Here is a 57,671-nt window from a genome sequence, read left to right on the forward strand (position 1 = left end):
CACCTTCACTATTGAAGATACTACAAACCCTACCTGGACTAATACTCCTGCGGATATGACTGTAGAATGTGACGGTACTGCCGATCCTAGTGGTGCGTTTGCTGCTTGGTTAGCGTCCTTCTCTGGAACGGATACCTGTGGTTCTGCTGCGGTAACTACTAACAGTACTGGACTTAGCGACCTGTGTGGTGCTACTGGTACTGAAACTGTAACGTTTACACTTACCGATGAATGTGGTAACGCAATTACTGCCGATGCCACCTTCACTATTGAAGATACTACAAACCCTACTTGGATTAATGCACCCGCTGATTTAACAGTTGAGTGCGATGGAACAACTGATGCTAATGGAGCATTAACCCTATGGTTAAATTCATTTACTGGAACCGATACGTGTAGTACTGCAACTGTAACCAACAATAGTAATACTTTAAGCAATCTTTGTGGTGCAAACGGTTCAGAAATGGTAACGTTCACATTAACTGATGAATGTGGTAATGCTATTACTGCAGACGCTACGTTCACTATTCAAGATACAACCGACCCAACATGGGTTAACGCACCTACTGATATGACTGTAGAATGTGATGGAACTGCTGACCCTAATGGCGCATTCGCTACTTGGTTAACGTCGTTCTCTGGAACTGATGCTTGTGGCAATACTACCGTAACTACTAATACCGCTGGACTTAGCGACCTGTGTGGGGCTACTGGTTCGGAAACCGTAACGTTTACACTTACGGATGAATGTGGTAACGATATAACAATGGATGCAACCTTCACTATTCAAGATACAACTGATCCAACTTGGATTAATGAGCCTATGGATATGACTGTAGAATGTGATGGTACTGCCGATCCTAATGGTGCATTTGCTGCTTGGTTAGTTTCATTTTCTGGAACTGATGCTTGTGGAACTGCTACAGTTACTTCAAATAGTACCGGACTTAGCGACCTTTGTGGCGCTACTGGCACAGAGACTGTAACGTTTACACTTACGGACGAATGTGGTAACGATATATCAAAAGATGTGACTTTCACTATTCAAGATACTACGAATCCAACTTGGACTAACACTCCTACCGATATGACCGTAGAATGTGATGGCACAACTGATCCTAGTGGTGCATTTGCCAATTGGTTAACTTCATTCTCAGGAACAGATACTTGTAGTACTGCTACAGTAACAAATAACAGTTCTGGATTAAGTAACATTTGCGGCGCAACTGCATCTGAAACTGTAACATTTACACTTACCGACGAATGTGGTAATCTAATAACAAAGGATGCAACTTTCGGTATTATAGATACTACTGCTCCAACTTGGACTAACGTTCCTGTTGATATGACGGTAGAATGTGACGGAACAATAGACCCTAGCGGCGCGTTTGCTGCATGGTTAACTTCATTCTCAGGAACTGATACTTGTGGAACTGCTGCTGTTACTACAAATAGTGCTGGACTTAGTGACCTTTGTGGAGCTACTGGTACGGAGACTGTAACATTTACGCTTAAAGATGAATGTGGTAACGCTATTGAAGTTGATGCTACTTTCACTATTGAAGACACAACGCTACCTACTTTCGACGGACGCCTACCAGGCGATATAACAGTTGAATGTGATGCAATTCCTGTAGCAGAAAACATAACCGCCTCTGATAATTGTAGCGACGCCAATGTTACTGTAACAGATGTAACTACTCCTGGTGCTTGTGAAGGTTCTTATAAAATAGAGCGTACATATACAGCAACTGATGAATGTGGATTATTTGTAGCATACGCACAAAATATTACTGTGGTTGACACTACTGCTCCAACGCCATCAACAGATTTCGAAAGAGAGCTAACGGTAAGTTGTACGGATATTCCAGATGCCCCTTCAGTAACATTTACTGATAACTGTTCAAGTGATGCAAATATAACTGTTGTATTTAACGAGGTTAATGGATTTGATGATACTATGTTTAACGATTATCAAATTATAAGAACCTGGACTGTTAGAGATGCATGTACCAATGAAGCAGTATATACGCAAACATTAAATGTAAAGCTTGATGAAATAATCACTCAAGTTACTGGACCAGATAAATGTCATAATGATGGTATTATAGATTTAAATGACTTCTTAACTTCTGATAATAAAGAAGGTACTTGGGAATTAATTGAAGGAGATGATATGGCAGAACTTAACGGAAATTTATTTAACCCAACAACACTAGAACCATCAGAAAACTTCAAACCAGGTACAGATGATATAGACTATCTGTTTAGATATACCGGTTTAGACAATGGTTGTATCAATATTACTGAAGTAAGTATGGCTATTATTCCAGATTGTATAGTACTGCCATGTGGTGATACTGATGTTGTAATATCTAAAGCTGTAACACCTAATGGAGATGGTATAAATGATAGTTTCGACATCATGGGTATTGAACTGTGTGGTTTCACGGCTAACGTTAAAATATTCAACCGTTGGGGTGCCTTAATATATGAATCTAGTGCCTATACTCTTGGAGAAGGTCAAGGTCCATGGCAAGGAACTTCCCATAAATCATCAGTAGGCTCTGCGGGTAAAGTACCAAACGGAACTTACTATTACATAATAACCTTAGAAAATAGTGGATTGGCTCCTTATACTGGTCCAATTTATATAGGAACCAAATAATAAACTTTTAACCTATGAAACTTATTAAACGTTATATAATCGCTTTTGCGTTATTCAGTTGTACTGTCGGTGTTGCACAGCAATTACCACAATTTACACAGTACATGTATAACACTATTTCTATAAACCCTGCCTATGCAGGAAGTAGAGAAGCTTTAAGCATTGTTGGATTACATAGAAGCCAATGGGTTGGTTTTGATGGTGGCCCTATCACGCAAACCCTATCTATTCACACACCTCTAAGGAATGATAGAATTGGTTTAGGTTTGTCCTTTATTGAAGATGATTTAGGTCCTGAGAATTTCTCGTATTTATATGCAGATTTCTCATATACCATTCCAACTGGTGATACTGGAAAATTAGCTTTTGGTGTAAAAGGAGGATTCACAAGTTATAGTTTAGACCCAGATTTCAGACGGTCTCAAAATTTCGACCCTTCTATTAGAGGTGTTCAAGATAGATGGACGCCAAACATTGGTTTAGGTGTATTCTATCACACAAATAGATTCTATGTTGGTGCTTCTGCTCCTAGAGTTTTAAATACCGATAGAAATACAGAGGATGGTTTTGAAGCCCTAGAACGTTTAAGTTATTATGTAACAACTGGTGTGGTTATAGATTTAGGTGAGACTGTTAAATTCAAACCTTCGGCTTTAATGAAAGCTACTAATGGTGCGCCACTTTCATTTGACCTAACAGCAAACTTTCTATTTAATGAAAAATTCTGGTTAGGTGGATCTTATAGAATAAATGAATCTACTTCCGCCTTAGGTGGTTTTGCAGATATTCAAGTATCTCGCCAATTACGAATTGGGTATTCTTATGAAAAACCTATTTCAGAAATTAGAAGATACACCAGCGGCACCCATGAAGTACTATTAATTTATGAATTTAGATTCTTAAGTTCTAAACTAAAATCACCAAGATATTTCTAAACCCAAGAGGATTAATTCACTATGAAATTAAAAAACTACATAATAATTGGTCTCATATTAATAATGGGGTCTGAAGCTTATGCCCAACAAGGCAGACAAAGAAGAGCAGACACATTATTTAATAAATTCTCATTCGTAAAAGCTGCTGAAGTTTATAAAGATCTTATTAGAAATAATTACAACAAAGATTATGCTACAAGACAGCTTGCCGATTGTTATGCCTATCTAAGGAATCCAGCAATGGCATCTCGCTATTATAAGAGAGTTGTGGAGCAAGATGAAGTACCAATTGATTACTATTACAGTTATGCACAATCTTTAAGAGGCATAAAAAAATATAAAGAATCTAGAGAATGGTTCCAACGCTTTAAAGACTCAGGTGGCGTTACGAATACTGAGAGTTTTGAAAAAGACCTAGATTTTATGGCGCATGTGTTTAGTGCCAAAAAACAATACTTTTTAAAGCGAACACGTATCAATTCAAGATTTAGCGATTTTGGTGCTATTGAGCATAATGGAAAAATTTACTTTACCTCTGCTAGAGACGAAGGTGTTTCTGTTAAACGCTTATACGGTTGGAACGAACAGCCTTTTCTCGATATTTACGTAACTGAAAAAGGCAGTAGAAGAAAAGTAGATCACTCCTTCAAATTAAAGGGAGATATCAATTCAATTTATCATGATGGCCCTGTGACTATTACCAATGATGGTAAAACCATGTATTTCTCAAGAAATGCAGCCAATAGATTTGGTAAGGAAACCGATAAAAAAGGTGTGAGCCAAATGAGTATCTACAAGGCTACTTTAAAAGATAGTATTTGGACTAATGTTGAAAAATTGCCATTTAGCAATAACAATTACTCTGTACAGCACCCAGCATTGAATAAAGAAAACAACAGATTGTATTTTTCTTCAGACATGCCAGGCGGCGAAGGTGGATCGGATATTTATTATGTGGATATAAACCCTGACGAAACTTTAGGCGAACCACAAAATTTAGGTAAAGTAGTCAACACAAAAGATACCGAAGGCACACCATTTATGAATAACGAAGGGATTTTATTCTTTTCTTCTGATGGTCATTTTGGTTTAGGTTTACTAGATGTTTTTGGTACAATTTCAAATGAGAATGGAGAGATAACAGATGTAGTTAATTTAGGTATTCCTGTAAATTCTGAAAAAGATGATTTTAGTTTCACCATGAATGAAGATGGTTTAACAGGATATTTTTCTTCAAACAGAAGAGGTGGTCGTGGTAGTGATGATATTTATGAATACTATCGTAAACCATTACTTAATGTTCGCGGACAAGTTGTAGATGCTATAAATACGAAACCTGTACCAAACTCTAAGATTAAATTAGTAGATGCCGATGGTAACGAAATTGCCTATGTAGCTACAGATAAAGATGGATTTTACGAAATTAACATTGACAGAAATAAAGATTATAAAATTGTAGCGAGCCAAAACAAATATATTGATGATTATAGAGAATTCTCTTCTAAAAACATTTCAAGTATCGAATCCGTTATTGTTGCAAATTTAATTTTAAACCCTGTACAAAAAGTTGAAGTATTAGCAAGTTTAGCATTAAACACTATTTATTTTGATTTTAACAAACATAATATTCGGGAAGACGCCAAAAAGGAATTGGATAAAATTGTGAAGTTAATGAACGAAGATTATCCTGAAATGGTAATTAGAATTGAATCTCACACAGATTCAAGAGGAACATTATCATACAATGACAGATTATCTATAGATCGTGCAAATTCAACATACGCCTATTTAATTTCAAAAGGTATAGACCCAAGTCGTATTACAGAACATAAAGGTTTTGGAGAAAGACGACTTACAAATGGTTGTGAAGACGGTGCTAAATGTGAGGATAAAGACCATCAATTAAACCGTAGAACTCAATTTATAGTTGTAAAAATGGAATAAAAACACAAATTAACCCTTTGTGCTATCACTATTAAAATGTACTAGACATCTAGGTTATTTTAATTAAAACAAGTCCCCATGAAACTAAAAAATTACTTATTAATCTCTCTCGTGCTAATAGCAAGCTTAAGTGCTTTTGCGCAACAGGGGATGCAAAAAAAGGCAGATAGCCTATTTTACAAGTTTGCCTTTGTTGATGCTGTTAAAACCTACAAAAAGCTCATCTCTAAAGATTATAACGCAGATTACGCTACAAGACAAGTAGCAGATTGTTATGCCTACATGAGAAACCCGGATAGTGCTTCTGTATATTATAAAAAGACAGTACAACAAGAAAACGTACCTGTTGAATATTATTATAAATACGCACAAGCTTTAAGAGGTCAAAATGATTATAAAACCTCTCGTGTGTGGTTAAAGAAGTTTAAAGATGCCGGCGGGATTATTGAAAAGAATAAACTTTCAAGAGATCCAGACTTTATTACTGCTGTATTCAATGCAGAAAACACCTATTTTTTAAAGGAAGTAAAAATCAATTCTGAATTGAGTGATTTTGGAGCCTTTGAGCATAATGGCAACGTATATTTTGCATCATCTGCAGATAAAGGCGTGTCTCAAAAACATATTTATGGATGGAATGAACAGCCTTTTCTTGATGTTTATGTTACTGAAAAAGATGCTGATAGTATCGTTCACCATAAATCAAAATTACAAGGTGATGTTAATTCAAGATACCACGATGGGCCTGTAATTATTACCAAAGATGGTAAAACCATGTATTTTTCGAGAAACAACTTTAGTAAATATGAATTGGAAAAAGATAAAGATGGTATTAGTAACCTTATGATTTATCGTGCATCTTTAGTGGATGGCGAATGGACAAATTTAGAAGCGCTACCATTTAATAATAAAGAGTATTCCGTGGGTCACCCAACTTTAAATAGTGATGAAACAAAATTATATTTTGCTTCGGATATGCCTGGAGGTTTTGGAGGATCAGATATTTATTATGTTGATATCAACAAAGACGGTTCATTCGGAACCCCACAAAATGCCGGGGATATTATCAATACCAAAGACAATGAGTTGTTTCCCTTTATAAACACAGAAGATATTTTATTCTTTTCTTCTGATGGTCATTTAGGACTTGGGCTTCTGGATATTTTCGCTACGGTTTATAATCAAAATAAAGCCATTGAAAGTGTTGTGAATTTAGGACTTCCCGTAAATTCCAATAAAGATGACTTTTCATTCTTTATGAATAATGATGGTATCACGGGCTATATGGCTTCAAACAGAGAAGGTGGTAAAGGTGATGACGATATTTATGCCTACCACAGAATACCTCGTTTAAAACTTGAAGGGACAGTTAAGGACTCTGTAAACGGCGCTCCTATTCCAAATGCTTTGGTGAAACTATCCGATCCAGAAGGTATTCAAATTGTTTATATTGAAACTGACAAGGACGGTAAATATGAAATTAATATTGATAGAGAAGCCGATTATATTGTTAAGGTAAATAAAGAGGGCTATCCAGAAAATGCTGTTGCCATTACAACCAAAGGCGTGTCGAAAGATGCTAAAAGTCTAACAGTTGACTTTAGTATTAGTCCGATTAAAACATCAACTGATGATACTACTGAAACTGCAACAGACACATCTGACAATCCTGATGATGACAATAATACTGATGCTTTAATATCAAATCTAAAATTAGGCCCAATTTACTTTGGTTTTGATAGTACTCGAATTAGAAACGAAGATTCTGATGAATTGGCAAGAATTATTGATTTAATGAACAAGTATCCCGAAATGACCATTAAAATTGAATCTCATACCGATTCTAGAGGACCTAGTGCTTACAACGAATGGTTATCCCAAAAAAGAGCGAACGCTACATTTAGGTATTTAAACTCTAAAGGTATAGATGCAGCTAGAATAACTGAATTTATAGGCTATGGCGAACGCAAACTAACAAATGGTTGCGATGGTTCAATACGTTGTACGGAAGCGCAGCACAAGCTTAACAGACGTACCAACTTTATAGTACTTAAAGTGAAATAATTTAATCTTAGTTTATAATAACCAAAAACCATCAAGAGTTATGCTTTTGATGGTTTTTTTGTTTGTTATTTTAGCGTGAAATTATCCTTATATCGAAGTTAAAAACGCATATGACTACAAAACGAACTTTTCTATTAATATCAATAATTCTAGTTTTTTTCAGTTGTAAAAAACAATCTGAATTAGAATTTGAACAGTCTGTAGTTTATGAAATATTTCCTGCTTTAATGGACTCTTTGCAATTCGACTATCGACTTATATCTCCACCTCCACCAATGCCTATTTTTAACGAAAAAGGTGAAATCATTGGAACTGATACAACTGGAATGGGGCAAAAATTAAAAGAATTCGAACAAAGAAAAGCAGAATTAAAAGAAAACTCTATAAAGCTGGTTGTTGCAATTAGAGATTCTGTTTATCCATTAGAAACTAAAGAAATCTGCCTACTTGTAAAACATTTCGCAAAACAAAGTTTAAAACTTGACTCCACGGATTTGAATGTCAAATACAAAATTGACTTGAAAAAATTAAAAACGGATGAAAAGTTGAAATTCAAATATCTTTCTGGGTTTCCCAAAGGAAGTGATATTTGGAAAAAAGAATATGATTTTCATTTAAGCGGCACAACCCATTTATCAAGAATACAATTTGATTCAACAAAATCTTTCGGAATTTTAAAAAGCGGAATAGGTTGTGGGAAATTATGCGGAGCTGAATTCAGAGTATTTATTAGAAAAGATAATGGAAAGTGGGTAATCGATGAGATTAAAATGACGCATGTATCATGAATTAATTACAATAACAAAAAAATCCTCCCATTTCTGGAAGGATTTATACCTAAAGCTAAATTCAATAACAATTAAGTTATCAATACAACCTTATTATTAACTAACTCAAAAAATTAAATCAAACATTCAATTGTGGCTATTAATCAGTAAATTATAAGGCTATGTTTTTACTACTTTTTTAAAGCAGTTATTTTTTTATAAAAATGTTAGTATAGTACCATCTACCATCTACATCTTGTTCTGCAGAGATTTCAAAATCCGTATAATCTCCTTCAATATTTTTTCTATGCCCTTCGCTTTTCATCCATGCTTTTACAACAGAATCTGCCGAAGTAAATCCGTAAGCTACATTTTCAGAAACTCTTTTAGCCCCTGCATTTGCTTTTAAATAATTACTCCTTGCGAAAAAGTTCTCGTGAGATACTGCTTGGTTATCCACCATATAATCGGTATGGCTGTATGCCGTAGATTTAATAACCGTCATATTGTTTAAAGGATTTAAACCCTCTGATAATCTATGGTTATTAATCAATTCAAGGATTTCTATTTCTATGGTTTTTGTTGCTGGAAGCACAAGGTTTTCTGCTGTTATGGCATCAACTTTATCATCCATAGAATCTGTAGAGCAGGAAAATGAAAAAAGGGCTAAACATGCCAATAACGACAACTTGGTTAATAACTTCATGGTTAGTTAAATTTAGATTTGGTGCTGTAAATCTAGTTGTCTAACCCTGCGCAAAGCGTTAACGAAATGTTAAAATCGATTAAAAACATGTATTTCATCGAATAATTATGTTTTTAATCGATGAAATACACTTTTATTGTATGAATTTATGCGTTTCAACGATATTTTAAGGAGATAATCGATCAATTGCCCAATTGTAGTCTGTTTGCAATTGATATCGGATGCGGTCATGAAGTCTATTAGGTCTCCCCTGCCAAAACTCAATTTCAACAGGTTTCACAATATAGCCGCCCCAATATTCTGGTCTTTCTATTTCCTTTCCCTCATATGCAACCTCCAAGTCTTTCAGCTTTTCTTCTAGTACTTCTCTATTTAAAACAACTTCACTTTGATTAGAAACCAAAGCACCTAACTGGCTTCCCTTTGGGCGCGATTCAAAATAACCATCACTAAGATTTGGTGCAATTTTTTCGGCTTTTCCCTTAATAATGATTTGTCGTTCAGCTGCATGCCAAAAAAATGACAGACATACATTAGGATTTTTTTCTATAGCCCTACCTTTTTCACTTTTATAATTTGTATAGAAAATAAAGCCTTCATAAGTAAACTTTTTTAGAAGCACTACCCTATTTTTAGGAAAACCATCTAGCCCAATAGTAGAAATAGTCATAGCATTGTTTTCATCCTCTGGAAAAAATTGATCGACGTCATAAAACCATTTTTGGAATAATTCCATGGGATTTTCCGGGGCATCCCTTAAAAGTAATTCGCCTTTTTCATAAGACTTTCGGTAATTGCTTAAATCCTTTTCCATATTACGAAATTAACGAAAAATTAATGTTTAATAATACCAAATGAATTTTAAAATTATGAAGGTAAGGTTGAAGTTTATTCAGTATATAGTGAAATATTGTCTTAAACTTCTTATCTTGACACATCTCTCAACTTTATTAATTTAAATTCATTCACTAACCAATGAAATTTGAAAAGTCTCCCTATTTTGAGAAGTTAAAACCTTATAAATTAGAACTTCCTTTTGGCAACTATTATTTATGTCCTAATTTTTTTATTGGCGAATTATTTGAAGGCGTCCATTTTGATTGGGAAAAAACAGAAATACTTGTAAAAGAGATTATCAAGTTTTATGGGGAGTTTAAACCAATAGCCTTTATTTCAAATAGAATTAATTCATACTCAGTTGACCCTCAAAACTGGATAAAAATAGTACAAAAATACAATATACTTGTTGCAAGTGCCATTGTTGCTTACAACAATTCTAATTACATAAATGCGTCTTTAGAAAAACACTTTGCAAAGAAAAGTATTAAACGTTGCTTATCTTTAAGTGAAGCTATTGGTTGGGTTGAAAGCTTAGAAGAGTTTAATTAAAGTCGAAAGTTTTACCATCTTCTGCTAATTCAACATTATCGAAAACTGTTTTTGCTTCCGTTCTAAAATCTTCTAAATTTGGATAACGCGAAGAATAATGTCCCAAAATTAAAGTACCAGCATTGGCTTGCTTTGCAATATTTGCAGCTTGTTTTGCTGTAGAATGTTTTGTTTTGGGGGCTAACTCCGCGTTCTTTTCTAAAAAAGTAGATTCATGGTATAACACATCTACATTTTTAATAATTGGAATTATATCTTCTTTATAAACCGTATCACTACAAAACGCATAGCTTTTAGGCTTGTCTCCTCGTGATGTTACCGTATCGTTTTTTATAAGAATACCGTCTTTATTTTCAACATCAAAACCCTGTTTTAACTTTCGGTAATACGCCACATCTATTTTGGCATTTTCAGCTGCTTCAATATTTAATTTTCTATCGCCTACCTTTTCCTTAAACAAGTACCCATTGGTATAAACACGGTGTTCTAAAGGAATAGTGTGAACTTCAACAACATCATCTTCAAAAATTAATTCTGATGCTTTTGAAGTCAGTTCATGAAAATATAAATTAAAGTTTGTCCAAGAATCTGCAAGCTTCATGTGAAGCGTTACTAATTCTTTAATACCCTTAGGGCCATAAATATGCAAATCTGCTTTTCTGGTCAATAATCTAAATGTTGAAATTAAACCCACCAACCCAAAAAAATGATCGCCATGAAGATGCGAAATAAAAATGCGCTTAATACGATTGAATTTCACTTTATGTTTACGCAATTGCACCTGTGTACCTTCTCCACAATCTATTAAAAACATATGATTGTTGATTTCTAATACTTGAGAGGTTGTGTTTCCTAAAGTTCTTGGAGTCGCGCTATAACAGCCTAAAATGGTTAGTTTCATTATATTAAAACCCTAAATCGCGTTCCATTTCTTCCATTTCAATGATATCAAGAGCTTCTTGTTGCGTTGGCACAACTACCAATTCATCTGGAATAGCATCTAGATCTACTTTAGCTGAAACAATTACGAAAGAATGTTTTGCTTTTCTATGAATATTTGAAATTTGAAGAAACTCATTTATAGTTTCTGGACTTATTTTTTCCAATGAAGTTAAAACGATAATAATATTATCATTTTTATATTTAGGATATAAAGCTTCCAGTTTTTTAACCAATTCTATAACTGTGAACTTTTCCTGGGTTATTGTTGTAATATTTTCGTTCTTATCAATAATCATGATTTACTGTTTTATTTTCGAAGCTAATAAATAAATCACAGCCATTCTAATTGCAACACCATTTTGTACTTGATTTAGAATGATAGCCTGTTTAGAATCTGCGACATCACTAGTAATCTCTACCCCTCTGTTTATGGGGCCAGGGTGCATGATGGTAATTTCTTTATCTAAACTATCTAACAGCGCTTTATTTACTCCAAACTGTTGGGTATATTCTCTGGTTGAAGGAAAATAGCTAATATCCATACGCTCGTTTTGTACACGAAGCATGTTTGCTACATCACACCAATTAAGTGCTTTCCGTAAATTAGTTTCAACCTTAACACCTAATTTATCAATATATTTAGGAATCAATGTTTTGGGGCCGCAAACCATAACTTCTGCCCTTTGTAGTTGCAAGGCAAAAATATTAGAGAGCGCTACCCTACTGTGTAAAATATCGCCAACTATGACCACTTTTTTGCCTTTTACCTCACCCAATCGTTCTCTTATGGAATACGAATCCAACAAGGCTTGTGTTGGGTGTTCATGCGCACCATCGCCTGCATTTATAATACTTGCATTAACGTGTTTAGATAAAAATACGCCAGCTCCAGGGTTTGGATGACGCATCACTACCATATCTACTTTCATAGATAAAATATTATTTACCGTATCTATTAAAGTCTCGCCTTTCTTAACTGAAGATTGTGCAGATGAAAAATTAATAACATCGGCAGACAATCGTTTTTCAGCCAATTCAAAAGATAATTTTGTTCTTGTGGAGTTTTCAAAAAATAAATTGGCAATGGTAATATCCCTTAATGAAGGTACTTTTTTTATGGGCCTGTTAATCACTTCCTTAAAATGATCGGCAGTTTCAAAAATAAGTTGAATATCCTGTTTGTTAAGATATTTTATTCCCAGTAAGTGATTTACACTTAATTCGCTCATTATTTTTTAGTATTCAGTTTTCAATTCAGTCTTCAATTGGCAGTCTTCAGTTGCCAGTACTTCAGCATGTAATTTTCCGTCATCGGTCATCGGTCATCGGTCATCAGTCCTATGTCTTCCGTCTTCCGTCATCAGTCATCCGTCTTCCCTCATCCGTCTCCCGTCCTATTTATCAATCAAGTAAACCGAATCTTCCGCATCATGTTCCTTCCAGTTTACTTTTACTTTTTCACTATTTATAACATCTACTTGTCTTCCTCTATAATCTGGCTGAATCGGTAAATGCCTGCTAAATCGTCTGTCAATTAAGGTCAGTAATTCTATTTCATTAGGTCTTCCAAAGGACTGTATTGCCGTTAATGCAGCTCTTATACTTCTTCCACTATACAACACATCATCAATAAACACAATGTTTTTATCTTCAACTATAAAATCGATTTTGGTAGAATTTGCTTCCAAAGGTTTTTCACTTCTTCTAAAATCATCGCGATAAAAAGTAATGTCTAAATAGCCTAATTTAATGTCTTTGACTTTATAATCCTCTTTAAGAATTTTTGCGATTCTATCAGCTAAAAACACACCACGCGGTTGCAGTCCAATTAAAACCGTATTTGAGAAATCGTTATGTTTTTCAATAAGTTGACAAGCCAATCGATGAAGAATGATGTTTACCTCTTTTGCGTTAAGTAAAACTTTTTGACTCATATTACTATCCAAACGTATTTGGAGTACAAAGGTAATGCAAAAAATTAAAACGGGTTTGTTTTAGTGTGCTTTAATAATAATCATCAAAAAATGAATTGATCAGTTTTAAAATTTCAATAGAATTCTACTAAATTTGTTGCTATTAGACTCAGATTTTAATTATGGACGAATACATTGATATAGTTACCAAAGCCAATATTCCAACGGGGAAAACGGAACTGAAGTCTGTAGTCCATCAAAAAGGATATTACCATAACACGGCTCATTTATGGTTGTTTACCAAGGAAAAAGAGATTTTATTGTCACAACGCTCTGCAAAAAAAGCTATTTGCCCACTACTCTGGGACGTCTCCGTTGCTGGACATATCGATGCTGGAGAAACCCCTAAACAAGCAGCTATAAGAGAAGGTTTTGAAGAAATAGGCATCACTTTAAAAGAAGATGATTTGGAACTTATTGGGGTTTTTAATTGTTTTCAAAGTTATGAGAATGGTATTATTGATAACGAATTTCACAATACATTTATCGCAGAACTTAAAGTGCCGCTTTCTGAATTAACGCTCCAAGAAGAAGAAGTTGAAGCACTTAAACTAGTTTCGTTTAAAGAATTTGAAGCTTTATTAGAAAACATTGGAGAGAATGATCATTTTGTGGCTTCTAATAAAAACTATTACGAATTGATTCTTCAAAAAATTATTGGAAGAATTAATTAACAGAAGCCGTCACTTAGAATTTAAATTTCATTAAATTAGAGGTGTTATTTTTACAAAATTCATCTTAATGAAATTCTTTTTAACCCTCATAATTTTTTCTTTACATCCATTTTTAAGTTTTGCTCAATCTCCTTTTTTTCAATCTGAAGAAGACCCAAAACCCAAAGAAAAAACTTGGAAAAAAATCAAGAAATTATCAGATGAATTTGATGGCAACAATTTAAATCTGAAAAAATGGCAAAAAGAACCGATTGGTAATCATTGGTCTTGGGATGGTCGCCCTCCTGCCCTTTTCAAAGCTAGCAATGTTGTAATAAAAGATGGAAAACTAAATGTTACCGTTGGAAAATTGAACACACCTGTTACAAAAAAAGGTAGCACATTCACACACCAAGGCGGCATTGTTAGAGCTTTAAATCCTGGGAAAGTGGGTTGGTATTTTGAATGCAAAATGAAAGCCAATAAAACAGTAATGTCCTCCACGTTTTGGCTGATGAGCAAATACGATTGTGAGAAAAAGGAAGAACTGGACATTCAGGAATGTGTCGGCAGGGTTACCGAAAAAACCGAAGATTGGGCAACAAAATGGGATCAAATTTTCCACTCTAATGCCATTCACAGAAAAACAGAATGCCACCCTGAATCTGAGCGCGATCAAGATTTTGTAATTACCGAAACCAAAAATCACGAACGTTTTTACGTCTATGGCGCATGGTGGAAATCCCCAACAGAAATTCTGTGTTTTCTCGATGGAAAATATGTCTATACATTGAACCCAACTGTAACATGGGATATGCCAGCATATGTACACATGGCGATAGAAACTTACGATTGGAACCCTATTCCAGAGGATGGTGGTTTGGTTGAAAGTGGCACTTGGGAAGAACGCACCACACAATACGAATGGGTAAGAACTTGGAAACTTAAATAGATATATCCATAAGATAACTTTATATTTAGAAAGAAAATCAATTAAACATATGAGCAAAACATATAAAACGATTGTCAATAAAAATTACGAATTTGATTTAAAGGATGCCGATGTTGCTGTTGTCGATGTCATTGCAACCTCAGAAAACACCTATCATGCGCTACACAACCAAAGATCTTTTAAAGTTGAAGTATTGGAAAGCGATTTCAATTCTAAATCCTACACCATATCCGTAAATAATACCTCTTATACAGTTTCAATTAAAAATGAACTCGATGTACTTATTGATAAAATGGGATTTTCCGTAGGTCTAAAAAAAGAAATCAAATCGATTATCGCACCAATGCCCGGTCTTATTTTGGAACTAAATATTGAAGTTGGACAAGACATTAAAGAAAATGATACCCTGTTAATTCTGGAAGCCATGAAAATGGAAAATAGCATCACATCGCCTATTGATGGTGTTATAAAATCCATTAATGCGAAAAAGGGCGATGCCGTTGAAAAGAATCAGTTAATCATAGAATTCGAATAATGAAAAAAATACTTGTAGCAAATAGAGGAGAAATTGCAATAAGAGTGATGACAACAGCTCGAAAAATGGGTATTAAAACTGTTGCCGTTTACTCCACAATTGATAGAAATGCGCCCCATGTTAGGTTTGCAGATGAAGCCATTTTAATTGGAGAAGCACCATCTAATCAATCCTATTTAAAAGGCGATAAAATTATTGAAGTCGCCAAAAGTTTGAATGTAGATGGCATTCATCCTGGATATGGCTTTTTAAGTGAAAATGCCGATTTTGCTGAATTATGCGAACAGAATGACATCATTTTTATTGGTCCAAAATCGAAAGCCATAAAAGTAATGGGCAGTAAACTGGCTGCTAAAGAAGCGGTTAAAGCTTACGACATCCCAATGGTGCCGGGTATTGATGAAGCTATAACCGATGTAAAAAAAGCAAAAGATATCGCCAATAAAATTGGATTTCCTATTTTAATAAAAGCTTCGGCTGGCGGCGGTGGAAAAGGCATGCGCGTTGTTGAAAAAGAAAAAGATTTAGAATCTCAAATGAATCGTGCCATAAGCGAAGCAACTTCGGCATTTGGTGATGGTTCGGTTTTTATAGAAAAATATGTGAGTTCTCCGCGCCATATTGAAATTCAAGTGATGGCGGATAGTCATGGCAATGTGCTGCATTTTTTTGAACGCGAATGCAGTATTCAACGTCGTCATCAAAAAGTGGTTGAAGAAGCACCTTCATCTGTTTTAACTCCAGAATTAAGAAATCAAATGGGAGAAGCAGCCATAAAAGTTGCAAAATCTTGTGATTATTTAGGTGCAGGAACTGTTGAGTTTTTATTGGACGAAAACCTGAATTTTTACTTTCTAGAAATGAACACACGTTTGCAGGTAGAACATCCCGTAACCGAACTAATTTCAGGTGTAGATTTAGTAGAGTTGCAAATTCGTGTGGCTCGTGGCGAGAAACTCAATATAAAACAAGAAGATTTAAAAATTAACGGACACGCTTTGGAATTAAGAGTGTATGCCGAAGATCCATTAAATGATTTCTTACCTAGTGTTGGACATTTAAGCGTTTATAAACTTCCTGTTGGAAAAGGTATTCGAGTTGATAACGGCTATGAAGAAGGTATGGATATTCCAATTTACTACGACCCCATGCTTTCAAAATTAATCACTTATGGAAACACTCGTGAGGAAGCAATTATGCTCATGAAGCAAGCCATTAGCAATTATAAAGTAGAAGGCGTTGCAACAACTTTACCTTTCGGTAAATATGTTTGTGAACACGATGCTTTTATTTCTGGTAATTTTGATACGCATTTTGTTAAAAATTACTACGCTCCAGAAAATCTAAAAGCGGACATGGAAAGTGACGCTAAAGTTGCTGCTTTAATTGCTGTGAAACATTATTTAAAAGATCAAAAATTATTAAGGGTGCCAAAAATTTAGTCCATGAATTCAAAACAAGATAAAATAGACCTATTAAACGAACGTTTAGCACTTGCCAAATTAGGTGGCGGACAAAAACGCGTTGACAAACAACACGCCAACAAAAAATTAACGGCAAGAGAGCGTATTGAGTATTTAATGGATGAAGGTTCATTTGAAGAAATTGGGGCGTTGGTAACACACAGAACTACCGATTTTGGGATGGAAAATCAAATATATTACGGCGACGGTGTTGTTACTGGTTATGGCACCATTGATGGCAGATTAATTTATGTCTATGCTCAAGATTTTACAGTTTTTGGTGGTTCGTTATCTGAAACACATGCCGAAAAAATCTGTAAAATTATGGATATGGCGGTAAAAGTTGGCGCACCCATTATCGGACTTAATGATTCTGGAGGTGCGCGTATTCAAGAAGGTGTGCGCTCACTTGGCGGCTATGCCGATATATTTTATAGAAACGTTCAAGCTTCAGGGGTCATTCCTCAAATTTCGGCAATTATGGGCCCGTGTGCTGGTGGTGCTGTCTATTCTCCTGCCATGACGGACTTTACATTAATGGTAGAAAACACAAGTTATATGTTCGTGACAGGACCAAATGTGGTAAAAACGGTCACAAACGAAGAAGTAACAAGTGAAGAATTAGGCGGTGCAAATACCCATGCTTCAAAATCTGGGGTGGCGCATAAAACGTCAACTAATGATGTGGCATGTTTAGAGGATGTCAAAACCCTTTTAAGTTATTTACCCCAAAATAATACTGAAACCCCGAAACCATATGATTTCAAAATAAAAGATGAAGTAAAGGATGTATTATCTGATATTGTCCCAGATAATCCTAATAAACCATATGATATGCATCAGGTCATATCAGGTATTATTGATGTTGACTCGTTTTATGAAATCCATAAAGAGTATGCCGGAAGTATAGTTGTAGGTTTTGCGAGGTTAGGTGGTAAAAGTGTTGGTATAGTTGCCAATCAACCAATGGCTTTTGCAGGGGTTTTAGGAGTTAACAGTTCAAGAAAAGCAGCACGTTTTATTCGATTTTGCGATTGTTTTAATATTCCGCTTTTGGTTTTAGTTGATGTTCCAGGTTTTTTACCTGGCACAGACCAGGAATGGAACGGTATCATTGTACATGGTGCAAAATTATTGTATGCATTTAGTGAAGCCATCGTACCAAGAATAACAGTTATTACCAGAAAAGCCTACGGCGGTGCGTATGATGTTATGAACTCGAAACATATCGGAGCAGACTATAATTTTGCATGGCCAGGAGCAGAAATTGCAGTTATGGGCGCAAAAGGTGCAAGTGAAATTATATTTAAAAGAGAAATTGCAGATGCTGAAGATTCTGCTGGGAAACTAGCCGAAAAAGAAGCTGAATATGCTGAGAAATTTGCCAATCCCTATAGAGCAGCAAAACGTGGTTTTATAGATGAAATTATTCTTCCGAAGCACACCCGAAGAAAATTGATTAAGGCATTCGCTAGTTTGGAAAACAAACAGGTTGACATACCAAAACGGAAACACGGCAATATTCCTCTTTAAATACAAAAAAGGAGTCCATAAGCATGAACTCCCTTTTATATTGCAACCAAATCACTTTTAAAGTTAAATGGCCATAAATTAATCCCAACAAAATATCATCTCTACGAATAAAACAAATTAATATCCAACCAACCTTAGGTATATTAATCATACGTTTTAATTCAACCCTAACGAAACAATATTCTGATATTTGTAAATTAACCTATTGATAATAGCAATACACAAATATCATAAACTAGTGGGTATTTTCAGCTATAAAGCACTACGCATTCATTACGCAAACGGAAATAAAGTTTCTTTTTTAAACTAAAGTATTTTTTTACAAGAAGGTTATCTGCTTAATGTGTCCTTAAAGGTTTCTTGTAAATGTTTCACAAGCGTAGTTTCTTTTTTATCGAAACCTATTTTCTTTGAAATCCGGTACCTTCTGCTTTCCACAGACCTCAAGGTAGTATTTAAAAATAATGTGATTTCCTTGTTACTAAAACCTATCAATAAATAATAGCAGATGATAACTTCCGACTTGTTCAGTTGAGGATATAATTCATTGATTTCTTTAAAAAAACCAACATTTAAATCATTTACTAGTTCCAAATGATTCTCACCTTTTTCCAAAAGTGTTGAAGAATTAATATGTAGATTTTTATAAAGCTCTTTAATCTTTTCCCTTTGATTACTTAGGCCCTCAACGTTAGATATTTTTTTTACTTCCTTTTTTAGGTTATTGATATATTCTTCCAAGCCATGAACCTTTACAGCCAACTGTTTATTATTGGATTTTAAATACGTTAAATCATCTGTATTCCCACTAATCTCATCAATTTTCACTTTTTGTTTTCTGTAAAAAATAAAATACAAAACACTTAACAACAATAAAACGCCAATTAAAACAATCCAGATATACCTGTTAAAAACCTTTTCTTCATTCTCTATTAGCAAATCTGTTTCAGCCTTTAAAAGTGACTCATTTATTTGAAAACTAGCATCAATTGTACTCTCATACATTTTGTTTTCAAACCGTATTAGAGAATCTATATAAGCTTTTGATGACGCAATATTTCCACCATACTTATGTAGATCTGCAAACAAACTGTAATAATCCCTTAATACATCTTCCCCCATGTATCGTGTTAATTTGGACGATTCATTTAAATAATAAAGGGTAGAGTCCATTTGCTTTTTTTCAAAAAAAACATCAGCAAAACACATATCTATTCCTGCTTTAAACGACAAATAATTATGCTTTGCAATGGTAGTATTATTATGTAAGGTCTTAAATTTACGATAATGCTTATGTGCATTTTCCAAACTATCAAGACCTGTGTAATTGGTAGCAATCATATAGTTGGCAAACATGTAATAATAGGCATCGTCCTTAATGTCCTTAAATGCACTTAATCTTGGCAATAATAAATTGTTGCACTCCTCAAGATCTCCTTTCAAATATTTGGCATATGCAAAGGTTTGCTCAACTTGAACTAGACCATGGGGATCATCGGTACATTTATTAAAATAAAGTTTGGCTTTGTCTAAATATTTAAAAGCAGATGAGTCTTTCTTGATATAATATATATTAGAAAATAAATCTAAACAGGATTGTCCAGCGATACAAAACTCTTTTTCTTTTTCGGCATATTTTAACGCCAAAATAGTAGATTGATGGAACTGTGAATACTCTTTGTAATCATCATGTATTAGTGCTTTGGCAGAATAGTATTCGCCTAACCGCCCCTTTATATGATCCTCTATAGGTTTAGGAATACTGTCTAAAAAAAGTAATGTCTTATCAGAATCAGTATCAATATAAGCATCGGCAGAATCGAGAAGGCGATAATAATCAGCATCCATCTGCCCCAAACAATTAAAGGAATGGGTAAAAAAAATCAGGAATATACTGACTGTTGTCAAAGAAAAAAAACACTTATGCTTTACCAATCTATAGGGCTCTTATGGTTTTAATTTGAAACAAAAGTAGGTAATTATGTCCAGAATACTTAAAATTAATCTTTCAAAAATTAAAACTTGATAAGAAATTAGCTTGCACTAAGATATAATTTGGACATTAAGCAAATTATGAATTTCTACAATGACAAATAGTATCCAGATTAATAATAACCAAATTATATTATTAAATGACAATTAAATTTCTGCTTTGAAAAATTGGGCTACTTTTACCCCATGAGTAATCAAAACACATTCAAATTAGAATTTGTGGCCCTTATGGCATCGTTAATGTCTATCGTGGCTTTATCTATTGATGCCTTGCTTCCTGCCCTTCCCGAAATAGGAAACCATTTAGGGGTTATCAACACACACGACAATCAAAAGTTGATTACCATGATATTTTTAGGATTGGGCTTCGGTCAACTTATTTTTGGCCCTCTATCTGATAGTTTTGGAAGAAAACCCATAGTTTATTTCGGATTCGCACTTTTTATAATTGCCAGCATTGTTTGTGTAAATACTAAAAGTTTTGAGGTCATGATAGTTGGTCGTGTGCTACAAGGCGTGGGTTTATCGTCGCCTCGAAGTATCGCTTTGTCAATGATAAGGGATTCGTATAGTGGTAATTACATGGCAAAAGTTGTGTCTATAGTTGTGATGTTTTTTATTTTAGTACCTGTAGTTGCTCCCACTCTTGGACAAGTTTTAATTGATATATTTGATTGGCAATCAATATTTTATTTCAATTTAATAATTGGGATATTTATAATGATTTGGTTTTGGAAACGACAAAAAGAAACCCTTCCTGTTGAAAAACGTATTAAATTTTCATCACACCTGTTCATTGACGGTACAAAAGAGTTTTTTAAATATAAAGAAGCCGTTGCTTTTACATTTGTTTCTGGTTTTATTACAGGCTCATTTATGGTATATTTAAGTACCTCACAACAGATTTTTCAAGAACAATATAATTTAGCGGAACTATTCCCGTATATTTTTGCGAGTTTAGCAATTTCTGTTGGTTTGGCTACCTTTTTAAATAGCAGACTTGTAGTTAAATATGGTATGCATCGTATTGCATATTTGGCAGCTATAGCTTACACAGTTATTTCTGTATTATATGTAATTTTATTCAGTTCTGGAAATAACCCAAGCGTCTATATTCTTTTACTATTTTTTGCCTTGCAGTTTTTTGCCGTTGGTTTTCTCTTCGGAAATTTAAGAGCAATTGCCATGCAGCCTTTGGGACATATTGCTGGTATTGGCGCAGCAATTAATGGGTCTATTAGTACTGTAATGGCTGTACCGATTGCGAACTATATTGGGAGTTTTGTATCAGATTCTGTTTTGCCATTATTTATCGGGTTTTCTATTTTTGGAGTGCTGTCGTTGCTTGTGTTTATAGTTTTAAAACGGGATGTAAAAATAGTAAGGGTTTAATTTTTTTTTGTGCCGTTAAGTCTTGACTTTGACAGAAAAAAAAGTAAACCTAAGTCGTTTAACGTCGCATATAAATCAACCTGTGCTGAACTTGTTTCAGTATTGAAACGATTTCATATCCGTAAAAACATTAGTGCACATGGCTCACTCAGTTCTATAAAAAAAAGAAAAATTAATGCACAATAATTTTTTCTATACCTATATTGTTGTTTTCGGTTTTTATGATTACGAAATAGGAGCCAGAAGGTAAATCGAAATATAGTTTCTGATTCAAATTAGTATTGGAATATTTTTTCACACTTCTACCTGTAATATCATTGATATTAATTTCTTTAATTTTTAAATCTAAATTACTTTTTATAAAGAAGTAGTCCTTAGAAGGGTTAGGATATAGCTTGATATTCGTGGTATTATCTATATTTTCTACACTCAAGTTTGTTTTTGGCTCAGAAGTAATCTCAACAATCCAGCCTCGCCAGGTACTCGTAGAATTCCAATCTTCTAATTTTTCCGGGAGATAAGCAAAAGAGGTGCTATTGGCATGTGAGAAGTTAAACGTTAAACAGCCACTATCATTATCGGCCTTTACAACAGTCTCAGGCCTAATAAATGGTATTTCCGAAAAAGTAGAAAAAAGTATGTTATTAGATGCTCTGGTATTATTACCATCAATAACAGTAAAGGGATCTCCTCCTGTATATTGCGGGATATCCAACCTCTTTACTGTTGCCACTATTCTTTCGGTGTCGGAATTTGGACAAATGGTTGTGTTTTCAAGTTGCCCCAAAATAGTCCAACTTTTTCTTTTTTTCATTTGTCCAGAGGAATTCGCATGATATATTCCTTCATTAAGGATATTTGGAGCTGTTTTAACCAGTTTTGGTACTGGGTAGATATTGGTAAACCCATCAGGACATACAGATGTAATATAGAATTCGTATTCCGTGTTTTCTTCTAAATTATCGAGAATAATGGAATAATAAATCAAATTTTCATCAAATCTGTTTTTCTCAGTTTTATAAGTATAATAGGGTCTGCGTAGGTCTTTCTCTAAAAATTGTCTGTTACTATCAAATTCTTTTGTAAGACCTGTTCCCAAAGAAAAGCCAACAGGGCCATATTCAACTTTATAAAGAAGGTTGTCGTCATTTTTTGTCCAAACCAGCTCCACTTCGCTATGGCTTAATCGTTGAAATAAAAAATCTTTTTCATTGGTTGTCTGGCAGGTAGGTTTAGGCTCGCTATATACTCTTGCTTCCCAATACGAAGCACCATCTAGATTTTGAAAATAGGATAAAGATCCATCTTCTTTTTCAGAGACTACGGGATATAAATTAGAATCGTGCTTAAAGGCATAACAGCTATAATAGTTATATCCTTGTTGCTCGTTTAAGAAATTAATGACTACATCACTTCTTACAGTACTCTGATTTAAATATGGTTCAATATTAAAATAACTAAATTCAATTCTAATTCTTTCTCCAGTATTGTCGGGGTATAGTATCTCTATGTCATCATTAGAAGTCAATAAGGCACCGTTTGAAAAGTCTTTTCTTGTTCTGTCTTTATAGACAGGAGCATAACCATTGTAGTTGCCGTTATCGCATTTTGAGGAGATATAAAAATCGTATTCTGTATCAGGAGACAAGCCTGTGATACTGATATTTTTGTCTAGGGTGTTTTTTATTACGCCGTTACCTCTTGCAAACCCAGCAAGCCCATATTCAATTTTCCATTCGGACACATCAGTTTCAGATTCCCAAGCTAAATTTATTTCTTGGTGGGTAAGCCTGGTTGTTGAAATATCGAAAGGTTCGCTACAATCAGGAATTCGCTCACTGATTACATCAGCTTCCCAACCTGTTGAATAATATTTAGAATACCAATCATCAGTAATAAATTCAATTGTTATAGCTCCATTTGGGTCTTCAGAAAAGAATGAGGCGCCTTTGCTGTCAAAATCACTTGTGTTTCTTACTTGTACAATTGCTTCAGAGCTAGTGTCAGTACCACTATATATTTTTAAAGAACTTACATAGTCGTAATATGTCATTAAATCAATAAAATCAAAAGTGATACGAATTCTTTCTCCTTCAGCTTTGGGGTATATTGTAGTAATTTTGGTTTGGTTTTCAGGAATATCATTGTCTATTCCGCCGTCATCAGTAAACTTATCGCCTCCAAAATAATTAGGGGTAGTTTTAAAAGTGAGAGGCTCAACATAAACATTGTCTTGACCACCCTGTGCACAAACGGTAGTAATATAAGCTTGATATGATGTTGACTTATTTAGGTTCATCAACGTGATAAAATCTTCATTTGTTTGCACAACGGTACCTGTTCCTCTTTCAAATCCTTCCAAACCGTACTCTATACTGTAACTATCATTTGAATCGGGCGTTTTAGTCCAATTCAATTCACATTGGTTATGGGTCAATTTAAAGTGGTTAACTTGAAAATCTGTGGCTTCTTCACAATTAGGAGTTGGTTCACATGTAATATCTATGTCCCATTTTATATCAGAGTGATTATATCTATTATTAATCACATCAAAGAAAATGACATTACTATTCCCGGAGGAAACAAACTCACTACTTGGTGAATTGCGTCGTAAATGTTTGAGCAAAGGGCTATTTGAATCAGGGCCGTCGTAAATTTTAATTTCCTCATAACTTTCAAGCCTGATATAGCTAACCTTTATTCGCGCTCTTTTGTTGTCTCTTAGGTGTATATATAAATCCCTTGTATATTGATAGTCCGTATAAACTCTGTCCTTACCACCTCTGTCATATATTTTACCTTCATTGCAATAATCGATATTTGTTTTTTCTGAGTATGGCCCAATTGGGGTACTAAAGCGTACGCCGCATTTATTCCTTAAATAAAAATCATATTCGGTATTGCTCTCTAAGTTTCCAATGATAATATCTTCTGAAGTGTAATTTTTAGTAGTTCCCTCACCTAATGTAAAGCCTTTTAATCCATATTCAAGCTGCCACTCTTCATTCAGATCAGGGTCAATATTTACTCCCGTTAATTCTATTTGGTTTAATTGATAAGGATCAAGTCTTCTAAAAGAAATAGTTGATTCACAAAAAGGTTTTGTAGAAATAGTAGCGCTTTTATTGGTGTCACTTAAACTTGAGTCGTCGCACTCTTCAGTTAAGTAAAAATCATATTCTGTCAACTCACTTAAGGATGCTATTGTTATTGTATTTGTATAAGTTTCAACTTTTATACCAGTTCCTATTTCAAAATCTTTAAGACCATATTCTATATATGTACGATTAGTTGTGCTTTTTGTCCACTTTAGAGTGATTGAATTATAGGTGATATTTATAGGAGAAATAAATCTAGGCGCATTGCATTTTGGTTCGTCAATACAGCTAACGTTCCCAATCCAACCTGGGGCGTTATTTTGTGAATTGTTTGAGTCAAATATAATATATAGTTCACCATTTGATGATTTGGAAACGACTGGTTCAGTAGGGAGATTGTTTTTATCGAAAACTGCAATAGGATCTCCGATAGCGAAATTACCTTGCCAGATTTTTAACGTGGCATCACTTGATAATTGGAATAATTCAAAATCTAAACTTACTCTTTTATCTGAAGAGTTTGGTTTTATATTGTAAGATACGTAGTGATTTCCAATATAGTTTTTTTCGAAACCAGGGTCTAGAAATTGGTCTCCGTTGCAGTAATCTGCATTAGTATAATTTTGATAAACATCAGATGTGGTAGGTGTGTTTCCACATTTATTAGTGATGTAGAAATCATATGGTGTATTAGAGTTCAGGTTGTTGATTTGAATACCTGTAAATGAACTAGAAATTTTAGTTCCAGTTCCACGGCTGAAGTTTCTATAGCCGTATTCTATTTCAAAATTACCAGTCAATGAATTGTTTCCTGAATTCCAAGTTAATGTTATAGAATTGGTTGTTTTACCATTTGTAAATATTTGATATGGCTTAGGACATTGAGCACTTCCTATAAAGCCTAAGAGACTCAAAGTAATAAATAATAATAGGCTTTTTTTCATATCAGTTTTTATTAGTTCACAAATGTATTAAAAAACTATCGCATCTTTTTGAATTTTCGTAACCCTTTATGATTTAATGTTCGTATTTAAATAGCAGACTTGTAGTTAAATATGGTATGCATCGTATTGCATATTTGGCAGCTATAGCTTACACAGTTATTTCTGTATTATATGTAATTTTATTCAGTTCTGGAAATAACCCAAGCGTCTATATTCTTTTACTGTTTTTTGGGTTGCAGTTTTTTGCTGTTGGTTTTCTCTTCGGAAATTTAAGAGCCATTGCCATGCAGCCTTTGGGACATATTGCTGGTATTGGCGCAGCAATTAATGGGTCTATTAGTACGGTAATGGCTGTGCCTATTACGAACTATATTGGGAGTTTTGTATCAGATTCTGTTTTGCCATTATTTATCGGGTTTTCTATTTTTGGAGTGCTGTCTTTGCTTGTTTTTATGGTTTTAAAACGGGATGCGAAATTGGCAAGGGTTTAATTGTTTTGTGTATTTTGACTTCGTCAGAAAAATTTGCTAGATTTGTTTAACGTTGGATATAAAACAACCTGTGCTGAACTTGTTTCAGTATTGAAACGATTTTTATCAGAGAACCGTTGTGTTTAATTGCGGAAAAACCTAAATCAATATAAATTAAAATGGAACAAAAGAAAAAAAAGAGTCTAATTGGAACAGTAATAACTGTAGCAATTGTAGTAATTGCAGCGAATTTAGGTCCCAAACTATTTAATTCTAAAAAGGATTTGACTTTGAGCAATGGCAATACCATTTCGGAAAGAGCTGAAATTATGAACAAAGATTGTCCTTTTACTTTTGACTCAAATACAAGACTTGACAGCGTTACTTCACCTGAAAAGAATGTTTTAAGACAAAATTACACCTTATTAAATGACAGTAAATCTGACATCGACACACAAGCTTTTCAAAACATATTTAAACCAGAATTCAAAAAGAATCTGCAAAACCAAAATCAAGCAGAATTTTTCAAAAAACATAATGCGAAATTAGTTTACAGATTTTATGATAAAGACAAAAATTTCGTAACTGACATAATATTGAGTTCGGATGAATATTGAATTGAACCCTGAATTGAATAACTGAATAAAACAACTAAACACAACAACGGCAACCGCTATACAACACTCTAAAAACCTGGCAGGCAGGCAGGAACGCTCTCAAAATTGATAAACACCTGATTCTAAGGGCTTTTAATTTTTAGAGATTTATGTTTTACCTAAAATTAAGGTTCTTAAAACGTGCTGTCCCCCTTCTTTAAAACCTTCAGCCAAAGTCGTTTCATTCGAAACTTTATTGATGTAACCTGCATAATACGACTTATACTCTAATGCACTTAAATCTGAAAACCTTCATAACTATTAAATTTTTGCCTGATAGGTATATAAATCATAATATCTACCTTCTAAAGCAATCAATTCATCATGTGTGCCACGTTCCACAATCCTACCAGCTTCAATCACTAAAATTTGGTCTGCTTTTCTAATCGTGCTTAATCTGTGTGCAATTACAATAGTCGTTCTATCTTTTACCAATTCATTTAAACTTTTCTGGATTAAAGCCTCGCTTTCGGTATCTAGATTTGATGTGGCTTCATCTAAAATAATGATTTTTGGATTTGCTAAAATAGCACGAGCAATCGCCAAACGTTGACGTTGTCCGCCTGAAAGCTTTACCCCTCTTTCACCTATTAAGGTTTCCAAACCATCATCAAAACGATCCGTAAATTCATTAACGTAAGCTGCTTTAACGGCATTTTGTAATTCGGCCTCCGTAGCGTTTGGTCTTGGGAACATGATGTTTTCCCTGATGGTGCCTTCGAATAGAAATTCATCTTGCAACACCACACCCAAATATTTGCGATAACTATTCAATTTTACTTTTGATAAATCTTGACTATCAATAGTAACCTTTCCAGATTTAGGGTTTAAAAACGTAGCTGATAATCCAGCAATAGTAGATTTTCCAGAACCCGAACTCCCCACCAAAGCCGTTACAGAACCTGCTGGCGCTTTAAAACTAATATTATGGAGCACTTCTTTATCTGCTTCATATGAAAACGATACATCATTAAATTCTATATCGCCTTTAAATGTTTTAAGCTGAATGTTTCGTTCTTGGTCATCTTCTTCGGCAGTCATATTCATTAGCTCTTCAGTTCTATCCAAACCTGCTAAAGCTTCTGTTAATTGGCTTCCTATATTACTCATTTGCACAATGGGCGCAATCATAAAACCGAGTATTAATGTGAAGAATAAAAACTCCCCTGTGGTCATTTCGCCTAAAATCATATAATAGCCACCAATGCCCATAATGCCTGTTGTGGCGACACCTATTAGAAAAGTTGATGAACTCGTCATTAATGCCGTAGCCGTTAAGCTCTTTTTGACATTCTGATAGAGTTTATTCACACCTTTTTCAAATACCGCATTTTCTTGTGCTTCGGCATTAAACGCTTTTATGACACGAACACCAGCCAAAGTTTCAGTTAATCTACCTGTTACCTGAGCATTAATTTTGCCGCGTTTTCTAAAAATTGGTCGGATGTATTTAAAGGCTTTTAGTGCGATAAACCCAAATATAGAAAGTGGCACAAATACAAAAAGCGTCATCCACGGATTCAGTTTTATTAAAATTATTAAAGATATAATAGCTGTAAACGATCCACCAACTAATTGCACCAATCCTGTTCCTATGAGGTTTCTAACGCCTTCAACATCGGTCATAATTCTTGAAACAAGGGCTCCAGATTTTGTGTTATCGAAAAAACCAATGGGTAGCGAGAGCACTTTCTTCTGAACTTGCGCACGCAATTCGCTAATTAAATATTGCGCTTGAACACTTAATATTCTGGTTAACAAAAACGACGTCACTGCTTGTATAGTTATTGCTGCTATTACTACTCCAATTAATGTATAAAGTTGCAAATAGTCCTTGTTAGGCACCACATCATCCAGCAACACTTTACTCTGCCATGGAAGAACCAAACCAGACAAACTGCGGATGACAATTAAAATTAAACCAATAAACACCAACTTTCGCCTGGGCCAAATAATGGTTTTAAAGGCTTGTGCCATGGTTACTTTTGGCTTTGTTTTGCTTTTTGAAGATTCTTTAAGGTGTTGCATATTTATCAAATAGTAAGTCTGTAAAAATATTGATTCTTAGTAGGATAAAGAGTAAAACATAAAAATTAAAAGACCACTCATTTTGAGTGGTCTTAAAACTTATTAAAGTGTAAAAATATTATATCCTTTTTGCTTTCTTAGCAAGTTTAGCTGCCTTTTTTTCTTTAGGCGTTAATACCGCCTCTTTTTTTACGTTTTTTTTTGCATCTTTAGATTTCGCCATGATTATTTTTGTGCTTATTAATTAAATTATGCTTTAAGTACTAATCTAAAACGTGCTTTTCCAGCTTCCAAATGTTCAAGTGCTTTATTGACATCTTTCAAATCAAACTCCTCTACCGTTGGGTAAATATCATGTCTTACACAGAAATCTAACATGGTTTTTGTCAAAGCGATACTTCCCAGTGGGCTTCCCCCAACTGATTTTTCTCCCATCAACAATGTAAATGCAGGAATTGCCATAGGTTCTAAAACCGCTCCAACATTATGAAAACGCCCTTGAGGCGCTAAAGTAACCAAAAAAGAATTCCAATCCAGAGTCACATTAGTTGTGTTTAATATGAAATTTAAAGAACCTGCAATATCCCCTAAGGCATCCGGATTTGTAGAATCTACAACGCTATGAGCGCCCATTGCTAGAATATTTTCTTTTTTATTAGGATTAGAACTAAATGCCGTTACCTCGCAGCCCCATGCTTTTAAAAATTTAATAGCCATATGCCCTAGTCCTCCAATACCAATTACCCCTACACGGTCTGTCGCCTTAACACCTGCTAAAATAATAGGATTGAATACAGTAATACCACCACATAATAATGGCCCTGCTTTTTTCATATCAATATTTTTGGGTAATGGAATGGTCCAAGACCAGTGACTTCTGACGGTATCAGCAAAACCTCCATGACGACCAACAATAGTAGCTTCGGCAGTACCACATAAATGTTGCTGTCCGTCTAAACATTGATTACAATGCATACATGAACCAGAATACCATCCTACACCAACTTTATCGCCAATTTTCAACCCTTTTACTTCACTTCCTAAAGCGGTAACTTCACCAACAATTTCATGTCCAGGAACAAGTGGAAATTGACTCATACCCCAATCATTGTTTATCATACTTAAATCTGAATGACAAATACCACAATAGTCCACTTTAACATCTACTTCTTCATTACCAATTTCTGGTAAATCATATTGAAACTCTTTTAGTTTTTCTCCTGCTTCGTGAGCAGCATATGCATTGACTTTTTTCATGACTAACTCTTCTTTGAAATTATTAATGATAAATACTACATAAAGTTAATCATTTTTCTATCCATAATTTAACTTTATTGTAAAATTATTATGAGTTAATGATTACTTTTACAATTAACTATATAATCTAAAACGACACATGAAAATTATTGGTATTGGCAAAAACTACGTAAACGACAAATCTGAAATCGCAGCACTTAAATCTGGCGAACAACTTATTTTTATAAAGGCAGAAAGCACTTTGGTGACTGATAATAAAGACATTCCTTTTCCGAAAATTACAAACGAATTGGTTTATGAAGCGGAATTGGTTGCAAAAATTGGAAAAACCGGTAAAGATATTTCCGAAAGTGATGCAGCATCGTACATTAGCGACATTGGAATCGGTATTGATTATACAGCCAAAGATGTTTTAACTGCGAGCAGAGCAAATAAGGGCCCGTGGGCATTGGCTAAAGGATTTGATGGCGCTTCTCCTGTAAATGGTTTTACATCTATTTCGAATTTTCCAGATTTAAATAACATCAATTTTAGTTTAGTTATTAATGGCGAGGAAAAGCAATCTGGAAACACCAGTGATATGATTTATAACTTTGTTGAGATTATTTCTTATGCTTCTAAATACATGACCTTAGAACCTGGGGATTTAATTTTCACAGGAACACCAGCAAGCGGTGCAGGACAAAACTTTAAAGGCGACCATTTACAGGCTTCTATTGAAGGAGAGCTACTATTGGATTTTAAACTTATTTAATGAAAAACTCTATCGCAGATCGTGTTGTCTATTTTTTAAGTGGCTATCCGCCGTTCAATATGCTCAACGAAAAGAGTTTGCATAAAATAGCGGTTCAAGTTCAAATCATTTATCTTGAAAAAGGTGATGCTATTTTTGAAAAAGGCGATGCCTATCACAATCATTTTTATATCGTTAGAGATGGTGCTGTTTATTTATACCATACGAACGAAACGGATAAAAATGTAGTAGGTATTAATGATAAAGGCGATTTATTCGGCTTAAGAGCACTTATTACAAAAGAGAACTATAAACTTACCGCTACTGCCAACGAAGAGTCGATAGTTTATGCCATACCAAGTGAGATATTTCAGTCTGTAACTCATAATCATGTAAAAATATACAAGTACCTCATCACATCTTTTGCGAGTAACACCTATGACCCTTATACAGCAGAAGAAAGTAAAAAAATATTTGTTGACTACCTCCCAACCAGACCAAATGATATAGGTAATTTACAAACAGCCGATTTTACAAAAACCCCAATTACCTGTAAAGCAGATCAGTCTTTAAAAAAGGCTGCTAAAAAAATGTGCAAACATAAAATTAGTTGCATCATTGTTGTAAATGAAGACAAGCACCCTGTTGGAATTATTACCAACACCGATATAAAAAATAAAATTGCGACAGGGGTATTTCCAATAAGTACTCCTGTAACCAATATCATGTCTGCTCCCGTTGTTACCGAAAGAAGTGATATAACTGTTACCAATGCGCAGTTAAAAATGATACAACATAGCGTGAGCCATATTTGTATTACAGAAGATGGGACACCAAATTCTATATTAACGGGAATTTTAACCCACCATGATATTTTAGTGTCCCTAGGCAACAATCCTTCAGTTATTTTAAAAGATATAAGACGCGCAAAACGCACACGTTATTTAAGAAGTGCCAGACTAAAGGCAAACACGCTTTTAAAAAGTTATCTAGAACAGAACATTCCTTTAACCCATATTATCAAAATTATATCTACCATTAATGATGCGGTAACCGTACGCGCCATTGAACTTTCTATCAAAAAAATGGATGCGCCTCCTCCTGTGAAATTTTCATGGATCGCCATTGGAAGTCAAGGACGTAAAGAACAATTACTATTTACTGATCAGGACAATGCACTTATTTTTGGAGACGTTCCTGAAGAAGATTACGGTTCAGTTAAAAATTATTTTATAGAACTTTCAAAACATGTCACAAAAACACTAAACGTCATCGGTTTTGAATACTGTCAAGCAGATATGATGGCGAGCAATCCTGAATGGTGTAAATCTATTTCGGAATGGAAAACACAATTCAGTGATTGGATTGTAAACCCTGATGAAAAAGCAATTTTATTATCCTCTATCTTTTTTGATTATAGCCATGTTTTTGGCAATGAATCTTTAGTAGATGATTTAACAAAAGGGATTTACGAGATACTTGGGGACTCCAGTAGATTTTACAGCATTCTTGCAAAAGACGCCATGAAAAGTCCACCACCATTAGGTTTCTTTAAACAATTTATTGTAGAACAAAATGGTGAACAAAAAGACCTTTTCAATATTAAAAGTAGAGCATTAATGCCTTTAATTGATGCTGCTAGAGTAATTGCCTTGAGCAAAAAAATCAAGAACATTAACAACACTTCTGAGCGTTTTGAAAAATTGGCCGAAGTTGAAGAAAACAATAAAGAATTATTCCTTTCCTGTGCTTATGCTTTTAAATCATTATTGAAATTTAAGACCAAACAAGGTATTCTTCATGAAAACTCTGGGAAATTTATTGAGTTGAGTACATTATCAAAAGAGGAACAACTCAAGTTAAAACGCTGTTTCAAACCTATTCTGGAAATACAGGAATCGCTTAAATTACGTTTTCATTTATCCAATAGCCTTATATAGATGATTTTTAAATGGCTAAATAAAGATAAAAAGAATGTTCCTGAATTTTGGAACACCTACGTCAATCTGTTTAAAAACTCAAAAAACACTTCTATTACTGAAAGTCGGTTTGTGGCGTTCGATACCGAAACTACTGGTTTTGATAATGACAAGGATAGAATACTCTCCATAGGAGCAGTTAGCCTTCAAAATAATAGAATCTCGGTAAACAATAATTTCGAAGTGTATATTAACCAAGAAATTTTTAAAGCTGAAACCGTTAAAATCCATGGTATTCTAAAAAGAGGAAGTCTTAAGAAAATATCGGAATTAGAAGCTATTGAAGCGTTTCTAGATTATATTAAAAATGATATTTTAATTGCACACCATGCAAGATTCGATTTCAGAATGATTAACAGCATGTTATTGCGCAATGGTTTAGGAAAACTTAAAAATGAGTTTATCGATACTGCTGTTTTATACAAAAAATCAAAACACATTATATACCAAGACAATCTGGAAAATTATTCTTTAGATGAATTGGCCAAGGAACTTAATGTGCCTGTGGTAGATAGACATACCGCAAATGGCGATGCTTTAATTACCGCCATTGTATTTTTAAAAACCCTATCACGCTTAAAAACAAAAAAGCAAAACTTGGAATGGGATTATTTGCTCAAAACTTAAGATGAGTTCTATACATACAAAAAAAACCTATGACGTTTCATCCTAGGTTTCTCTTAATTATTATTTCTGAAAAGATTATTTATCTTTTAACTCCCAAGTTCTTACCCAATCATAGTAGGTAGTTCTTTCTGCTTCGGTACCTGTCATGCCACCATCAGCAGGTACAGGGTTCCAGTTGTAAGTTTCAACAACCATTCTTAAATACATTGGTAAATCAAAAACACCTTTTGGAGTTATAGAATATACCCTTTTACCATCTAGATAAAATATAATTTCGTCTGCACTTTTCCACCAAGCAGCATACACATGATAATCCGCCCATACTTTTACATCAGTCGGAGCATCATCCCCAGCAGAACCTGTTGGAGTTTCAGGACAATCTGCTTGCCTACTATGTGTGTTTGAGTGGATACTTTCATCAAATTTTTGAGCAAAATCTGATGTACCTGTTACTTGCCCTACACATTCTTGAATATCCAACTCAGTAACTCTTCTGTCACAACCAGAACCTTCGTTTCTATTGTTAATCAACCAGAATGTAGAAGACATGAATGTTTTATTTGCCTTCATTCTACATTCAGTATAATAGCCAACTTTAGCAATCTTTTTAGAATAAATATTAGATCCGGCGTGTGTAAATGTATTTCCATTAACAACTTCTGGAGCTGCTAATTGATAAGCCGTCAATTTTAAATCCCCATCAGCAACACTAACCGTATTCGCTTTAAAAATTCCTGGAGCTCTTCCAATCCATCTATTAGCATCAGTATTCTGCCATTTGGTAGCATCAAGGCTGGCGCCATCAAATTCATCCGAAAGATCTGTAACCTTGGCCCATTCTTTTCCGGATGGTGTAATATCAACTTCAACTAAATAAGGCATTGTTTCAGAAGGTGCGTTTTTAACCACAATAACATTAAAACTGCAAGTAGCAGTATTACCAGTAGCATCTTTTACTTCAAAAGTGTTTTTAGTAGTACCTGTAGGAAATGAAGCACCAGACACTTTACCCTCGGTTTGGGTAGTTACTGCTCCAGCTAAATTATCGGTGCCAACAGGAGTATTATATGTTACAACTGTTCCGCTAGAAAACACATCTACATTTACCGTAACATCTGCTTCACAGGTTATAGTTGGGTCAGTAATATCAACTGGGTCTTTCTTTTCTTCTTCGTTGGCCTCATCTTTACTACAGCTTGTAAAACATGTACTAGCTGATACCAATAAAATAAAAATTGATTTAAAAAGGCGTCTTTTTTTCATCATTACAATTTTAAACTTTTTTTACAAAGCTATAAGTTATAAGATTATAAAAGGGACACATATGTTCTATAGTACAACCAGTATGGGTTAAAGTTGTGGATTTTGTCGAAAATTCAATCTATAACACATTATCCATAATATCCTGAACCACTTCAGGGTTTAACAACGTACTCGTATCGCCTAAATTACTCGTGTCGTTACTCGCTATTTTACGTAAAATACGTCTCATAATCTTTCCGGAACGGGTTTTTGGTAAGCCTTTGGTAAATTGAATTTTATCCAGTTTTGCAATAGGGCCTATATGTTCGGTTATAATTTGATTGATTTCTTTTCGCAGATTGTTATGGTCACGGGTTTCGCCAACATCCTTTAAAATAACATAGCCGTAAAGTGCATTGCCCTTAACATCGTGTGGGAATCCAACAATAGCACTTTCGGCGACCGCAGGATGTTCATTAACTGCATCTTCAATTGGCGCAGTACCTAAATTATGTCCAGAAACGATAATAACATCATCTACGCGACCAGTAATTCTGTAATAGCCAACCTCATCACGCAAAGCACCATCACCCGTAAAATATTTATTTTCGAATGCTGAAAAATAAGTCTCTTTATACCGCTGATGATTTCCCCAAATAGTTCTCGCCATAGCAGGCCAAGGGAATTTTATACACAGTCTCCCTTCAACTTGATTGCCTTTCAATTCATCTCCGTTTTCATCCATTAGCGCGGGTTGAATTCCAGGGAATGGTAACGTAGCATACGTTGGTTTTGTTGGCGTTGCAAATGGAATTGGAGTTATCATAATGCCGCCAGTTTCGGTTTGCCACCATGTATCAACAATGGGGCTTTTCTTTTTCCCAACATTATCATTGTACCAATGCCAAGCTTCCTCATTTATTGGCTCTCCTACAGATCCTAAAACTTTAAGTGAAGACAAATCGTATTTCTCAACAAAATCCATACCCTGTTTTGCCAAAGCTCTAATGGCTGTTGGTGCGGTATAAAACTGATTGATTTTATGTTTTTCAACAATTTCCCAAAAGCGACCATAATCAGGATAACTGGGCACACCTTCAAACATAACTGTTGTTGCGCCGTTCGCTAAGGGCCCGTAAACAATATAGCTGTGTCCTGTAATCCAACCAATATCGGCAGTACACCAATACACATCATTTTCTTTATATTGAAATACATTTTTAAACGTATAGGCCGTATATACCATATAACCAGCCGTAGTATGTACCATCCCTTTTGGCTTGCCTGTTGAACCTGAGGTATATAAAATAAACAGCGGATCTTCAGCATCCATAATTTCTGGTTCGCAATTTTTGTCAGCAGCATCTAAAAGTGGCTGCAACCAAACATCACGACCTTGTTTCATTATAATATCAGAGTTTATTCGCTTTGCGACCAAAACATGTTCTATACCTGGGCAGTCCTCTAAAGCATCATCTACAATACCTTTTAAATCGATTGTTTTTGCGCCACGATAAGAACCGTCACTCGTAATGACCATTTTACAATCACTATCATTAATTCTCGTTGATAAAGCTGTTGAAGAAAATCCTGCAAATACCACCGAATGAATGGCTCCAATTCTAGCACAGGCCAAAGTAGCAATTGCCAGTTCTGGAATCATGGGCAAATAAATACAAACCCTATCCCCTTTTCCAATGCCCTTATCTTTCAACACATTTGCAAACTGACATACACGTTCGTGCAATTGCCTGTAAGTAATATGTTCAGCCTTTTCGTTTGGGTTATTGGGTTCAAATAAAATCGCCGTTTTATTGGCATTAGTGGTTAAATGTCTATCAATACAATTTACCGTAATATTAAGTTTTGCACCCTCAAACCATTTTACTTCAGGTGTATTAAAATCCCAACTCAAAACAGTATCCCATTTTTTGTGCCATAAAAAATGCTCTTCCGCTACTTCCTCCCAAAAATTTTCAGGCTCTCTAACCGATTTTCTATAGACTTGATAATACTCTTCTAGGTGTTTTATGTGGTAGTTACTCATTAGGCTTTCTTTTAAATTCTTAAATGCAATAAGGTGAAATTATGTGTGTTCTAAAATAGCAAATTATATGTTAATTTTTTTCTGCGAACAACATAAATCCATCGACAGAAAAAAAAACGTTTATTTTCTAATGTGTCGCCTCTCCCGCCCCACTTGGTATTCTAATGTTTTCAACAATCTCTTGCACGTCCATTGGAGGTTCTGGTGTAAATTTCATAATGACAATGGAAACAATAAAATTCAAAATCATGGCTACCGTTCCAAATCCTTCTGGAGAAATACCAAACCACCATTCGTTTTTATCTGGAAGTATCGCGTCAAACCATCCTAATCTGTATTTCATCATATAAAATAACATGGCGGTAATCCCAACAACCATACCTGCTATAGCACCTTCTTTGTTCATCTTTTTATAAAAAATACCTAAAATAATTGCTGGAAAAAATGAAGCAGCGGCTAAACCAAAAGCCAATGCAACGGTGGCCGCCACAAACCCGGGTGGGTTAATGCCAAAATAGCCCGCAACACAAACGGCTACTACTGCAGACAGACGAGCAGCAACCAATTCGCCTTTTTCAGAAATTTTTGGGTTAATCATTTTCTTGATTAAATCGTGAGACACAGATGACGAAATAACCAACAACAAACCTGCTGCGGTTGATAACGCAGCTGCCAGTGCACCAGCTGCAACTAAAGCAATTACCCAATCCGGTAATTGCGCGATCTCTGGATTTGCCAAAACCATAATATCATTATCAACTACCAATTCGTTTTTAGTTTTATCTGCTACATATTGTATCAGTCCATCGTTATTTTTATCGTCAAACTTAATCAATCCTGTAGTTTCCCATTTTTTAAACCACACAGGTACATCCGCATAGGGTTGGTTTGAAACGGTCTCAATTAAATTTGTGCGTGCAAAAACAGATACTGCAGGTGCTGTGGAATATAATATCACAATTAATAACAACGCAATTCCAGCCGATTTACGCGCATCCTTAACACGCTTTACCGTAAAAAACCGAACGATTACATGTGGCAATCCTGCTGTACCCACCATTAATGCAAAGGTTATGGCAAATACATCAATCATGGATTTTGAACCTTCGGTATATTCATTAAAACCAAGGTCTGTGCTTAATCCGTCCAACTTATCCAATAAATAAGTTCCAGAACCATCAGATAAGGTGCCTCCAAAACCTAATTGCGGAATCGGGTTTCCCGTTATTTGAATCGAAATAAAAATTGCCGGTACCATAAACGCAAAAATCAACACACAATATTGAGCAACCTGAGTATAAGTGATGCCTTTCATGCCACCAAGTACCGCATAAAACAGCACGATAAGCATCCCGATAATGACGCCTGTATTGATATCGACCTCTAAAAAACGGGAAAACACCAATCCTACGCCACGCATTTGTCCAGCCACATAAGTAAACGATACAATAAGCGCACAAAACACTCCGACAGAACGGGCTGTGTTAGAATAATAGCGGTCTCCAATAAAATCGGGTACTGTAAATTTCCCAAACTTCCGAAGATAAGGTGCTAATAATAATGCTAAAAGCACATAACCTCCTGTCCAACCCAATAAATACACCGCGCCATCATACCCTGCAAAGGAAATGATACCTGCCATAGAAATAAACGAAGCGGCACTCATCCAATCAGCAGCAGTAGCCATTCCATTGGCTAAAGGCGAAACGCCTCCTCCAGCAACGTAAAATTCTTTTGTGGAACCTGCTCTAGACCATATGGCGATTCCTATATAAAGTGTGAATGTTATTCCAACTAAAATGTAAGTCCAGTTTTGAACACCTATACCCTCCATTACTAAACTATACATCATAACCATATTTTTTATCGAGTTTATTCATTAAACGTACATACACAAATATCAAAACAACAAACACGTACATGGCACCCTGTTGAGCAAACCAGAAGCCTACTTTGAAGCCTCCCATTTTAAATTCGTTAAGCGCATCCTTAAAAATAATTCCTGCACCAAAGGACACAATAAACCATATAAATAGTAGAATAAATAAATACCTAATATTCTCTTTCCAATAGGCTTTTGCCTTTTCTTTATCTGTCATAATTAAAGTTTGTTTTCTTGATATAATTTCAATAAACTTGATTCACTTTTTATTCACTTTTTGAAAAAATAAAATTTATGTTATAAAAATAGTTAGTCGTCTAAAATCGTTCAAACTATGAGCAAATATGTCCAAGTTTCAACAATTAATAGTGTTTAAGCCTTAATAAATACCCTTTAATTTCTTTTACCACTCTTGGTGCCATAATAATTGTTGCCAACATCGTTGGTATTGCCATAAGTGCAAAAACACCATCAATTAAATTCAACATCACACTAAATGGCGTTGTAGCGGCCAATATGATACTAAGCAGGTAAATGTAATTATAATAATGCTTTTTATCTGCGCCTATTAAAAACGACAAGCACTTTGTGCCGTAATATGAATATGAAAATAGTGATGAAATACTAAAAATAGCCACACAAACCATGAGCAAATATTTACCATAAATAGGCATGGTATGACTGAATGCCGAGGCAGTTAAACTGACGCCATTATCTAATGTGGTTTCCCAAACGCCTGTGACTAAAATAGCCAAGGCTGTTAGCGTGCAAACCACTAAAGTATCTATGGCGGGCCCTAACATAGCTACTAAACCTTCGCGAACAGGTTCATCGGTTTTTGCTGCGCCATGAGCCATGGGCGCTGTACCAATGCCTGCTTCGTTTGAGAATGCACCACGACGAATTCCTAACAAAATCAATGCCCCTAAAACACCGCCCATAAAAGCTTCACCTTCATAATATTCTGCTGAAAATGCATCGGTAAAAATCATCATGAAATACTTCGGCACCACTTCATAATTTGAAATCAAAATAAATAGCACTAAAACAAAATATAACAGCACCATAAAAGGCACCATTTTAGAAGCCGCATTACTAATGCTTTTTAATCCGCCGAAAATAATCATTGATGTTAAAGCTACCAATATGAAGGCCAAAATGAGATTCGATTTCAAACCCACTTCAACACCATTTGGAATTAACACAATATCGTTTATAGCCTGTGTTAACTGATTGACGTTTACAACAGGCAGCGCACCAATCATCCCGAAAACACTAAACATAATGGCCAAAGGTCTCCAAGATTTACCCAAGCCTTCCATGATAAAATACATGGGCCCTCCTTGTAATTCGCCAGCACTATCTTTTCCGCGATACATGATGGCGAGTGTAGATGTGAAAAACTTGGTTGACATCCCTACAATGGCGCTAACCCACATCCAAAACATAGCACCTGGGCCACCAACCGAAATAGCTACCGCAACGCCAGCAATATTTCCCAGGCCAATAGTAGAAGACAAAGCTGTTGTTAGGGCTTTAAAATGTGAGATTTCCCCAGAATGGTTTGGGTCATCATATGTACCTTTGAGCACCTGAATGGCATGACCAAAAAACCGAAATGGTAAAAATTTAGATACCACTAAAAGATATAACCCACCTCCAATTAATAAAATGACCAAGGGCAATCCCCAAGCATAATCAGAAAAGGTTTTTATAAGCTGTTGCATACCTAACTTAATAAGTTTATAAATATATCACTTTACCAACATTCAGTTTCAATTATTTAAAAGTATATTTATGGTTGTTAAACCAACCTATGTCTAGATCAAATCGGTTATATTTTATTGATGCCGTTAGAGCATTTGCTATTCTAATGATGCTTCAAGGTCATTTTATTGACACATTAATCGACCCAATTTACAGAGACCCAACAAATACTGTTTACTCAGTCTGGTCTTACTTTAGAGGTATTACGGCACCTGTATTTTTCACCATCTCCGGATTGGTTTTTATGTACCTATTGTTACGATCTTACACTAAAGGCGATGATAGACCCAGAGTAAAAAAAGGACTTACTAGAGGTTTATTATTAATAGGTATTGGTTACAGTTTACGTGTAAATTTATTGAGCTGGTTTAGTGGTAATTTCAATTATAGGTTTCTAGCTGTTGATGTGTTACAATGCATTGGTTTATCCCTTATCATATTGGTTTTCCTATACGTGATTCTAAAAAAGCATTCCTATATTTTAGCTATTATTTTAGCTATAATTGGTACCGCTTGTTTCTTAACCGAACCTTTGTACCGTGGATTATCGCTATCCTCTATGCCATTAATGATTTCGAATTATCTAAGTAAGGAAAATGGCTCTGTATTTACAATTCTACCGTGGTTTGGCTATACGGCATATGGCGCATGGTTAGCAACCGTGTTTTTTAGGCATGTGCATAGACCACGATTTAAAATTTTCACTATTGCTACGTTTTTTGGTGTTGGTATGTTATTAATATACTTTTCGTCATGGTTTTTAATAAAATTGTACCATGTCACAGATTTTGAACTTTTTGAAGCATCTGCAAATTACAATTATCTCTTTACCAGATTTGGTAATGTTTTAGTGCTATTCGCTTTATTCTACACGTTCGAGCGTTTTATGAAACAATCCATTATTACAAGTATTGGACAAAAAACCCTATCTATTTATGTCATTCATTTTATACTCATTTATGGGAGTTATACAGGCTATGGATTAAGTCGCTATTTCAGAAAATCATTAACACCAACCGAAGCAATAATTGGCGCAATTTGTTTTATGGTTGTGGTGTGTCTTATCTCTTTTCATTACGCAAAAACTAATACATTTGTTTATAATATATTTAGAAAATGTATTGATACAATAAAAAAGTAATACCATGGCTTACGACGACTATTTAGCAGATAGAATCAGGCAACAATTAAAGGAAAAATCAATTCATTTTACCGAACTCAAAATGATGGGCGGTCTGTGTTTTAAAGTTGATAATAAAATGTTATGCGGCATTCATATTGATAAAAAATCCGGGAGCAGCTTGTTAATGGCGCGTATTGGAGAAGACGCCTATTTAAATGAACTGGAAAAACCCGAATGTTTGCCGATGGACTTTACAGGTCGCCCCATGCGTGGTTATATTTTTGTAACTCCCGATGGTTTTGATACTGAAGATGGCCTATCGTATTGGTTGGATTTATGTTTGGCTTTTAATCCTTTGGCTAAGGCTAGTAAATCCAAAAAGAAAACGAAATAGCTAAAAAAATTCTTTTAAAATAATTGTAAAAACTGACAAAAGTAAGCTTTTGAATAAATTGGTATGTTTAATTTTGCTGCTACAAACAGCCAAATTCATATATTATGCACGCGAAAATCACTTTACTAATTGGTGCTGTATTTATAACAATTAGTTCTTGTAAAGATTCCAAAAAAGAAACACATAATAGCACTCAAGAAAGCGGACACCATTGGAGTTATTCTGGAGAAACATCTCCAGAACATTGGATAGAAATTGAAAAGAATTCCGATTGTGGGGGCAAGCACCAATCGCCAATTAACATCATCCATAAAGATACAGATTCTGTAAAAATTAAAGGCGATTTAAAAATTCAATACACACCAAAAACACTTTTGAGCAAAGTTGAAAATAACGGACATTCCATTCAGTTTGATTTTGAAGCTGGCGATTCTATAAATTATAAAAACCAAACCTATTACTTAAAGCAAATTCACTTTCATGAGCCGGCGGAACATAAAATAAATGGCGTTATTTATCCTATTGAAATGCATTTGGTGCATGTAAGTAAATCTGGAAAACTGACGGTTTTAGGATTACTGGGAGAGGAAGGAGACGAAAGTCAACTATTCGAATTTTTCGAAAGTTTTCTACCGCTTAAAAACGGCGCAGTAAAAGACATTCATCAAAAAATTGATCTATCGAGTTTACTTTTAGAGGACAAACATTACTACTCCTACGGTGGTTCTTTAACTACGCCTCCATGTACTGAAGGCGTTAATTGGGTTGTGTTTAAAGAGTCTATTATTTTATCTGTTGGAGAGGTGTTGAAGTTAAGGAACAATATGCCCGTAAATAATTATAGAAATGAGCAGCCTCTGAATGAACGCGGGGTTGAATATAATTATTGATGTTGAAAATTTTTCTTTCTTTTTTTGTTGTGAATATTTACTTTTTAGTTTTAAAAATTTATATTTGTTCAATAAACCTTTAAAATCGACATGATGAGAAATTTTTTCGGAATTATTTTCATAATTGCATTTTCACTAACTTCTTGCTCTTCATCCGATAACGACTCTGGTAACAGCAATTCTACAATAAATCCACCTATTTGGATTCAAGGAACTTGGTTATTAGAGGGATCTAATGCGCAGTCTGGTTATAGATTTGCAAATGATGATTTCTGCTTAGTTTTATTGACAACGCAAAATTGTTTTAAAGAATCAATTAGACTTACTGAAAACTCAGGAGCAATAACTAATATAAAGGAGCAAATCACTGATAATAACTACTCTATTGAAATAACTTTAGCAAGTCAAATTTTAACTTACAATTTTAAAAAGGTAACGGAAACTCAAATAGAATGGACTAACAGCCCTTTAGGTGATCTGACGCAAGCCATTTATTTGAAGCAATAAACCGCTCCGCAAAGTCTCCCGACTTTGAGGAACATAAAACTAAGCAAATTGCCCTCAGACTTTGCGGAGAGACTTTGCGGAGCAGCATAATTCCTACTTCAAATACACCAAAACATTCCTTTCAATACGCTCCTGAATATTACTAACATCCGCCTTAATAAAAGTTTCGCCTGTAATATTCTCATACAATTCAATATAACGTTCAGAAACCGTTTCGATATAGTCATCGCTCATAAAAGGAACTGTTTGTCCTTCTAGACCTTGGAAGTTATTTGCTATTAACCATTGGCGCACAAATTCTTTGGAGAGTTGCTTTTGAGTTTCTCCTCTATCTTGACGTTCCTGATAGCCGTCAGCATAAAAATAGCGTGATGAATCTGGTGTATGTATTTCGTCAATTAAAACAATTTGTCCGTCTCTAGTTTTTCCGAATTCGTATTTGGTATCTACTAAAATCAATCCTCTTGAAGCTGCAATTTCAGTTCCGCGTTGGAATAACTTTCTTGTATAATCTTCAAGTACAATATAATCTTCTTCTGAAACAATACCACGTTTTAGGATATCCTCACGAGAAATATCTTCATCATGATCGCCCATTTCCGCTTTTGTTGCAGGTGTGATTATGAGTTCTGGAAACTTATCGTTTTCTTTCATCCCTTCTGGCATTGGGACGCCACAAAGTATGCGTTTTCCTAGTTTATACTCTCGTGCGGCATGACCAGACATATAACCACGAATTACCATTTCTACTTTAAATGGTTCGCATAAATGTCCTACTGCGACATTTGGATCTGGAGTTGCGGTTAGCCAATTTGGTACTAAATCTTCAGTTGCTGCCATCATTTTTGTAGCAATCTGGTTTAGTATTTGTCCTTTGTATGGGATTCCTTTTGGCATCACGACATCAAATGCCGAAAGTCGGTCTGTTGCAACCATGACGAGTTCTTCGTCATTGATATTATATACTTCTCTAACCTTTCCTTTATAGACATTTTTTTGTCCTGGAAAATTGAAATTGGTATCGATTATGGTGTTGTTCGTTTTTGCCATAGTTTGTTCCGATTTTTTCGGGAGATTTACTGTTTTTTCCTCGCAAACCTGTCTGGGACAGCAAAGCTTGATATCTGTTTATTTTAATTTACTTCTATTTTTCGCTAAACACTTTGACTGCACTCAGTATGACATCCATTTCTATATTTTTATTTTACTGCCTACTGCCCACTGAATACTGCCAACTGAATACTGCCCACTGAACTATTCTATATTTTCTATACTCTTGTAAGCTGCAATAACTTTTTTAACAAGTTTATGACGAATAACGTCTTTATCATCCAAAAATATCATGCCTACACCATCTGTACTTTTTAATATCAAAAGAGCCTCTTTCAATCCTGATATGGTTCTGCGTGGTAAATCTATTTGCCCAGGATCGCCGGTCAACAAAAACTTTGCGTGTTTCCCCATTCGGGTTAAAAACATTTTCATTTGGGCGTGTGTGGTGTTTTGTGCTTCATCTAAAATCACGAATGCATTGTCTAAGGTCCGTCCCCGCATAAATGCCAATGGTGCAATTTGTATGGTGCCCTTTTCAATATAACTTGTTAACTTTTCGGGAGCAATCATATCGCGCAACGCATCGTAAAGTGGTTGCATATACGGGTCTAATTTTTCTTGTAAATCGCCCGGTAAAAACCCCAAATTCTCACCTGCCTCTACTGCTGGACGTGTTAAAATAATGCGTTTTACTTCTTTATTTTTAAGTGCCCGAACTGCCAACGCCACACCAGTATAAGTTTTACCTGTTCCTGCGGGACCAATGGCAAAAACCATATCGTTTTTATGCATGCTCTCCACCAACCTCCGCTGGTTTGCCGTTTGCGCCTTTATCAATTTACCGCCTACACCATGAACAATGGTTTCCCCACTTTGCTTTGAAGTTGTATAATCATCGCTACTTTGACTGGTCAGCACACGTTCAATTACATTTTCATCGAGCTTGTTGTACTTTGCAAAATGTTTAAGAAGCATAGAAATACGTCTATCAAATTCCTCTAGCAATTCTTCATCCCCAAAGACTTTGATTTTATTACCGCGCGCTACAATTTTTAATTTTGGAAAGTGTTTTTTAAGAAGTTCTATGTTAGCATTTTGAGCTCCGAAAAATTCTTTTGGAGTTATTTCTTCTAGTTCAATAATAATTTCGTTCAAAAGCGTTTATTTAATATCGTTTGGTTAAAACATTAATAGAAATAATGTTTCCTCTGATGAAATGATTTATTAGTTTTGTTGCAACAACATTCTTATTATCAAAAATACATAATTTTGGGTAAGATGACATTAAAAACATATCAACAATTTTGCCCATGGCAATCATAACTCTCACAACCGATTTTGGTGAAAAAGACCACTTTACTGGCGCAACAAAAGGCGCTATTTATAGTGAGCTTCCTGATGTGAGAATTGTTGATATCTCACATAATGTGTCGCCTTTTAACATTCCCGAAGCAGCTTATATTATTCAAAATGCTTACAGCAGTTTTCCTAAAGGTACCATTCATATAATTGGAATTGATGCTGAATTGAATGCCGAAAACAAGCATATTGCCATAAAACTGGACGATCATTTTTTTATTTGTGCCAACAACGGCATTATGAGCATGATTTGTTCTGAAATTGCGCCCGAGAAAATTGTTGAAATTAATATTCACGATAAAATACAGACGAGTTTCCCCGTGTTGGATGTTTTTGTAAAAGTAGCTTGTCATATTGCACGAGGTGGTACGCTCGATGTTATTGGAAAACCCATCAACAACATTAAGCCCATCATAAATTTAAAACCTTATGTAAATGAGGACAAAACCAAAATTATTGGTCGCGTCATTTATATTGATAATTATGGGAATGTGGTCACTAATGTGAAACGCCAGTTTTTTGAAACCATACAAAAAGGGCGCGAATTTGAAATTACGGCGCGACACTATAAGTTTAAAAAAATACTCAAAAAATATAGCGATATTGTGAATTTTCAGATTCCTGAAGAAAGACGTAATGATGGAGGAAAAGGCTTGGTAGTCTTCAATTCTGGTGGGTTTTTAGAAATAGCAATGTATAAAAGCGATTCCAAAAAACATGGGAGTGCTGCCACCTTAATGGGACTTGCGGTAATGAACACCGTTAGTATTGACTTTATTTCTGTGCCTGTTGTGGTCAATAAGGAAGAAAGGTACTTAAACGAATAAGGATTTATGTTGGTACGAATTGTTAAAATGAGTTTTGAGGAACATAATATCAATGAATTCTTGACTATTTTTGAAACTAACAAAATGTTTATTAGGGGTTTTGAAGGGTGTCGGCTTTTAGAATTATACCGCGATAAAAATGAAACCAATATATTTTTCACTTACAGTTATTGGAATTCTGAAGCTGATTTAGAACATTATAGACAATCCCAATTGTTTAAAACGGTTTGGAGTAAAACCAAACAATTGTTTAATGCAAAACCTCAGGCCTGGAGCGTTGATAAGTTGGAAACTTTAGAATGAAAATTAAATGAATAACGATTAACGAATGTTGAATAACGAATATTGAATAACGATTAACGATTAACGATTGATGAATATTGAATAACGATTAACGAATAACCAACAGCCAGTAAGCATTAAACCTTTAAACGCCTAAACTTTTAAACCTCTAAACCCCTAAACTTTTAAACCCCTAAACCTCCAAACCCCTAAACCAAAAAAATGCGCGCCATCCTTAAAAAAGAAATAAATTCATTTTTCGCATCGCCCATTGGGTATTTGGTTATTGCTATATTTTTAGTTTTAAACGGTTTGCTTCTTTGGGTTTTTAAAGGCGATTTTAATATTTTGGATTATGGGTTTGCAGATCTATCTGCTTTTTTTTTATTAGCACCTTGGATTTTGTTGTTCTTGATTCCTGCTGTAACGATGCGCAGTTTTTCAGATGAAAAAAAACAAGGCACTTTAGAACTTTTATTGACGAAACCTATCTCTCATCTCAACATCGTTTTGGGTAAATATTTTGGTGCGTTAGCATTAATTCTAATTGCATTATTACCTACGCTTTTATATGTTTATACGGTTTATCAATTAGGAAATCCAGTTGGAAATTTAGATTTGGGCAGCACATTTGGGTCGTATTTTGGGCTTATATTTTTGGCAGGAACATATACTGCAATTGGTGTGTTTTGTTCTACATCATCAAATAATCAGATTGTTTCTTTTATTCTTTCCGTATTTATTTGTTTTTTCTTTTTTATTGGTTTTGAAGGTGTTACAGAGTTTACCTCAAGTACTATTGTAGAACAATTTGGCATCAATTACCATTATAAAAGTATGAGCCGTGGCGTGATTGACACACGGGATATCATTTACTTTTTAAGTGTGATTGTGTTTTTTATCCTTTTGACACAATTAGGAATTAAAACAGACAAAATATCTAAAAAGGAAATCACAAAACTTTCAGTAATTTTTATTGGTTTGTTCCTCTTAAATGTAATTTCAAGTTTTGCGTTTAAACGCATTGATGTTACCAAAGACCAACGCTACACATTAAGTAATTCTGCGAAAGATATTGTCGCACTTGCGGAATCCCCAATAGTTATAGATGTGTTTTTAAAAGGCGAAGATTTCCCTTCGGAATTTAGACGACTCCAACAAGAAACCAGACAACTGCTCGAGGAATTTTCTAATGTGAATAACAATATTGTTTTCGAATTTATTAATCCGTTAGAAAACGAAGCGTCTCGTCAACAAACCATACAAGTATTAACACAGCGTGGATTAACACCAATGCAATTAAGCGTTCAGGAAAACGGAAAATCGACTCAAGAAGTTATTTTCCCTTGGGCTTTGGCAAGTTATAACGGACAAACGGTAACTATTCCTTTAGTTAAAAATAAAATTGGAACCACACAACAAGAGTTAGTGAGCAACTCGGTACAGCACTTAGAATATGCTTTTACAGATGGTATTAAAAAATTAGTCACTCCAAAATCAAAAAAGATTGCAGTACTAAAAGGCAACCAGCAACTAGAAGACAAATACATTGCAGATTTTGCCAAAAAACTAGGCGAATACTATTTTATCGCACCATTTACGCTAGATAGTGTTGCAACCAGTCCGCAAAAAACTCTAAAAGATTTAACGCAGTTTGATTTAATTATTTCTGCAAAACCAACGGAAGCTTTCTCTGAAGAAGAAAAATTTGTTTTAGACCAATACACCATGCAAGGCGGCAAAAGTTTATGGCTACTAGATGCGGTTGCGATGGAGAAAGATAGTTTATACAATGACACTGGCAAAAGTTACGCTGTTGCAAGAGATTTAAACCTTACCGATTTTTTCTTTAATTATGGTGTACGCATCAACCCGGTTATGGTAGCTACACCCTACTCCGCCCCAATAACACTCGCTCTGGGAGATGGCAGCGATTCGCAATTTCAACATTTAAATTGGCCCTATTCGCCTTTGGCAATTTCAGGGCACAAACATTCCATAACCAACAATTTGAACATCGTACGGTTTGATTTTGCGAACCAAATTGACACACTTAAAAATTCAATTAAAAAAACCATCCTTTTAGAAAGTGCTCCTATATCAAAATTGGAAGGCACACCGCGAGAAATTAGTTTAGATGTAGTCACTAAACCTACCGACCCAAAAACCTTTAATAAAGGCAAGCAAACCCTAGCTGTTTTGTTGGAGGGCGAATTTACTTCGGCATTCAGCAATCGTATCAAACCTTTTAAAACTTCGGAAGAAAAAAATAAAAGTATTGCTACAAAGCTAATTGTGATTGCAGATGGGGATGTGATAAAAAATGATGTGGTTAGAAATACACCTCAAGAATTAGGATTTGATAGATGGACTGGAAAACAATACGGTAACAAGGAATTTTTACTGAATGCGGTAAATTACCTTTTGGACGATAACGGACTTATAAACATTCGTTCCAAAGAAATTGAGGTTGCCTTTTTAAATCAAGATAAAATTGCCAAAGATAAAACACTATGGCAAGTGCTAAACATTGGAGTTCCAATTGCTTTACTCGCTCTTTTTGGTTTTGTGTTCAACTACCTTAGGAAGAAAAAACACACCTCATAACTGTTAATAAGTTTGTTTCTTAATATAGACTGTTTGGAATATATTTGTAGGTAGTACAATTACAATTTAAACCAAGCTATTTACATGAAACATTTACAATTTACGGTCTTTAATTAGTTCCAAATTGAACTGTAAATGTTACATGAGACTTCTAAAAAAAACAAAAATTAACGAATGAAATTTATAGTATCAAGTACCTATCTTTTAAAGCAATTACAAGTTTTAGGTGGTGTTATCAATAGTTCTAACACATTACCAATTTTAGATAATTTTTTATTTGAATTAGACCACACTAAATTGACGGTTTCTGCGAGCGATTTAGAAACCACAATGTCTTCTACCCTAGATGTAGAAAGTGATAGTGAAGGTAGCGTTGCTATTCCTGCACGCTTGTTATTAGATACTTTAAAGACATTTCCAGAACAACCCTTAACCTTTGTTATTGAGGATAATAATACTGTTGAAATTAGCTCTAACCACGGTAAATATGCTTTGGCTTATGCTGATGGTGCCGAATTCCCGAAAGCTGTGGCATTGGAAGATCCAAGCAAAACGGTTATTCTTGGAGATATTTTGGCAACAGCCATTAGCAAGACAATTTTTGCAGCAGGAAACGACGATTTGCGCCCTGTAATGAGCGGTGTGTTTTTTCAGTTTTCTACAGAAGGGTTGACCTTTGTGGCTACAGATGCTCATAAATTGGTAAAATATACCAGGGAAGATGTGAACGCTAGTCAGGTAGCAGAATTTATTATGCCTAAGAAACCTTTGAATTTATTGAAAGGTATCTTACTTGCCAGCGAAGATGAAGTAACGATTGAATATAACGAAAGTAACGCGAAGTTTACCTTTGAGAATTCTGAATTGATCTGTCGTTTAATTGATGGAAAATATCCAAATTATGAAGCGGTAATTCCAAAGGAAAATCCTAATAAATTAGCGATTGATAGAACCCAGTTTTTAAATTCTGTGCGTCGTGTTAGTATTTTCTCAAATAAAACCACACACCAAATACGTTTGAAAATTGCTGGTGCCGAATTAAATATTTCTGCCGAAGATGTAGATTACAGCAACAAAGCCGAAGAGCGCCTAACCTGTGATTATCAAGGTGATGATATGCAAATTGGTTTCAACTCCCGTTTTTTAACAGAGATGTTGAATAATTTAACTTCTACCGATGTACAATTGGAAATGAGCATGCCAAATCGCGCTGGTATTTTAACACCTGTTGATGGCTTGGATGAAGGCGAACATATTACGATGTTGGTGATGCCTGTGATGTTGAATAGTTAAATTCCTGTGGAAGTTATCCCGAAACTTAGGAATTATAATATAATATAGTGGCTATCTCGATTCTAGATAGTCACTTTTTTTTCGCGCAAAGGCGCTAAAACGTGAAGTTAAGATTGTGGAAATAGCTGAACTTATCCATACTATTTTAGTATATAGATAGTTTAAACTTACTGCAAATTGATGATAGTAATTCAGTTTACACTTGACTTTATCAGAAAGAGCAACTAATTTAAGTCGTTCAACAACCAACAAACCAAATGATAAAAATCTTTTGAAAAAGTTAGAGGCGTAATCTCAACTGGAAAAATTGATTTAATAAAAAATGAAGCACTAAAAACTTTGATAAGTCGCTTTAAAAGAGAAATTGCAGATCTAAGTGAAGATGAAAAGGATGTGAGGGTTTTGGCTCATATTAAAATATGTCCATTATTAGCGAAAAACAACGATATGATTGATGTGTACCAAAACACTTATGCCTATACAGTTGATAGGTTAAATTGAGTTCATCTTCAATGCTTGTAAATTCCAATTTATTAGGGCGTTAATTTCGCAACGTTTTTATTACAACAAAATGATTATAAATGAGTTAGATGGTATCTCAAAAATGTAAAATGACATACTTCAACTTATAAATAATGAAATCATGAAAACCTAACAAAATACCGTGGTATAACATATGAGCTGAAAACACGAGCGAGCTAAACCCAAAGGCTTCAGGGGAAAAGTAAAACCTATATAACAAAAAACCTGAACAATAAAATTATTGTTCAGGTTTAAATAATTATTTCGAATCCTTTATTAATCTGTAGCGATTATTTAGGATTTGGCATAAACTATTATTTAGCAAATTTTAATACACCTTTATCAGTTGCTAATATATAAAGTCCTGTTTTTAGGGTTGAAACACTAATTTCATTAGAAACCTTACCTGTCTTAATTGTTCTACCTGTTAAATCATAAACTTTGTAATCGCTTCCAATTACGGTTGAATTAGAAATTACAACAGCATCCTTGCTAGAACTATAAAAAGCAGCTAATTTATTTTTATTGAAATCATTTGTGCTTAAAATTTCTTCCTCAATAGTTGACACAAAATTAACATATGTTTGATTGGTTGGTGGATTAGCACCTACAACTTGAAGTATATATTTGTAACCTGACTCATAATCGTCAGTCATTTCCACAGGTTTAGTACCCGCTGGAATACTAACTACAACAGTAGCCTCACCAGCTGTAAAATCTGCAGGAACTAAAGTCTTAAGGTTTGTGAAATTATCCGAGCCCCAGCCAAGAGGAGCAGTTCCAAAACCACTTCTAGACCAATTTATAAACAATTCAGGACCAACCGCAGGATTAGTCTCATCGTAATTTTTAATGACAATGGTTATTGAGTTAGCACTAACGTTGTCAAAAGAATAGTTAGGAATACCCGTACCCCAAGGATAATCAGCAAAGCTACCTGGATTAGAAACGTAATCTGTACTACCGTTCAAAGAAGCAGAATAGTAAGTTTGTGCAGTTAAACTTGTTGTGCATACCATCAAGGCAAACATCACAAACAATAAAGTAATTTTTTTCATAATCTTATAATTTTAATTAATTAATAACAACAAATTTAAATTATTCCTTCATTTTATGTTATATTAATAACTTGATAAAAACTTAGCGAACACAAACACTAGACATATTTTGACTTGACAAAAACTTGACAAAACAACAAAAATGCCTTACTGCCTCCATAGCTACGACTAGTAGTTCTAATTATTTTATTTCTAATTTAAAAGAAAAACCACTTAGCTTTTAGTATATTTTTATTAAAACGAAACTTCAAAGCAGCAATAACCTTGAAGTTTTTTTTAGGATTCGTTTGATGGTCTTATTTATGATTTTTGTGCATGAGAACCGTCAGGATATAGAAGCAACAAATTTGATGTTTAAATATAAATATTCAGATTAGAAGAGGATACTTCAAATTGTAAATTCAATGAATAAACCAAGATAAACACTTTTAACTGTTCCTATTGTTTCGCCGTTTGGTATTTCAATATAAGCTTTCGGAATGAAATTGTATTCCAATCCTACTCCTGTTTTACCAGCTTCAAACCCTTCGCCTAATAAAAACCTAATTGGCTATTCATGCTTCCTTCCAATACTTTAGCAGAATTGTTTCGTCCGGAAATACAAGGCATTAAACACTACTCGCATTTTTTGGCACGTTGTTTGTAATTATCTAAGCATGAACGCAAATACTGAAAAACAACTCAGTATCTAAAACACACAATTATGAAACAATTTATATTCTTATTGGCAGGTTTTATCCTTATAGGATTTACTGGTAATGCAGCCACAACCAACACAGCAACAAATACAGCGACGACTTTTTATGGAGGTTATGGAAATTCTTTCATATTTGTTGAAAACGGTATTGAATTTTCGGTGTTTCCTGATGGACAATTCGATTTTAATATCCTGAACCGCAATTCCCGATTGAATGTTAATATTAATTCACGAAACGCAAATATTAGTTTTAATTCAGGTTACGATTATAATGCATATGTACAGTATGATGAGTTTGGAGCTATCATTCAAATAGAAAACATTCCTATTTTTTATGATTATTACGGCCGCATCAGTCAAGCTGGAAATGTAACTATTAATTACAACAGCCTTGGTTATGTAAATCGCGTTGGTGGTTTATATGTTCACTATAATAGATATAATAGATTTTCGCACTATACTGGCTTTATCAATATTTACAATAGAGCATACGTTTACAGACCTTGGCACAGATTTTACGGTGTCCCTGCAATAGATTATTGCGTAGTGTATAACAGGCCTTACAGACGTTATTATAACCCAGTAAGATATACATATAACAGACCGTTTTATAATAATTACAGACCAAGAACAGCAATTGCTAGCAGACGAGGTAACACTATAAACAGAAATAGAAGTTACGCTACAGTAAATAGGAGTTCTAGAAACAGAACCACGGTTAATAATTTGGCTAAAAGCAGAAGAAACGTTTCTCAGGATAGGACTACAAGAAAGAATGATTCTAGAAGAATTTCGAATAACAACAACAGAGTTGCAACAAATAGAAATGCACAAAAATCCACTTCTAGAGTTGAAAACAGAAGCAATAACGCAAGACGTGAAAGTTCAGCGAACAATAGAACTACCACAAGACGAGAAAGCTCTGTAAGCACTAGAAGTACACAACCTAAAACACGTGTAAACAATACGAGCCAAAGAACTTCTAGAAAACAGTCTAGTACAACGGTTAGACAAGCGCCTAAAAGAAGCACGTCAACCCAAGTAACGAGAAACAGAAGTACTACGGTTACAAAAAAACCAAAAGCAACTAATTCTCGTATATATAACAGAAACGGAAGTAGCACAAATAGAAGTTCTGGAACAGTTAGCAGATCTTCTAGAAGCACATCAAAACCTGCTTCGCGTGTTACAACAAGAACAAGACAAACAAATTCTAGAGCTACTCAAAGTAGAAGTGCCTCTAGAAATAACAATACAAGATCTACTTCTCGAAGAAGGATTTAAAATTTTGGTTGGTTAGTTGGAAAGCCCTGCGAAAAGTATGCCTCAAAGCTACATCGTAGGGTTTTCTTTTTTTAAAAGTTTCATTAAAAGATGCTATTAAAGCGTCCAGAATTTTGATTATATCAGCTAAAAAAATCAAAAAAACTTTAGACACGGATTACACAGACCTGCCGGCAGGCAGGTTTTCACGGATTATTAAGAGCGGTGAATTGTTTCGCGGAGATTCACAGAGAAATAATTCTAAAAAGAAAATGTCGCGCAAAGACGCCAAGTCGCAAAGAATTATGAGCGGTTAAAATTATGCGGAGACGCACCGAGGTTCCCGGAGATGCGCAGAACAAAAACAAAAAATAAAAGTTTTACATATAATAAACTATTTCTCCGTGAGGTCCTGTGGTTCTCCGTGAAACTCGGTGTTACTTTTTAACTAATATAGTGTCGCGCAAAGACGCCAAGTCGCAAAGAATTATGAGCGGTTAAAATTATGCGGAGACGCACCGAGGTTCTCGGAGATGCGCAGAACAAAAAAAAAAGTTTTACATATAATAAACTATTTCTCCGTGAGGTCCCGTGGTTCTCCGTGAAACTCGGTGTTACTTTTTAACTAATATAGTGTCGCGCAAAGACGCCAAGTCGCAAAGAATTATGAGCGGTTAAAACTATGCGGAGACGCACCGAGGTTCTCGGAAATGCGCGAACAAAAAAAAAGTTTTACATATAATAAACTATTTCTCCGTGAGGCTCTGTGGTTCTCCGTGAAACCCGGTGTTACTTTTTAATTAATATAGTGTCGCGCAAAGGCGCCAAGTCGCTAAGAAAAAAAACAACTAAGAAGTAAACTGTGAATGTAACCGAATACTGAGCCTGAAAACTAAATATTGACACGTCCAGGTAGCTATCGGGATCACTGACTATCACAGATTAGGAAGCCCAAAAATTGTACACAGAGGCGCAGATTTGCTAAGCGAGACGTGACTTACTGTTAACTGAGACTGGGACTGCGACTGAAAACTGCGACTCATTTAAACACTCTTCTTCAAAAATTTATATACGGCACCATTAATATCTTCTGAGAACTTAAATCTATAAACGACTACACTAAAAACTCCAGTAATTATAACAGACTTCAAAAAGATGTTTAAAATAGGATGAAAATTAAAATCCCAAAAATAACCTAACAGAGCCATAACCGCTATCACTACCGCTACTTTGATGGTATTTACAGTAAAAGGGATAATATTAAAAGCTTTATATACAAAAACAACTTTTGCCGTATTATACAGCAATACTGCGATAAATGTCGCCAATGCGGCACCATTAATACCATATAAAGGAATAAATATTGTATTTAAAAGCACCATGAAAATTACTAACAATACTCCTAAAACCAATACCATTCTATAATAATCACTATTAAACAAAATGGCATTATTACTACCTATAAGCGCCTCAAAAAGCTTAGAAAGGCTAATTAGCAGTACCACATACAAACCAACCCGATACTCGCCTGCAATGAGATAATATAACTGGTTGATATTCAATATAATCAAAAGAAAAATCAATCCACCTACAATGAATAAATTTAAAGAGCTCCGCTTGTATAAATCACCCAAATTTTTATAATCCTTCTCATTTAAATACTTTGCTGATAAAGGCAACAATATTTGATGCATCGCTCTTTGAGGCACAGCTACAACAGCAGCTATAAAAATTGCAACATTATAATACGCAATATTCTTAATAGGTATATACTTGCCAAGCATCACTTTATCGACATCTAAAAGTATCGTAGCAATTGATCCCGCAATAATAATTAAGGCTGAATATTTTAAAATACCTGTAATGCCATTCACTTTTTTAAATATAATTACCGGTAATTTCACACTAAAAGCATACGCCATCATTACAAATACCCTCAAGATGTAAACGATGACAAGACCAATCATAAACTGCTCAATGCTCAAAAAGTTTAAGTACAGTAAGACTAATAGAATCATGGTACCAACTCTATGAAATACCTCTTTCATAAAATTCCCGAAAACCGTTTGTAATTGCACTTTTACCCAAGCGTAAAACACTTCAAAATAAGCTAAAGCGATTGCTATCACTATGGTGTGCCACAAATAATTCTTTATGATTGGATTCTCGGTAGATAAATAATCGCCAATAATTTCATAGCCAAAATAACCGACAATACTTAATGGAACAATCATCAACAAAGGCAAAAACAGCATCAAAGTCAGAAAACTATTGAGCGCGATTCTCGTTTTAAATGATGAATAAAATTTAATCAATGTATTATTGACACCAAAAGCCATCAAAGGCATCATTACAAATGCTGCAGAAAGCATAAACCCCACCATACCGTAATAGGCGTCGCTCATAAAATTGGTATAAAGAAATAGGGTATTTATGGCACCTATGGCAAATCCAAGATATGTTGAAATGATATTTTTAATTGACTGTGAAGCAACAATTCCCATTATACGAGTTGTGATAATCTTTTTGTGAGAGACTTTCTGTGGTATTTTTGCAAGCCGATGGGGTGCGACTTTAATATTCCCTTTTTATAATTCATATAGAGTTCTAAGATACTCTTTTTTAAGGATTCAGAATCTTGATAGTTGAAATAAGAACCTGTGTTGGTTTCTTTAATAATACGCTCTACATCCGAAGCCTTTGGCCCTATGGCTAATATTGGCCTATTAGACACCATGTATTCAAAAAGCTTTCCCGGTATGATGGATTTGGTGTTTTCGGAATCAATTTCTATCAACAACAATACTTGAGATTTTTTTTGATATTTAACTGACTCTGAATGTGAAACATAACCTATCTCATTTATATAATCAGTTAAACTATTTTTTTTAATAGTTTGAAGTACGTTTTCGCTTATAAAACCTACAAGATTTAATTGAAAATCTTGTTGAAAATCTTTGTTTTCAGTAATCAATTCAGAAAGCACTTTCCATAAAATCTCTGGATTTCGTTTTGATAATAAGGATCCTATATGAGATAACGTAAATTTAGAATCCATTTCAAAAGGACCTGAATCTTCATTATCATAGCCATTTGTAATCACTTCAATAGGTTGTTTTGTAATCTGCTGAAATTCCTTTTTCGTCACGAAACTGGTT

At 34.7% G+C, this 57,671-nt stretch carries 47 protein-coding genes (1 of these 47 running past the window's edge); 27 read left to right on the plus strand and 20 right to left on the minus strand.

The window, feature by feature from the left end:
- From ABXQ82_RS16540 to ABXQ82_RS16560, 5 genes are all read left to right on the plus strand, one after another.
- Positions 1–2,668: gliding motility-associated C-terminal domain-containing protein (locus ABXQ82_RS16540; RefSeq protein WP_367062345.1), on the plus strand; the 2,668-nt coding region annotated here is incomplete at its 5' end.
- A gap of 14 nt (positions 2,669–2,682) precedes the next feature.
- Entirely contained in the window at positions 2,683–3,603 is a 921-nt protein-coding gene (locus ABXQ82_RS16545; protein WP_367062348.1) for a type IX secretion system membrane protein PorP/SprF, read from the plus strand.
- A gap of 21 nt (positions 3,604–3,624) precedes the next feature.
- A complete protein-coding gene (locus ABXQ82_RS16550) occupies positions 3,625–5,547 on the plus strand; it encodes an OmpA family protein (protein WP_367062351.1) in 1,923 nt (640 codons plus the stop codon).
- Positions 5,548–5,625: 78 nt separating this feature from the next.
- Positions 5,626–7,611 (plus strand): OmpA family protein, encoded by a 1,986-nt coding sequence (locus tag ABXQ82_RS16555; protein WP_367062354.1) that lies wholly within the window; start codon positions 5,626–5,628, stop codon positions 7,609–7,611.
- Between the two features lie 275 nt (positions 7,612–7,886).
- Positions 7,887–8,399, plus strand: coding sequence for a hypothetical protein (locus tag ABXQ82_RS16560; protein WP_367062357.1), 513 nt, complete (start codon positions 7,887–7,889; stop codon positions 8,397–8,399).
- A 187-nt stretch (positions 8,400–8,586) separates the two neighbouring features.
- On the opposite strand, the gene ABXQ82_RS16565 is transcribed toward ABXQ82_RS16560, so the two are convergent.
- Both ABXQ82_RS16565 and pdxH read right to left on the minus strand, forming a co-directional pair.
- Positions 8,587–9,084, minus strand: a complete 498-nt coding sequence (locus tag ABXQ82_RS16565; RefSeq protein ID WP_367062360.1) for a CAP domain-containing protein — start codon at positions 9,082–9,084, stop codon at positions 8,587–8,589.
- 166 nt (positions 9,085–9,250) lie between these two features.
- Positions 9,251–9,898, minus strand: coding sequence for a pyridoxamine 5'-phosphate oxidase (gene pdxH / locus ABXQ82_RS16570; RefSeq protein ID WP_367062363.1), 648 nt, complete (start codon positions 9,896–9,898; stop codon positions 9,251–9,253).
- Positions 9,899–10,059: 161 nt separating this feature from the next.
- On the opposite strand from pdxH, the gene ABXQ82_RS16575 reads away from it, so the two are divergent.
- Positions 10,060–10,473 carry a hypothetical protein gene (locus ABXQ82_RS16575; RefSeq protein WP_367062366.1) on the plus strand — a complete coding sequence of 138 codons (414 nt, stop codon included), beginning with the start codon at positions 10,060–10,062 and terminating at the stop codon, positions 10,471–10,473.
- Here ABXQ82_RS16575 and ABXQ82_RS16580 read toward each other — a convergent pair.
- The 4 genes from ABXQ82_RS16580 to pyrR all read right to left on the minus strand — a co-directional run bounded on the left by ABXQ82_RS16580 (position 10,466) and on the right by pyrR (position 13,349).
- Entirely contained in the window at positions 10,466–11,374 is a 909-nt protein-coding gene (locus tag ABXQ82_RS16580; protein WP_367062369.1) for a ribonuclease Z, read from the minus strand. The two genes, ABXQ82_RS16575 and ABXQ82_RS16580, sit on opposite strands and share 8 nt — an antisense overlap.
- A 4-nt stretch (positions 11,375–11,378) precedes the next feature.
- Positions 11,379–11,711: a ribonuclease Z gene (locus tag ABXQ82_RS16585; RefSeq protein ID WP_367062372.1), complete on the minus strand. Its 333-nt coding sequence runs from the start codon at positions 11,709–11,711 to the stop codon at positions 11,379–11,381.
- A 3-nt stretch (positions 11,712–11,714) separates the two neighbouring features.
- Complete coding sequence (locus ABXQ82_RS16590; protein ID WP_367062375.1) at positions 11,715–12,644, minus strand: aspartate carbamoyltransferase catalytic subunit; 930 nt, start codon at positions 12,642–12,644, stop codon at positions 11,715–11,717.
- Positions 12,645–12,809: 165 nt separating this feature from the next.
- The gene (pyrR, locus tag ABXQ82_RS16595) at positions 12,810–13,349 is read right to left on the minus strand and encodes a bifunctional pyr operon transcriptional regulator/uracil phosphoribosyltransferase PyrR (protein WP_367062378.1); all 540 of its coding nucleotides are present in this window, start codon (positions 13,347–13,349) and stop codon (positions 12,810–12,812) included.
- Positions 13,350–13,510: 161 nt separating this feature from the next.
- Between pyrR and ABXQ82_RS16600 the strand changes: the two genes are divergently transcribed.
- From ABXQ82_RS16600 to ABXQ82_RS16620, 5 genes are all read left to right on the plus strand, one after another.
- Positions 13,511–14,062 carry an NUDIX domain-containing protein gene (locus ABXQ82_RS16600; RefSeq protein WP_367062381.1) on the plus strand — a complete coding sequence of 184 codons (552 nt, stop codon included), beginning with the start codon at positions 13,511–13,513 and terminating at the stop codon, positions 14,060–14,062.
- A gap of 67 nt (positions 14,063–14,129) precedes the next feature.
- Positions 14,130–14,993: a glycosyl hydrolase gene (locus ABXQ82_RS16605; RefSeq protein ID WP_367062384.1), complete on the plus strand. Its 864-nt coding sequence runs from the start codon at positions 14,130–14,132 to the stop codon at positions 14,991–14,993.
- Positions 14,994–15,042: 49 nt separating this feature from the next.
- Complete coding sequence (locus ABXQ82_RS16610; RefSeq protein ID WP_367062387.1) at positions 15,043–15,528, plus strand: acetyl-CoA carboxylase biotin carboxyl carrier protein subunit; 486 nt, start codon at positions 15,043–15,045, stop codon at positions 15,526–15,528.
- The gene (accC, locus tag ABXQ82_RS16615) at positions 15,528–16,970 is read left to right on the plus strand and encodes an acetyl-CoA carboxylase biotin carboxylase subunit (RefSeq protein ID WP_367062390.1); all 1,443 of its coding nucleotides are present in this window, start codon (positions 15,528–15,530) and stop codon (positions 16,968–16,970) included. Before ABXQ82_RS16610 ends, accC begins: the two co-directional genes overlap by 1 nt.
- 3 nt (positions 16,971–16,973) lie before the next feature.
- On the plus strand, positions 16,974–18,524 hold the full coding sequence (locus tag ABXQ82_RS16620; protein ID WP_367062393.1) for an acyl-CoA carboxylase subunit beta: 1,551 nt from the start codon (positions 16,974–16,976) through the stop codon (positions 18,522–18,524).
- Between the two features lie 330 nt (positions 18,525–18,854).
- Here ABXQ82_RS16620 and ABXQ82_RS16625 read toward each other — a convergent pair whose 3' ends face one another.
- Positions 18,855–20,372 carry a hypothetical protein gene (locus ABXQ82_RS16625; RefSeq protein WP_367062396.1) on the minus strand — a complete coding sequence of 506 codons (1,518 nt, stop codon included), beginning with the start codon at positions 20,370–20,372 and terminating at the stop codon, positions 18,855–18,857.
- A gap of 330 nt (positions 20,373–20,702) precedes the next feature.
- Between ABXQ82_RS16625 and ABXQ82_RS16630 the strand changes: the two genes are divergently transcribed.
- Positions 20,703–21,908, plus strand: a complete 1,206-nt coding sequence (locus ABXQ82_RS16630; RefSeq protein WP_367062399.1) for a multidrug effflux MFS transporter — start codon at positions 20,703–20,705, stop codon at positions 21,906–21,908.
- 172 nt (positions 21,909–22,080) lie between these two features.
- Here the strand turns inward: ABXQ82_RS16630 and ABXQ82_RS16635 are convergent, their stop codons facing one another.
- On the minus strand, positions 22,081–25,950 hold the full coding sequence (locus ABXQ82_RS16635) for a T9SS type A sorting domain-containing protein (RefSeq protein ID WP_367062402.1): 3,870 nt from the start codon (positions 25,948–25,950) through the stop codon (positions 22,081–22,083).
- A gap of 116 nt (positions 25,951–26,066) precedes the next feature.
- On the opposite strand from ABXQ82_RS16635, the gene ABXQ82_RS16640 reads away from it, so the two are divergent.
- Together ABXQ82_RS16640 and ABXQ82_RS16645 are read left to right on the plus strand one after the other, a co-directional pair.
- Positions 26,067–26,441: a hypothetical protein gene (locus tag ABXQ82_RS16640; RefSeq protein WP_367062405.1), complete on the plus strand. Its 375-nt coding sequence runs from the start codon at positions 26,067–26,069 to the stop codon at positions 26,439–26,441.
- 158 nt (positions 26,442–26,599) lie between these two features.
- Positions 26,600–27,037, plus strand: a complete 438-nt coding sequence (locus ABXQ82_RS16645; protein ID WP_367062408.1) for a hypothetical protein — start codon at positions 26,600–26,602, stop codon at positions 27,035–27,037.
- A gap of 300 nt (positions 27,038–27,337) precedes the next feature.
- Here the strand turns inward: ABXQ82_RS16645 and ABXQ82_RS16650 are convergent, their stop codons facing one another.
- Together ABXQ82_RS16650 and ABXQ82_RS16655 are read right to left on the minus strand one after the other, a co-directional pair.
- On the minus strand, positions 27,338–29,104 hold the full coding sequence (locus ABXQ82_RS16650) for an ABC transporter ATP-binding protein (protein WP_367062411.1): 1,767 nt from the start codon (positions 29,102–29,104) through the stop codon (positions 27,338–27,340).
- Positions 29,105–29,353: 249 nt separating this feature from the next.
- Complete coding sequence (locus ABXQ82_RS16655) at positions 29,354–30,361, minus strand: NAD(P)-dependent alcohol dehydrogenase (protein ID WP_367062413.1); 1,008 nt, start codon at positions 30,359–30,361, stop codon at positions 29,354–29,356.
- Between the two features lie 139 nt (positions 30,362–30,500).
- On the opposite strand from ABXQ82_RS16655, the gene ABXQ82_RS16660 reads away from it, so the two are divergent.
- Genes ABXQ82_RS16660 through ABXQ82_RS16670 form a run of 3 tightly spaced genes read left to right on the plus strand, consistent with a single transcriptional unit; the run spans position 30,501 to position 33,700 of the window.
- On the plus strand, positions 30,501–31,115 hold the full coding sequence (locus ABXQ82_RS16660; RefSeq protein ID WP_367062416.1) for a fumarylacetoacetate hydrolase family protein: 615 nt from the start codon (positions 30,501–30,503) through the stop codon (positions 31,113–31,115).
- Entirely contained in the window at positions 31,115–33,034 is a 1,920-nt protein-coding gene (locus tag ABXQ82_RS16665) for a DUF294 nucleotidyltransferase-like domain-containing protein (protein WP_367062419.1), read from the plus strand. Before ABXQ82_RS16660 ends, ABXQ82_RS16665 begins: the two co-directional genes overlap by 1 nt.
- Complete coding sequence (locus ABXQ82_RS16670; protein WP_367062422.1) at positions 33,035–33,700, plus strand: 3'-5' exonuclease; 666 nt, start codon at positions 33,035–33,037, stop codon at positions 33,698–33,700.
- Between the two features lie 75 nt (positions 33,701–33,775).
- Here ABXQ82_RS16670 and ABXQ82_RS16675 read toward each other — a convergent pair whose 3' ends face one another.
- The 5 genes from ABXQ82_RS16675 to ABXQ82_RS16695 form a co-directional block, all read right to left on the minus strand.
- Positions 33,776–34,966 (minus strand): HYR domain-containing protein, encoded by a 1,191-nt coding sequence (locus ABXQ82_RS16675; RefSeq protein ID WP_367062424.1) that lies wholly within the window; start codon positions 34,964–34,966, stop codon positions 33,776–33,778.
- A gap of 115 nt (positions 34,967–35,081) precedes the next feature.
- A complete protein-coding gene (gene acs / locus ABXQ82_RS16680) occupies positions 35,082–36,989 on the minus strand; it encodes an acetate--CoA ligase (RefSeq protein ID WP_367062427.1) in 1,908 nt (635 codons plus the stop codon).
- Between the two features lie 127 nt (positions 36,990–37,116).
- A complete protein-coding gene (locus ABXQ82_RS16685; RefSeq protein ID WP_367062520.1) occupies positions 37,117–38,814 on the minus strand; it encodes a sodium:solute symporter family protein in 1,698 nt (565 codons plus the stop codon).
- Between the two features lie 16 nt (positions 38,815–38,830).
- Positions 38,831–39,088: a DUF4212 domain-containing protein gene (locus ABXQ82_RS16690; RefSeq protein ID WP_367062430.1), complete on the minus strand. Its 258-nt coding sequence runs from the start codon at positions 39,086–39,088 to the stop codon at positions 38,831–38,833.
- Positions 39,089–39,233: 145 nt separating this feature from the next.
- Positions 39,234–40,598 carry an alanine/glycine:cation symporter family protein gene (locus ABXQ82_RS16695; protein WP_367062433.1) on the minus strand — a complete coding sequence of 455 codons (1,365 nt, stop codon included), beginning with the start codon at positions 40,596–40,598 and terminating at the stop codon, positions 39,234–39,236.
- Positions 40,599–40,687: 89 nt separating this feature from the next.
- Here ABXQ82_RS16695 and ABXQ82_RS16700 point away from each other — a divergent pair, with 89 nt between their 5' ends.
- The 4 genes from ABXQ82_RS16700 (at position 40,688) to ABXQ82_RS16715 (ending at position 43,552) form a co-directional block, all read left to right on the plus strand.
- Positions 40,688–41,779 (plus strand): heparan-alpha-glucosaminide N-acetyltransferase domain-containing protein, encoded by a 1,092-nt coding sequence (locus tag ABXQ82_RS16700; protein ID WP_367062436.1) that lies wholly within the window; start codon positions 40,688–40,690, stop codon positions 41,777–41,779.
- Positions 41,780–41,783: 4 nt separating this feature from the next.
- Complete coding sequence (locus tag ABXQ82_RS16705; protein ID WP_367062439.1) at positions 41,784–42,155, plus strand: TfoX/Sxy family protein; 372 nt, start codon at positions 41,784–41,786, stop codon at positions 42,153–42,155.
- A 104-nt stretch (positions 42,156–42,259) separates the two neighbouring features.
- A complete protein-coding gene (locus ABXQ82_RS16710) occupies positions 42,260–43,045 on the plus strand; it encodes a carbonic anhydrase family protein (protein WP_367062442.1) in 786 nt (261 codons plus the stop codon).
- Positions 43,046–43,135: 90 nt separating this feature from the next.
- Positions 43,136–43,552 carry a hypothetical protein gene (locus ABXQ82_RS16715; RefSeq protein ID WP_367062445.1) on the plus strand — a complete coding sequence of 139 codons (417 nt, stop codon included), beginning with the start codon at positions 43,136–43,138 and terminating at the stop codon, positions 43,550–43,552.
- Between the two features lie 93 nt (positions 43,553–43,645).
- Here ABXQ82_RS16715 and ABXQ82_RS16720 read toward each other — a convergent pair whose 3' ends face one another.
- Positions 43,646–44,602, minus strand: coding sequence for a phosphoribosylaminoimidazolesuccinocarboxamide synthase (locus ABXQ82_RS16720; RefSeq protein WP_367062448.1), 957 nt, complete (start codon positions 44,600–44,602; stop codon positions 43,646–43,648).
- Between the two features lie 204 nt (positions 44,603–44,806).
- The gene (locus ABXQ82_RS16725) at positions 44,807–45,760 is read right to left on the minus strand and encodes a PhoH family protein (protein WP_367062451.1); all 954 of its coding nucleotides are present in this window, start codon (positions 45,758–45,760) and stop codon (positions 44,807–44,809) included.
- Between the two features lie 155 nt (positions 45,761–45,915).
- Here ABXQ82_RS16725 and ABXQ82_RS16730 point away from each other — a divergent pair, with 155 nt between their 5' ends.
- From ABXQ82_RS16730 to ABXQ82_RS16750, 5 genes are all read left to right on the plus strand, one after another.
- Positions 45,916–46,791 (plus strand): SAM-dependent chlorinase/fluorinase, encoded by an 876-nt coding sequence (locus tag ABXQ82_RS16730; protein ID WP_367062454.1) that lies wholly within the window; start codon positions 45,916–45,918, stop codon positions 46,789–46,791.
- A gap of 6 nt (positions 46,792–46,797) precedes the next feature.
- Positions 46,798–47,094 carry an antibiotic biosynthesis monooxygenase family protein gene (locus ABXQ82_RS16735; protein WP_367062457.1) on the plus strand — a complete coding sequence of 99 codons (297 nt, stop codon included), beginning with the start codon at positions 46,798–46,800 and terminating at the stop codon, positions 47,092–47,094.
- 201 nt (positions 47,095–47,295) lie between these two features.
- Positions 47,296–49,680, plus strand: a complete 2,385-nt coding sequence (gene gldG, locus ABXQ82_RS16740) for a gliding motility-associated ABC transporter substrate-binding protein GldG (RefSeq protein WP_367062460.1) — start codon at positions 47,296–47,298, stop codon at positions 49,678–49,680.
- Positions 49,681–49,854: 174 nt separating this feature from the next.
- Complete coding sequence (gene dnaN / locus ABXQ82_RS16745; RefSeq protein WP_367062463.1) at positions 49,855–50,973, plus strand: DNA polymerase III subunit beta; 1,119 nt, start codon at positions 49,855–49,857, stop codon at positions 50,971–50,973.
- A 339-nt stretch (positions 50,974–51,312) separates the two neighbouring features.
- A complete protein-coding gene (locus ABXQ82_RS16750) occupies positions 51,313–51,474 on the plus strand; it encodes a hypothetical protein (RefSeq protein ID WP_367062466.1) in 162 nt (53 codons plus the stop codon).
- Between the two features lie 335 nt (positions 51,475–51,809).
- Here the strand turns inward: ABXQ82_RS16750 and ABXQ82_RS16755 are convergent, their stop codons facing one another.
- Positions 51,810–52,553: a T9SS type A sorting domain-containing protein gene (locus ABXQ82_RS16755; protein ID WP_367062469.1), complete on the minus strand. Its 744-nt coding sequence runs from the start codon at positions 52,551–52,553 to the stop codon at positions 51,810–51,812.
- A 703-nt stretch (positions 52,554–53,256) separates the two neighbouring features.
- On the opposite strand from ABXQ82_RS16755, the gene ABXQ82_RS16760 reads away from it, so the two are divergent.
- Complete coding sequence (locus tag ABXQ82_RS16760; RefSeq protein WP_367062472.1) at positions 53,257–54,534, plus strand: hypothetical protein; 1,278 nt, start codon at positions 53,257–53,259, stop codon at positions 54,532–54,534.
- Between the two features lie 1,022 nt (positions 54,535–55,556).
- Here ABXQ82_RS16760 and ABXQ82_RS16765 read toward each other — a convergent pair.
- Entirely contained in the window at positions 55,557–57,017 is a 1,461-nt protein-coding gene (locus tag ABXQ82_RS16765; RefSeq protein WP_367062475.1) for a polysaccharide biosynthesis C-terminal domain-containing protein, read from the minus strand.
- On the minus strand, positions 57,017–57,671 hold the 3' portion of the coding sequence (locus ABXQ82_RS16770) for a glycosyltransferase family 4 protein (protein WP_367062478.1). 623 nt of this gene lie beyond the right edge of the window; the window shows 655 of its 1,278 coding nt (coding positions 624–1,278); its start codon lies off the right edge, out of view; its stop codon occupies positions 57,017–57,019. Before ABXQ82_RS16770 ends, ABXQ82_RS16765 begins: the two co-directional genes overlap by 1 nt.

Origin of the sequence: Algibacter sp. 2305UL17-15 (assembly GCF_040720935.1) — a bacterium.
In the GTDB taxonomy this organism is placed as follows: Bacteria; Bacteroidota; Bacteroidia; order Flavobacteriales; family Flavobacteriaceae; genus Jejuia.

Bases quoted from the DNA above. Each gene is read 5' to 3' on its own strand.
- ABXQ82_RS16545 (WP_367062348.1), top strand. From the start codon at position 2,683: ATGAAACTTATTAAACGTTATATAATCGCTTTTGCGTTATTCAGTTGT.
- ABXQ82_RS16550 (WP_367062351.1), top strand. From the start codon at position 3,625: ATGAAATTAAAAAACTACATAATAATTGGTCTCATATTAATAATGGGG.
- ABXQ82_RS16555 (WP_367062354.1), top strand. From the start codon at position 5,626: ATGAAACTAAAAAATTACTTATTAATCTCTCTCGTGCTAATAGCAAGC.
- ABXQ82_RS16560 (WP_367062357.1), top strand. From the start codon at position 7,887: ATGCCTATTTTTAACGAAAAAGGTGAAATCATTGGAACTGATACAACT.
- ABXQ82_RS16565 (WP_367062360.1), bottom strand. From the start codon at position 9,084: ATGAAGTTATTAACCAAGTTGTCGTTATTGGCATGTTTAGCCCTTTTT.
- pdxH (WP_367062363.1), bottom strand. From the start codon at position 9,898: ATGGAAAAGGATTTAAGCAATTACCGAAAGTCTTATGAAAAAGGCGAA.
- ABXQ82_RS16575 (WP_367062366.1), top strand. From the start codon at position 10,060: ATGAAATTTGAAAAGTCTCCCTATTTTGAGAAGTTAAAACCTTATAAA.
- ABXQ82_RS16580 (WP_367062369.1), bottom strand. From the start codon at position 11,374: ATGAAACTAACCATTTTAGGCTGTTATAGCGCGACTCCAAGAACTTTA.
- ABXQ82_RS16585 (WP_367062372.1), bottom strand. From the start codon at position 11,711: ATGATTATTGATAAGAACGAAAATATTACAACAATAACCCAGGAAAAG.
- ABXQ82_RS16590 (WP_367062375.1), bottom strand. From the start codon at position 12,644: ATGAGCGAATTAAGTGTAAATCACTTACTGGGAATAAAATATCTTAAC.
- pyrR (WP_367062378.1), bottom strand. From the start codon at position 13,349: ATGAGTCAAAAAGTTTTACTTAACGCAAAAGAGGTAAACATCATTCTT.
- ABXQ82_RS16600 (WP_367062381.1), top strand. From the start codon at position 13,511: ATGGACGAATACATTGATATAGTTACCAAAGCCAATATTCCAACGGGG.
- ABXQ82_RS16605 (WP_367062384.1), top strand. From the start codon at position 14,130: ATGAAATTCTTTTTAACCCTCATAATTTTTTCTTTACATCCATTTTTA.
- ABXQ82_RS16610 (WP_367062387.1), top strand. From the start codon at position 15,043: ATGAGCAAAACATATAAAACGATTGTCAATAAAAATTACGAATTTGAT.
- accC (WP_367062390.1), top strand. From the start codon at position 15,528: ATGAAAAAAATACTTGTAGCAAATAGAGGAGAAATTGCAATAAGAGTG.
- ABXQ82_RS16620 (WP_367062393.1), top strand. From the start codon at position 16,974: ATGAATTCAAAACAAGATAAAATAGACCTATTAAACGAACGTTTAGCA.
- ABXQ82_RS16625 (WP_367062396.1), bottom strand. From the start codon at position 20,372: ATGGATGCTGATTATTATCGCCTTCTCGATTCTGCCGATGCTTATATT.
- ABXQ82_RS16630 (WP_367062399.1), top strand. From the start codon at position 20,703: ATGAGTAATCAAAACACATTCAAATTAGAATTTGTGGCCCTTATGGCA.
- ABXQ82_RS16635 (WP_367062402.1), bottom strand. From the start codon at position 25,950: ATGAAAAAAAGCCTATTATTATTTATTACTTTGAGTCTCTTAGGCTTT.
- ABXQ82_RS16640 (WP_367062405.1), top strand. From the start codon at position 26,067: ATGCATCGTATTGCATATTTGGCAGCTATAGCTTACACAGTTATTTCT.
- ABXQ82_RS16645 (WP_367062408.1), top strand. From the start codon at position 26,600: ATGGAACAAAAGAAAAAAAAGAGTCTAATTGGAACAGTAATAACTGTA.
- ABXQ82_RS16650 (WP_367062411.1), bottom strand. From the start codon at position 29,104: ATGCAACACCTTAAAGAATCTTCAAAAAGCAAAACAAAGCCAAAAGTA.
- ABXQ82_RS16655 (WP_367062413.1), bottom strand. From the start codon at position 30,361: ATGAAAAAAGTCAATGCATATGCTGCTCACGAAGCAGGAGAAAAACTA.
- ABXQ82_RS16660 (WP_367062416.1), top strand. From the start codon at position 30,501: ATGAAAATTATTGGTATTGGCAAAAACTACGTAAACGACAAATCTGAA.
- ABXQ82_RS16665 (WP_367062419.1), top strand. From the start codon at position 31,115: ATGAAAAACTCTATCGCAGATCGTGTTGTCTATTTTTTAAGTGGCTAT.
- ABXQ82_RS16670 (WP_367062422.1), top strand. From the start codon at position 33,035: ATGATTTTTAAATGGCTAAATAAAGATAAAAAGAATGTTCCTGAATTT.
- ABXQ82_RS16675 (WP_367062424.1), bottom strand. From the start codon at position 34,966: ATGATGAAAAAAAGACGCCTTTTTAAATCAATTTTTATTTTATTGGTA.
- acs (WP_367062427.1), bottom strand. From the start codon at position 36,989: ATGAGTAACTACCACATAAAACACCTAGAAGAGTATTATCAAGTCTAT.
- ABXQ82_RS16690 (WP_367062430.1), bottom strand. From the start codon at position 39,088: ATGACAGATAAAGAAAAGGCAAAAGCCTATTGGAAAGAGAATATTAGG.
- ABXQ82_RS16695 (WP_367062433.1), bottom strand. From the start codon at position 40,598: ATGCAACAGCTTATAAAAACCTTTTCTGATTATGCTTGGGGATTGCCC.
- ABXQ82_RS16700 (WP_367062436.1), top strand. From the start codon at position 40,688: ATGTCTAGATCAAATCGGTTATATTTTATTGATGCCGTTAGAGCATTT.
- ABXQ82_RS16705 (WP_367062439.1), top strand. From the start codon at position 41,784: ATGGCTTACGACGACTATTTAGCAGATAGAATCAGGCAACAATTAAAG.
- ABXQ82_RS16710 (WP_367062442.1), top strand. From the start codon at position 42,260: ATGCACGCGAAAATCACTTTACTAATTGGTGCTGTATTTATAACAATT.
- ABXQ82_RS16715 (WP_367062445.1), top strand. From the start codon at position 43,136: ATGATGAGAAATTTTTTCGGAATTATTTTCATAATTGCATTTTCACTA.
- ABXQ82_RS16720 (WP_367062448.1), bottom strand. From the start codon at position 44,602: ATGGCAAAAACGAACAACACCATAATCGATACCAATTTCAATTTTCCA.
- ABXQ82_RS16730 (WP_367062454.1), top strand. From the start codon at position 45,916: ATGGCAATCATAACTCTCACAACCGATTTTGGTGAAAAAGACCACTTT.
- ABXQ82_RS16735 (WP_367062457.1), top strand. From the start codon at position 46,798: ATGTTGGTACGAATTGTTAAAATGAGTTTTGAGGAACATAATATCAAT.
- gldG (WP_367062460.1), top strand. From the start codon at position 47,296: ATGCGCGCCATCCTTAAAAAAGAAATAAATTCATTTTTCGCATCGCCC.
- dnaN (WP_367062463.1), top strand. From the start codon at position 49,855: ATGAAATTTATAGTATCAAGTACCTATCTTTTAAAGCAATTACAAGTT.
- ABXQ82_RS16755 (WP_367062469.1), bottom strand. From the start codon at position 52,553: ATGAAAAAAATTACTTTATTGTTTGTGATGTTTGCCTTGATGGTATGC.
- ABXQ82_RS16760 (WP_367062472.1), top strand. From the start codon at position 53,257: ATGAAACAATTTATATTCTTATTGGCAGGTTTTATCCTTATAGGATTT.
- ABXQ82_RS16765 (WP_367062475.1), bottom strand. From the start codon at position 57,017: ATGGGAATTGTTGCTTCACAGTCAATTAAAAATATCATTTCAACATAT.